56 protein-coding genes, 2 pseudogenes and 1 other annotated feature (1 of these 59 running past the window's edge) are annotated in these 57671 nt (G+C 38.9%); of the genes and pseudogenes, 13 read left to right on the forward strand and 45 right to left on the reverse strand.

What is annotated here, in order from left to right; genetic code table 11:
* Positions 1–366: 366 nt before the first annotated feature.
* A complete protein-coding gene (locus EKM78_RS02775; RefSeq protein WP_125769206.1) occupies positions 367–1926 on the forward strand; it encodes a Y-family DNA polymerase in 1560 nt (519 codons plus the stop codon).
* Positions 1926–2354 (forward strand): hypothetical protein, encoded by a 429-nt coding sequence (locus tag EKM78_RS02780; protein WP_125769022.1) that lies wholly within the window; start codon positions 1926–1928, stop codon positions 2352–2354. Before EKM78_RS02775 ends, EKM78_RS02780 begins: the two co-directional genes overlap by 1 nt.
* A 381-nt stretch (positions 2355–2735) precedes the next feature.
* Here EKM78_RS02780 and EKM78_RS02785 read toward each other — a convergent pair whose 3' ends face one another.
* The 8 genes from EKM78_RS02785 to EKM78_RS02820 form a co-directional block, all read right to left on the reverse strand.
* Positions 2736–2936, reverse strand: a complete 201-nt coding sequence (locus EKM78_RS02785; RefSeq protein ID WP_125769025.1) for a type II toxin-antitoxin system HicA family toxin — start codon at positions 2934–2936, stop codon at positions 2736–2738.
* 29 nt (positions 2937–2965) lie between these two features.
* Positions 2966–3739, reverse strand: coding sequence for a matrixin family metalloprotease (locus EKM78_RS02790; protein WP_125769028.1), 774 nt, complete (start codon positions 3737–3739; stop codon positions 2966–2968).
* Between the two features lie 53 nt (positions 3740–3792).
* Positions 3793–4401, reverse strand: coding sequence for a nitroreductase (locus EKM78_RS02795; protein WP_125769031.1), 609 nt, complete (start codon positions 4399–4401; stop codon positions 3793–3795).
* An 87-nt stretch (positions 4402–4488) separates the two neighbouring features.
* Complete coding sequence (locus tag EKM78_RS02800) at positions 4489–4830, reverse strand: DUF4411 family protein (protein WP_164507171.1); 342 nt, start codon at positions 4828–4830, stop codon at positions 4489–4491.
* On the reverse strand, positions 4797–4988 hold the full coding sequence (locus EKM78_RS13410; RefSeq protein ID WP_125769036.1) for a DUF4411 family protein: 192 nt from the start codon (positions 4986–4988) through the stop codon (positions 4797–4799). Before EKM78_RS13410 ends, EKM78_RS02800 begins: the two co-directional genes overlap by 34 nt.
* Positions 4989–4990: 2 nt before the next feature.
* Complete coding sequence (locus EKM78_RS02810) at positions 4991–6139, reverse strand: ImmA/IrrE family metallo-endopeptidase (protein ID WP_125769039.1); 1149 nt, start codon at positions 6137–6139, stop codon at positions 4991–4993.
* Positions 6140–6336: 197 nt separating this feature from the next.
* Positions 6337–7026, reverse strand: coding sequence for a 2,3-diphosphoglycerate-dependent phosphoglycerate mutase (locus tag EKM78_RS02815; RefSeq protein WP_125710812.1), 690 nt, complete (start codon positions 7024–7026; stop codon positions 6337–6339).
* Between the two features lie 79 nt (positions 7027–7105).
* Positions 7106–8575 carry a hypothetical protein gene (locus EKM78_RS02820; RefSeq protein ID WP_125769042.1) on the reverse strand — a complete coding sequence of 490 codons (1470 nt, stop codon included), beginning with the start codon at positions 8573–8575 and terminating at the stop codon, positions 7106–7108.
* Positions 8576–8840: 265 nt separating this feature from the next.
* Here EKM78_RS02820 and EKM78_RS02825 point away from each other — a divergent pair, with 265 nt between their 5' ends.
* Positions 8841–9818, forward strand: coding sequence for a peptidoglycan recognition protein family protein (locus EKM78_RS02825; RefSeq protein ID WP_125769045.1), 978 nt, complete (start codon positions 8841–8843; stop codon positions 9816–9818).
* A gap of 571 nt (positions 9819–10389) precedes the next feature.
* Here EKM78_RS02825 and EKM78_RS12460 read toward each other — a convergent pair.
* The 7 genes from EKM78_RS12460 to deoC form a co-directional block, all read right to left on the reverse strand.
* Positions 10390–10545 carry a hypothetical protein gene (locus EKM78_RS12460; protein ID WP_164507172.1) on the reverse strand — a complete coding sequence of 52 codons (156 nt, stop codon included), beginning with the start codon at positions 10543–10545 and terminating at the stop codon, positions 10390–10392.
* Positions 10546–10564: 19 nt separating this feature from the next.
* Entirely contained in the window at positions 10565–11851 is a 1287-nt protein-coding gene (locus EKM78_RS02830; RefSeq protein WP_125768864.1) for an NCS2 family permease, read from the reverse strand.
* 24 nt (positions 11852–11875) lie between these two features.
* Positions 11876–13108 (reverse strand): NupC/NupG family nucleoside CNT transporter, encoded by a 1233-nt coding sequence (locus EKM78_RS02835; RefSeq protein WP_125768861.1) that lies wholly within the window; start codon positions 13106–13108, stop codon positions 11876–11878.
* A gap of 13 nt (positions 13109–13121) precedes the next feature.
* Positions 13122–13829 carry a purine-nucleoside phosphorylase gene (deoD, locus tag EKM78_RS02840; RefSeq protein ID WP_125768858.1) on the reverse strand — a complete coding sequence of 236 codons (708 nt, stop codon included), beginning with the start codon at positions 13827–13829 and terminating at the stop codon, positions 13122–13124.
* A 29-nt stretch (positions 13830–13858) separates the two neighbouring features.
* The gene (locus EKM78_RS02845; protein ID WP_125768855.1) at positions 13859–15157 is read right to left on the reverse strand and encodes a pyrimidine-nucleoside phosphorylase; all 1299 of its coding nucleotides are present in this window, start codon (positions 15155–15157) and stop codon (positions 13859–13861) included.
* Positions 15158–15172: 15 nt separating this feature from the next.
* Positions 15173–16357: a phosphopentomutase gene (locus EKM78_RS02850; protein WP_125768852.1), complete on the reverse strand. Its 1185-nt coding sequence runs from the start codon at positions 16355–16357 to the stop codon at positions 15173–15175.
* Positions 16358–16419: 62 nt separating this feature from the next.
* The gene (gene deoC, locus EKM78_RS02855; RefSeq protein ID WP_125768849.1) at positions 16420–17067 is read right to left on the reverse strand and encodes a deoxyribose-phosphate aldolase; all 648 of its coding nucleotides are present in this window, start codon (positions 17065–17067) and stop codon (positions 16420–16422) included.
* Between the two features lie 146 nt (positions 17068–17213).
* Between deoC and EKM78_RS02860 the strand changes: the two genes are divergently transcribed.
* Together EKM78_RS02860 and EKM78_RS12465 are read left to right on the forward strand one after the other, a co-directional pair.
* Positions 17214–18152: a sugar-binding transcriptional regulator gene (locus EKM78_RS02860; protein WP_125768846.1), complete on the forward strand. Its 939-nt coding sequence runs from the start codon at positions 17214–17216 to the stop codon at positions 18150–18152.
* A 174-nt stretch (positions 18153–18326) separates the two neighbouring features.
* The gene (locus tag EKM78_RS12465) at positions 18327–18497 is read left to right on the forward strand and encodes a hypothetical protein (RefSeq protein WP_164507165.1); all 171 of its coding nucleotides are present in this window, start codon (positions 18327–18329) and stop codon (positions 18495–18497) included.
* Between the two features lie 167 nt (positions 18498–18664).
* Here the strand turns inward: EKM78_RS12465 and EKM78_RS12470 are convergent, their stop codons facing one another.
* The 6 genes from EKM78_RS12470 to EKM78_RS02885 all read right to left on the reverse strand — a co-directional run bounded on the left by EKM78_RS12470 (position 18665) and on the right by EKM78_RS02885 (position 24486).
* Positions 18665–18886 carry a hypothetical protein gene (locus tag EKM78_RS12470; RefSeq protein WP_164507173.1) on the reverse strand — a complete coding sequence of 74 codons (222 nt, stop codon included), beginning with the start codon at positions 18884–18886 and terminating at the stop codon, positions 18665–18667.
* Between the two features lie 28 nt (positions 18887–18914).
* Positions 18915–19751 (reverse strand): hypothetical protein, encoded by an 837-nt coding sequence (locus tag EKM78_RS02865; protein ID WP_125769048.1) that lies wholly within the window; start codon positions 19749–19751, stop codon positions 18915–18917.
* A gap of 115 nt (positions 19752–19866) precedes the next feature.
* On the reverse strand, positions 19867–21087 hold the full coding sequence (locus EKM78_RS02870; RefSeq protein ID WP_125769051.1) for an ABC transporter permease: 1221 nt from the start codon (positions 21085–21087) through the stop codon (positions 19867–19869).
* Positions 21087–21977 (reverse strand): ABC transporter ATP-binding protein, encoded by an 891-nt coding sequence (locus EKM78_RS02875; RefSeq protein ID WP_125769054.1) that lies wholly within the window; start codon positions 21975–21977, stop codon positions 21087–21089. Before EKM78_RS02875 ends, EKM78_RS02870 begins: the two co-directional genes overlap by 1 nt.
* Before the next feature lie 643 nt (positions 21978–22620).
* A complete protein-coding gene (locus EKM78_RS02880; protein ID WP_125769057.1) occupies positions 22621–23184 on the reverse strand; it encodes an LOG family protein in 564 nt (187 codons plus the stop codon).
* Positions 23185–23382: 198 nt separating this feature from the next.
* Positions 23383–24486 (reverse strand): glycerol dehydrogenase, encoded by a 1104-nt coding sequence (locus EKM78_RS02885; RefSeq protein ID WP_125769060.1) that lies wholly within the window; start codon positions 24484–24486, stop codon positions 23383–23385.
* Positions 24487–25100: 614 nt separating this feature from the next.
* Between EKM78_RS02885 and EKM78_RS02890 the strand changes: the two genes are divergently transcribed.
* Positions 25101–25610, forward strand: a complete 510-nt coding sequence (locus EKM78_RS02890; protein WP_125769063.1) for a DUF2892 domain-containing protein — start codon at positions 25101–25103, stop codon at positions 25608–25610.
* Between the two features lie 59 nt (positions 25611–25669).
* On the opposite strand, the gene EKM78_RS02895 is transcribed toward EKM78_RS02890, so the two are convergent.
* The 7 genes from EKM78_RS02895 to EKM78_RS02925 all read right to left on the reverse strand — a co-directional run bounded on the left by EKM78_RS02895 (position 25670) and on the right by EKM78_RS02925 (position 31368).
* Complete coding sequence (locus EKM78_RS02895) at positions 25670–27457, reverse strand: CocE/NonD family hydrolase (RefSeq protein ID WP_125769066.1); 1788 nt, start codon at positions 27455–27457, stop codon at positions 25670–25672.
* Between the two features lie 172 nt (positions 27458–27629).
* Complete coding sequence (locus tag EKM78_RS02900) at positions 27630–27929, reverse strand: Fic family protein (RefSeq protein ID WP_125769069.1); 300 nt, start codon at positions 27927–27929, stop codon at positions 27630–27632.
* 48 nt (positions 27930–27977) lie between these two features.
* Positions 27978–28196, reverse strand: coding sequence for a hypothetical protein (locus tag EKM78_RS02905; protein ID WP_125769072.1), 219 nt, complete (start codon positions 28194–28196; stop codon positions 27978–27980).
* On the reverse strand, positions 28196–28669 hold the full coding sequence (locus EKM78_RS02910) for a winged helix-turn-helix domain-containing protein (RefSeq protein WP_125769075.1): 474 nt from the start codon (positions 28667–28669) through the stop codon (positions 28196–28198). The genes EKM78_RS02905 and EKM78_RS02910 overlap by 1 nt, the downstream gene beginning before the upstream one ends.
* A 118-nt stretch (positions 28670–28787) precedes the next feature.
* Positions 28788–30713, reverse strand: a complete 1926-nt coding sequence (locus EKM78_RS02915) for a copper-translocating P-type ATPase (RefSeq protein ID WP_125769078.1) — start codon at positions 30711–30713, stop codon at positions 28788–28790.
* The gene (locus EKM78_RS02920) at positions 30713–30982 is read right to left on the reverse strand and encodes a cupredoxin domain-containing protein (protein WP_125769081.1); all 270 of its coding nucleotides are present in this window, start codon (positions 30980–30982) and stop codon (positions 30713–30715) included. The genes EKM78_RS02915 and EKM78_RS02920 overlap by 1 nt, the downstream gene beginning before the upstream one ends.
* Positions 30983–30993: 11 nt before the next feature.
* Entirely contained in the window at positions 30994–31368 is a 375-nt protein-coding gene (locus EKM78_RS02925; protein WP_125769084.1) for a cupredoxin domain-containing protein, read from the reverse strand.
* 212 nt (positions 31369–31580) lie between these two features.
* Here EKM78_RS02925 and EKM78_RS02930 point away from each other — a divergent pair, with 212 nt between their 5' ends.
* A complete protein-coding gene (locus EKM78_RS02930) occupies positions 31581–32045 on the forward strand; it encodes a hypothetical protein (protein WP_125769086.1) in 465 nt (154 codons plus the stop codon).
* A 185-nt stretch (positions 32046–32230) separates the two neighbouring features.
* On the forward strand, positions 32231–32386 hold the full coding sequence (locus EKM78_RS12475; protein WP_164507174.1) for a hypothetical protein: 156 nt from the start codon (positions 32231–32233) through the stop codon (positions 32384–32386).
* Between the two features lie 628 nt (positions 32387–33014).
* Here the strand turns inward: EKM78_RS12475 and EKM78_RS02935 are convergent.
* Both EKM78_RS02935 and EKM78_RS02940 read right to left on the reverse strand, forming a co-directional pair.
* Entirely contained in the window at positions 33015–33725 is a 711-nt protein-coding gene (locus EKM78_RS02935) for a transaldolase (protein ID WP_125769089.1), read from the reverse strand.
* A gap of 104 nt (positions 33726–33829) precedes the next feature.
* A complete protein-coding gene (locus EKM78_RS02940) occupies positions 33830–35155 on the reverse strand; it encodes a replication-associated recombination protein A (RefSeq protein ID WP_125769092.1) in 1326 nt (441 codons plus the stop codon).
* A gap of 334 nt (positions 35156–35489) precedes the next feature.
* Positions 35490–35720: a binding site (T-box leader), on the forward strand.
* Between the two features lie 168 nt (positions 35721–35888).
* On the opposite strand from EKM78_RS02940, the gene asnS reads away from it, so the two are divergent.
* The gene (gene asnS, locus EKM78_RS02945) at positions 35889–37283 is read left to right on the forward strand and encodes an asparagine--tRNA ligase (protein WP_125769095.1); all 1395 of its coding nucleotides are present in this window, start codon (positions 35889–35891) and stop codon (positions 37281–37283) included.
* 134 nt (positions 37284–37417) lie between these two features.
* Here asnS and EKM78_RS02950 read toward each other — a convergent pair whose 3' ends face one another.
* Complete coding sequence (locus EKM78_RS02950; protein ID WP_125769097.1) at positions 37418–38065, reverse strand: hypothetical protein; 648 nt, start codon at positions 38063–38065, stop codon at positions 37418–37420.
* A gap of 86 nt (positions 38066–38151) precedes the next feature.
* Entirely contained in the window at positions 38152–38358 is a 207-nt protein-coding gene (locus EKM78_RS02955; RefSeq protein WP_125769100.1) for a helix-turn-helix domain-containing protein, read from the reverse strand.
* 896 nt (positions 38359–39254) lie between these two features.
* Here EKM78_RS02955 and EKM78_RS02960 point away from each other — a divergent pair.
* Positions 39255–39623 carry a hypothetical protein gene (locus EKM78_RS02960; RefSeq protein WP_125769103.1) on the forward strand — a complete coding sequence of 123 codons (369 nt, stop codon included), beginning with the start codon at positions 39255–39257 and terminating at the stop codon, positions 39621–39623.
* Between the two features lie 59 nt (positions 39624–39682).
* Here the strand turns inward: EKM78_RS02960 and EKM78_RS02965 are convergent, their stop codons facing one another.
* The 4 genes from EKM78_RS02965 to EKM78_RS02980 form a co-directional block, all read right to left on the reverse strand.
* Entirely contained in the window at positions 39683–40447 is a 765-nt protein-coding gene (locus tag EKM78_RS02965) for a cyclase family protein (RefSeq protein ID WP_425453522.1), read from the reverse strand.
* A 433-nt stretch (positions 40448–40880) separates the two neighbouring features.
* Entirely contained in the window at positions 40881–42977 is a 2097-nt protein-coding gene (locus tag EKM78_RS02970) for a hypothetical protein (RefSeq protein WP_125769106.1), read from the reverse strand.
* 322 nt (positions 42978–43299) lie between these two features.
* Positions 43300–43860, reverse strand: coding sequence for a hypothetical protein (locus EKM78_RS02975; RefSeq protein ID WP_125769109.1), 561 nt, complete (start codon positions 43858–43860; stop codon positions 43300–43302).
* Between the two features lie 74 nt (positions 43861–43934).
* Positions 43935–44741, reverse strand: coding sequence for a hypothetical protein (locus EKM78_RS02980; protein WP_125769112.1), 807 nt, complete (start codon positions 44739–44741; stop codon positions 43935–43937).
* Positions 44742–44891: 150 nt separating this feature from the next.
* Here EKM78_RS02980 and EKM78_RS02985 point away from each other — a divergent pair, with 150 nt between their 5' ends.
* Both EKM78_RS02985 and EKM78_RS12945 read left to right on the forward strand, forming a co-directional pair.
* Complete coding sequence (locus EKM78_RS02985; protein ID WP_245994750.1) at positions 44892–45758, forward strand: alpha/beta hydrolase; 867 nt, start codon at positions 44892–44894, stop codon at positions 45756–45758.
* Between the two features lie 201 nt (positions 45759–45959).
* Positions 45960–46331, forward strand: a pseudogene (locus EKM78_RS12945) (helix-turn-helix transcriptional regulator).
* A gap of 49 nt (positions 46332–46380) precedes the next feature.
* Here the strand turns inward: EKM78_RS12945 and map are convergent.
* From map to mmuM, 8 genes and pseudogenes are all read right to left on the reverse strand, one after another.
* Positions 46381–47214 (reverse strand): type I methionyl aminopeptidase, encoded by an 834-nt coding sequence (gene map, locus EKM78_RS02995; protein WP_125769114.1) that lies wholly within the window; start codon positions 47212–47214, stop codon positions 46381–46383.
* 577 nt (positions 47215–47791) lie between these two features.
* Positions 47792–48442 (reverse strand): nitroreductase family protein, encoded by a 651-nt coding sequence (locus EKM78_RS03000; RefSeq protein WP_125769117.1) that lies wholly within the window; start codon positions 48440–48442, stop codon positions 47792–47794.
* 172 nt (positions 48443–48614) lie between these two features.
* Entirely contained in the window at positions 48615–49037 is a 423-nt protein-coding gene (locus tag EKM78_RS03005) for a MarR family winged helix-turn-helix transcriptional regulator (RefSeq protein ID WP_125769120.1), read from the reverse strand.
* Between the two features lie 86 nt (positions 49038–49123).
* A pseudogene (locus EKM78_RS03010) lies at positions 49124–50725 on the reverse strand (cation:proton antiporter).
* A 162-nt stretch (positions 50726–50887) separates the two neighbouring features.
* Entirely contained in the window at positions 50888–52180 is a 1293-nt protein-coding gene (locus EKM78_RS03015) for a dicarboxylate/amino acid:cation symporter (protein ID WP_125769123.1), read from the reverse strand.
* Between the two features lie 437 nt (positions 52181–52617).
* On the reverse strand, positions 52618–52965 hold the full coding sequence (locus tag EKM78_RS03020; protein WP_125769126.1) for a DUF6290 family protein: 348 nt from the start codon (positions 52963–52965) through the stop codon (positions 52618–52620).
* Positions 52955–54376 carry an NAD-dependent succinate-semialdehyde dehydrogenase gene (locus EKM78_RS03025; RefSeq protein ID WP_125769129.1) on the reverse strand — a complete coding sequence of 474 codons (1422 nt, stop codon included), beginning with the start codon at positions 54374–54376 and terminating at the stop codon, positions 52955–52957. Before EKM78_RS03025 ends, EKM78_RS03020 begins: the two co-directional genes overlap by 11 nt.
* 719 nt (positions 54377–55095) lie before the next feature.
* The gene (gene mmuM / locus EKM78_RS03030; RefSeq protein ID WP_125769132.1) at positions 55096–56049 is read right to left on the reverse strand and encodes a homocysteine S-methyltransferase; all 954 of its coding nucleotides are present in this window, start codon (positions 56047–56049) and stop codon (positions 55096–55098) included.
* 162 nt (positions 56050–56211) lie between these two features.
* Here mmuM and EKM78_RS03035 point away from each other — a divergent pair, with 162 nt between their 5' ends.
* Positions 56212–57570, forward strand: coding sequence for an amino acid permease (locus EKM78_RS03035; protein ID WP_125769214.1), 1359 nt, complete (start codon positions 56212–56214; stop codon positions 57568–57570).
* 48 nt (positions 57571–57618) lie between these two features.
* On the opposite strand, the gene EKM78_RS03040 is transcribed toward EKM78_RS03035, so the two are convergent.
* On the reverse strand, positions 57619–57671 hold the 3' end of the coding sequence (locus EKM78_RS03040) for a putative quinol monooxygenase (RefSeq protein ID WP_125769135.1). It continues 229 nt past the right edge of the window; only the last 53 of its 282 coding nucleotides appear in the window; its start codon lies off the right edge, out of view; it ends in the stop codon at positions 57619–57621.

Raw genomic sequence — 57671 nt, forward strand, 5'->3', positions numbered from 1 at the left:
AACCGCCGTATACGGAACCGTACGTACGGTGGTGTGAGAGGTCGGTAGCCTAGCTACCTCCTACTCGATCGGCTGAGCCCATATAGCGCCCCGACCCTCCACCTAGATGGTATGTATCATATCCCTTTCTGTTTGAGTTTTACCGATTTATTTTGATTAAATTGGCACTTTTTGCGCGTCCTGATTCTCACTTGTCTATCTCAAATCTCTTCTGAATGGTCAGAGCCGTTTATTCTTTTTTGCTCATTTCTTTTTTTATTTGCGCTTTTATTTCATTATTTCTTCCTTTTCTGTTGCTTTTTTCTTAGCTTTTCTTTTTCTCTTGAAAAAGCTTTCTTGCCTTCTTTTTTTTCTAAATCAGTTACAATGTTAAGAGAGCTTACTAACTATTTTGAGGAGGGGTGTCTTTTGGTTCGTTCTTATATGGCTATTGATTTGAAGTCTTTTTATGCTTCTGTTGAATGTATTGATCATGAGCTTGATCCGCTTAATGCTAATTTGGTTGTGGCTGATAATTCTCGGACTGATAAGACTATTTGTTTGGCTGTTTCTCCTGCTTTGAAGCAGTTTGGCGTGCCTGGGCGGCCTCGGCTTTTTCAAGTGGAACAAATTGTTTCTAAACTTAATCGTGCTCGGGCTGCTGCTTTGCCTTCTCATCGATTGACTAAATATTCTTCTATCAATCGGCAACATTTGCTTAATTCGCCTAGTTTGAAGCTTGGTTATAAAGTTGTTAAGCCTCGGATGAATTTTTATATGCATAAGAGTGCTGAGATTTATGGGATTTATTTGCGCTTTATTGCTGCTGAGAATATTCACGTTTACTCGATCGATGAAGTTTTGATGGATGTTACTGATTATTTAAAAACCCATGATACTTCGGCGCATGTTTTGGCCAAGACTATTATTCAGCAGATTCAATCTGAGACTGGAATCACTGCTACTGCTGGGATCGTGACTAATTTGTATTTAGCTAAGGTGGCGATGGATATTGTTGCTAAACATATTCCGGGAGATGCGGATGGTGTTAGGATCGCGCAGATGGATGAACACCAATACCGAAAACTGTTGTGGGCCCATCAACCTTTGACTGATTTTTGGCGAGTTGGTCGTGGTTACTCGAAGCGTCTGGAAAAATTAGGACTGCATACGATGGGCGATATTGCGCGTTGTTCTTTGGGTTCTTTGTCCGATGACAAAAATGAAGAGATCTTGTATAAAGAGTTTGGTAAAAATGCGGAGCTTTTGATCGACCATGCTTGGGGACGCGAGACGGCAACTCTGGCTGATATTAAAAATTATAAATCTGATGATCGCGGGTTATACTCTAGTCAAGTTTTGATGAAGCCGACTTCTTTTGATGATGGCCTTAAAATAACTCGAGGTATGAGCGATGCGTTAGCTTTAGATCTGGTGGCGAAAAAAGTCGTTACTGATCGTATTGGCTTGATCGTTGACTATGATGTGAAAAGTCTGGAAGAAGATACGACTTTTTCAGGGACGCTAGTCGACGATTATTACGGACGAAAAGCTCCTAAACCAGACCACGCTTTTCAAAATATGCCCGTTGCCACTTCCTCGTCTGAAGAACTAAGAAACATTTTTAAAAAACTGTATCAGGAAAATATCAATCCCAAACTTTTGATCAGACGGATCACCGTTACAGCCAATCATTTGGTAGACGAACAATCTGCTGTTCAAGAGCAAAAGTACAAGCAGATCAGCCTTTTTGACGATACCAAAACTGAGATCAAGCAAGAAAAAGTCGATAACCATAAACGTCAAAAAGACCGCAAGATCCAGGAAACTATCTTGGAATTGCAGAAAAAATTCGATAATAAGAATGTCATTTTAAAAGCTTCTGATCTTGAAGAAGGGTCGACTACGATTGAACGAAACAATCAAATAGGAGGTCATCACGCCTAATGGACGAAAAGAAATTGATCGAGCAAAAGATCTTCAACGATACCTCCCAATACAATGACATCATGGATGTTCCATACACGCATCCAAAGCGCCATTTACCCATGGAACAGCTCGACCGAGCCGCACAATTTGCTCCATTCGGGGCTCTTGAAGGATTCAATGGCTTGATCCAAGAGAAAACCAAAGACTATACCCGAAAAAAATATTCTACTCAGGAACAAGAGCAGCTGATCGATCGACAGATCGCCTATCTGAAAAAACATCCTGAACTGCTCGTAGATGTGAATTACTTTAACGATGAATCTGGATATTATGAACATCTTAAGGGTACTTATACTGATCAAGATATTGAGAAAGGTCGTGTGAAATTCAACGATGTTTCTGTTGTGCAAGTTAATATTCGGGAGATCAAACTGGTTGGAAAGTAAAAGACCAAATCACGGAAAAGTGATTTGGTCTTTTTTTTGGTTATTTTAATTGAGTGTATGATTGCGCTCATATGGGCAGTTGATTTGTTTGTTACCAAACTGTCTATTTTTATATCCAAAACGAGCTGAGTAATGCTGGTCTCCAGTTAACTGCCTGTTAGTAAGTAGGACTTAGTTGGCATTAAATAGTGCTTACCACTTTTAGGAGATAAACTTGCTACGGTTTAGATAGTGGTTTTTATCTTTATCCTCAAGGATGTTGAAACGAGCTCCGCGAGGTAGCGGCCTCCGGTTAACACAGGTAGTCGCGGCACTGCTTCGTAGCACCTTCTGCGACTACCTGCGTTAATCCTCAGCAGCTGACCAACCTCGCTGCGCTCTCTATTTATAAATATTTATTCCAGCTTGTTTCAAGATTTTACTTTCTATCCCATGTTCATATTCTTTATCGAAGTGAACTGGTACTGGAACGGTCACGTTGGTTACTGGATTGTACATTTTTAGATGTGAACCAGTTTGTGATTTCTCAACGAAACCATTTTTGCGCATGATTTTTAGTAATTTTCTTGGTTTCAATGCCATTGGACCATCCCCTTTCACTTGGATTAATGTTACTGGTTGTTGTTGTTGGTTGTGGTGTCGTTAGTGGAACCATTTGAATAGATCGTCCTCAAGGTTGATAGGTCACCTTGGGTTAGTTGTGTCATCCCTTGATCTGTGGGATACATGACTGATTGTGGATCACTGCTGTGTCCCAATCCTAGTGCATGACCTAATTCGTGAGTGGCAACGGAAACTGAGGTTGCTGCTGGATAATAGACGTTCAACTTCGCACTTCCGTGAACCCAGTCACCTAAGGTACTTTGAAATGATTCTGGTCCACCTTTACCTAATTCCATATCGACGGTGTCGCCTTGGACGTTTGTCGTGTTTTGATTATAAGTTCCCATGGCGATAGAATTCTGCATTCCCGATGCAGTTCCCGGGACCAATTTTACAATACCGGTATTATTATATGTATTAATTGCCTGCAAAAAAACATTTTTAACACTCTGCGGAGTTCCCTCCTGAAAATGATAATAGTAGGTGTTGGAAAGTGTCAATGAAGCAACGTTGGACTCAATTGGTATTGTTGAATCGGTAGTTTTTGGTTTAACTTCTTTTTGTTGACCAATTAGTTTGCTAGTGTCGATCTTAAAGTTCCCGATCTGGAAATTCGATAAAATGCTCCCAGCTGTATTTAGCATTGAAGCACGCAAATTATTCAATGGCGCCGCCAAAGAACTTTGTCCCCCAGTAGCTTTCCATCCTGCAAAAGCTACTATACCGACCATAATAGCGATCAGTAACAATCCCCTAAATAATGTTTTTAAAAAATAACGCATTAACTTCTCACTTTCTTTGACAATTATTTAGGCACAAATTTAATCTTTGATTGTTAAATCTTATCTAATGAATTGCGACCAGGCTTAAAATCATTGATCACATCTTCAGTTGGATATCCTAGACCAATTCCCATAAAAATAGCTTCATCATCAGGGATTTTGAAATGATCATGGATCAAATCTGGATAACGAACAAAACCATAAGCTGGGATCGTTCCAACTCCATGATCTTGAGCTGCCAATAATACGGCATAACCAAAAGCTCCTGCATCATAAGCAACATAGCTAGATGCAGCTTTCTTAATTGTAATAAATAAAATTGAAGGAGCGTCAAAAAGCCGTCCATTAGCTGGACCAAATTCTTCCTTCTGTGGAGAATCAGCTGAACGATGTTGCCAATCTAAAATATTAGCATCCGCTTCGGCTGTCCACTCTTTAGGAGGAACCACTTCAGCGTGACTAGCAAGACCTTCAGAAAAGTTCTTCATATAAGCTTCACGAATTTCCTTAGCAGTCGCTCCAGTAGCCAGAAAAGCATGATAAGGCTGGCTATTCTCCCAAGAAGGAGCAGCCTGAGCTTCAGAAACAATAGCCTTCAAAGTATCCAAATCAACTTGTTTATCAGAAAAAATCCGAGTAGAATGCCGATCTAAAATAGTCATAAAATCTCTCCTCATGTTGAAACTTTCCCTTATATCATAACCCTTCTAGTTCGCTCGAAGGCAAGAAAAAATATCTTAATTATTCAATTACATTTTAAATCTAAGTTCTTGAAATAGCTCATAAAAAGTAATTACTCGGACATCAAATTGACTTGCTACAGCAGAAATTTTAGGTTCCTTTGAAGAATATGCCCCTATTGGAGGTAATTGTTTATTTTTTCCCCCATCAAAAGTGACTATCGTCTGATGATACGCTTTTGCTGTAGCGATTAACCATGGGTCAGCTTTCCCATCAATGTTCCATTCATTAATGGCAGCATTATCCCATCTATTACTGCCGACAATCCAGCTTAAAACTTCCTGATACTCACTTAATATATTATTACCTACCATAATTAAGCGACTTGCGTAAGTAACTTTGACCCACAAACTGAGATCATCAGGATAAGCAATTCCTCAAAAACTTGTTTTAGCATATGAACATTAGATTGACTAGCAAAAAATATCCACAACGATGGGAAAACATCTCTACGGTACCATTTATTATTCCCATCAATTAAGGCATTAGTATCCAGCAAGTATTCCATACTTATTCCATCCTTAATATTCTATCAACTATTTGATCATATGTTTTGACACTTGAGCCCAGCATATCTGCAGCATCTTTAATTGATATAGTCCCACTGGATTCACTTGATATGATTGCATCCGTATATCGTCGATCAATTCTAGACATAACATTATTGATATAGTTGCCCCCGCCTTGGTGAGTCTCGTTCTGTGTTAATGCTTTTGACTGTTCTTTTATCGCCCAGTCAATTAATTCTTTGCGATATAAATTCAAATTCACCAATCTTATTGAAGTGGCAACGACACTGACATGAAAATGTCTAGCCAATTCTTTCGTTTCAGTGTACGGATCATTATTCAAATTGATTTGGGCAAGAATAGTTCTTTCAGGAATTAAAACTCTTATGGTCACTTCGTTTATCCAGCGTTCATTTTTAACGTCAGAGTATGGTGAAACATTTAGTACCTCATCACTGCCAAGTAATACATGCACAAATTCATGAATCAAAGAAAAAATCTTGGCTCTTTTACTATCACAAGAATTAATAAATATCAATGGAACAATATCATCTATCAGAACAAAAGCTCTAAATTCATTAACATCAAGCTTTCTGTGCGTATTTGATCCAGCAATTCCACTCTGCATAACCATAACCCCACAGTTAGTGATTCTTTCCCTAAGGGTATTAAAAAAGCTTTGGTCATCCATAGTAACAGAGAAACGACTTTCAAGATTCAGAATGCTTATGATATCTTGAGCAGCGTCGTCTGGTGACACTGATACATCAACCCTACCCAACAATTTAGAGCGTTCAGCATTTTCCTGAACAATTAGATAGTTTCTCATCCATGCTTGTTTAACCTTCATCGAATTAATTGTATCGATTAATTTTCGACTAGGTATAACTTCTTCATTGTTAACCGTCCGATATTGAACAAAATCATTTTCTTCGTGGGGGATTTTATCATCCAAGAAATATTGAAAAGGGATCCGGGTATCTTTGCTAAACGCACGTAATTGATTGAAAGTAGGATAGTCACTATCGGAATCTGCATTTTGCCATCTATTCAAAGGGTATTTGTATTCTAAAAAATCAGAGCTTTTTTCACCATTGTCGATGGCCCATTGAATAACCTTACTATTAACTGGAATACGTAGAATAGACATAAGATTCTCCTCCTTTCAATGATTTAAAATAATAATATCATGTAAGAAATGCAGTGTCTAAAACGACGTTATAATTTTTGTCTATAGCCTGATACAAAGGCATTTCCAACAAACATTCAATCAAATAGCTGCGGTAACTTTAAAAAAATGTCAAAAAAATAGACCCCACTAAGTAAGTGGAATCTATATATTAAACTTTAGTTTAATTTTTCTTTATGTGTAACGTTCAACTTGTCATCCAAGTCGTAAACAACTGGTTCACCAGTTGCCATTTCAACGTCCATGATGTCTTCGTCAGAAATGTTTTCGATATATTTTGTTAGGGCACGTAGTGAGTTACCGTGTGCAGCGATGATAACGTTCTTGCCATCTAACAACTTAGGAGCAATTTCGTCTTCCCAGAAAGGAATAACACGTTCCAAAGTAACCTTAAGGTTTTCTCCACCTGGAACAATTCTTGGGTCCAAGTTTGCGTAACGACGATCGTTAGCTGCTGAACCTTCGTCTGTAGCCTTCAATAATGGTGGCAATGTATCGTATGAACGTCTCCAGATATGAACTTGTTCATCACCATATTTCTCAGCAGTTTCTTTCTTGTTCAAGCCTTGAAGTGCACCGTAGTGACGTTCGTTCAATCTCCAAGTCTTTGTTTCAGGGATCCAAAGTTGGTCGCATCCTTCAAGAGCATAGTGCAATGTCTTGATGGCACGAGTCAATACTGATGTATAAGCTTGATCAAACAAGATGCCTGATTCTTTGAGAAGTTTACCAGCATTTTGTGCTTGCTTAACGCCTTCTTCACTAAGGTCAACGTCAACCCAGCCAGTAAATTGATTAGATAAATTCCATTCACTTTGTCCGTGACGAATGAAAACTAATTTTGCCATTTCATTTCCTCTTTTCATTTCTTTAACAAAATACATTTTACACGATTTATGGTATAAAAAAAAGTGGAACTAGTCCACTTTAATGTTTATAAATAGGTGTTTCGACATCATCAAGGGTCGAGATGTCCATTTTCACCTTTGCATTAGAATTTAAGTAACCGTTAACATTGTCGTTACCTGCGAAAACGGCCGTAACTTTATCTGTACCATTTAACAAATCAGTCACGATCCCAGCGTTTTGATCTTGCGTCATCACGATCGGAATAATTTCGATCCCATTATTGCGCAATTGCAAAAGCTTCTTATAAAAATGCGAATCGATCGAGACAAAAATAGTAGCTTGCATATTGCGTAAAGCTTGATTCTTCAACCACCAGAAAATGAGCTCTTCATCGCTATTGAAAGTACTGATCAAAACATTGCCGGCGGAGAACAATTGAATGAATGGTTCTTCATCAGTGTAACTCTTGATCAAAACTAAAGTACCATCTTGACGATAAAAGTTCTCACGGATCACGCGGTTTGGGTTTTGGGGGTCGTAAAATTGGGTAGCAGAGTTCACGCCATTAACATCGAAAATGTCTCGGCTCAACAATTTTCGGTCATCGTAGTGACGGATAACCTTCAATTGACCACGATTATTACGAGCGACCTCCATAATCAAATGTTCACCATCATAAACTTTATCAATATTCTTATCATCAACGTGTTCGATCCGATAGTCATCTTCATAAGGGATCTCAGCTGGCGAAACGGAGACGTTCTGGTTGCGGCCCTGCAAGTCGTTATACATGTTCAATAAGTACGAGTTAGGGTTAACTAAGTCTGAATTCTGGTAATCTGCCCATGTAGCATTTGCCAGGTCATCGTAAGAAACCGTGATCGTATTAGCTAAAAAGCCGTGTGCATCAAACGTGTGCGTCAGTTGTCTCCACATTTGGCGTTCATTGTCAGATGGATCATTATTTAAATGATCACTAAAAATAAAGTAGTTGCGGTTAGGATCTAAGAAGATCTCATTAGCCATCTCATCCGAACCGAACCATTTCTTAAGAGAAGTATTAATATTCTCTACTTGATCAGAAGTCTCTTTGCGAGCATTAGCTTGGTCATCCCCTAAACTACGAAGCACATAGTTATAGTAACTACGAGCTGACAACAACTGATGACGAAGTTGCTTCTTCACATCATTTTCCTGTTCAATGATCCCCTGAAGATCAGCCTCAGTATTCTCCCAATCATTATTATCCTTCTCAGGCACAGGTTGTTCCTCATAATAATAACCATTCAACTCCGGACCATCCGGTTGAACTGAACCCCCATTAGAAAAATCCCCTTGTGGAAAATCAGCACCAGGTTGAGCATTATCAACAGGTTGACTTTCTTGAGGATCCGGCTCGATCGGTGCCGAAGTAGCACTAGTAGCAGCTTGTTGAGGAAATGGTGGAACACTACTAAATTGGTTATTTAGTTGTGAATCATTGTCATCAAAGTTGGAAAAATTATCATTAGCATCATCATTCTTCTTATTTCTATCAAAAAAAGACATAACCAAGACTCCCATCTAAAAAACGTTAACTATAATTACCATTATAATAAAGAGCCACTAATTAAACTAGTCATTAAAAAGGAAAGCCTGCACAAACGTCAATTTTTTAACAAATTATTTTTCCCAGAAAGTGGTCAAAATTAAGATATAGCGTTATAAAATCAAATAATAAGTTTACTTAAGATTTAAAGTCAGGTGTAGAAAGTCAAGAAAAAAATTGATACGCTAAACAAGACGAAACAAAGGGTAATAAGGGGGAAACAACATGTTTTCAAAGAAAATAATAGCCAGCCTAGCCACCGCAGCAGCCTTAACTGGCGCAGGCTTTCTAACCACAAATGAAATAGCACCACAAACCTTCTCCGCACAAGAAGTAAAAGCAGGATCGATCAACGATTACATCGCCAATCAAGGCATCCAACCAGTATCGATCCAATTTCGCGAAGGAACCTTCAACGAATGGTTCGGCTACGAAAACGGCGTCGGCAAACCAGAAGGCGTAGTAGTCCACGAAACAGCAGACCCCAATGCTACCGCCGAAAATGAAGTATCCTACTTCAACAACTATTGGGAATCGATTCAAACCTACGTCCACGCCTTCGTAGACAGCTCCGAAATCATCAACATCCACAGCGCCGACTACGGAGTATGGGGAGCAGGCCCAACAGCCAACAGCAAATACATCCAAGTAGAACTATGTGAAGAACACACCACAGACGCTTTCGCCCGTTCAGTAGCCAACGACGCCTACTACGTAGCCTACCGCTTGCACCAATACGGCCTACCAGTAGAATACGGCAAAACCGTAGTATCCCACGACCAAGTATCCAAAATGTACGGCGAAACCGACCACACAGACCCAACAGGCTACTTCGCCAACTGGGGCTACAGCATGGAACAATTCGTCCAACTAGTCCAAAAATACTACAACCAAATGGGCGGATCAAACACCAACAGTGGCTCAAACAGTGGTACAAACAGCAACACAAACACCGGAACCAACAACGGAGGCGTAACATCAAACAGCTCCGAAGGAACCGTAAAAGTAACCAACCCAGCCAGCTTCATGGCTCCACTAGTAGGCTTCAACACAAACGGATCAACAACCAGCTCCAACCGAGGCCTGGCCAACGACACCGACTGGTACACAGACCAATCAAGAGACTACAACGGACACAGATACTACCGAGTATCAACAAACGAATGGGTAATCGACACCTACGCCACATTCACAGCCAAATAGAAAAAGAAAAAGTCAGCCAAAAAACGGCTGACTTTTTTAAAACCCAAAAACAAAATATAGAGGAATAGCAAGAGTGCGAGAGAAACGAGCACGCGAGCCAGAAACAAATAAACAGAGAAAAAAACAAAGCTAAGAACCAGGCAAGAGCACGAGGAACGAGTACGCGAGCCAGAAACAAATAAACAGAGAAAAAAAACAAAGCTAAGAACCAGGCAAGAGCACGAGGAACGAGTGCGCGAGCCAGAAACGGAAGCAAAAGAAGAATAAAAGTATTTAATCTTATCTAACAAAACATTGAAAAGAAAGGCAGCAAAAGCAATGTAAGTCAGGAAACAAATTGAGTGGAGCGAAGTCCCACGAACCGAGAAAAAAGTCGGAAATCGAAATAGAGAATATATCCTAACAAGGAAAAGAAGCTCCTATTCCCCACCAGAATGGATAAAGCCTGAGATAGACATGTGAGAAATAGGACGAGCAAACAGTGCCAATTTGTACAAAATAAATCGGTAAAACTCAAACAAAAGGGGGGATTATAACTCTATCTAGACGGAGGGGCCCGGGGATACAGACCTCAGTGGTGAAATTTCACTTGGCGACGAAGGAGCTTAGTGAAAGGTGCAGTTTTGAAACAAGCGAGCGCCCTTTGCTTGATTGGTTCAAAATGTGCCCACCACGTTCCAGCGTCTGTATCCCCGGGCCCCGGAGTCGGCATTGAACGTACCACCAAAATACTACCTACAAACTCGTCACCCAACAAACAAAGCCTCAGCAAAAATCTGAACCAAAAACAAAACCGAAATAACAACCAAAAGCAAAGACATCTCACTATGATCACCAACAACCATCTTCAAAACCGGATAAACAATAAACCCAAAAGCCATCCCAGCAGAAATAGACCCACTAAGCGGAATCAAAACAAAAATCAAAAACGCCGGTATCCACTCGCTCAAATCATCATAATCAATATTAGCCAAATTCTGCATCATCAAAGCCCCAGTAATAATAATCACAGGAGCAATAGCAGCTTCAGGAACAAACCTCAAAAAAGAAATAAAAGGCAGAGCAACTGCGAACAAAATCCCAGAAGTCAAAGACATGATCCCAGTCTTACCGCCACTCTTGATCCCAGCAGCACTCTCAGCAGCAGCCACAGTCGGACTAGTCCCAAGAAAGCCCGACAAAAATGTAGCTACAGAACTAGCTTGAAAAGCTTTCTTAAACAACTTCTTATCCGGCAGTAAACCTTCTAAAATACCCATCGACTCAAAAACCAATATCATCGTCATCGAAAAAACAGCCAGCAAAAACTTCAAAGAAAACAACTCTGAAAAATCGCCTTGAAAAAGTAGCTCGCCATATTTACTCAACATCGAAATATCAGTCTGGGGAGTTTTAGTTGTGATGCCAAAGAAAAACGCCATCACACTAGTTAAAACAATACCTATGATAAAGCTTCCAGGGATCCTCTTTATAAAAAGTCCTAACGTTACTAACAAACCAAATAGGGCTAGTAACACAGCTGGATCAGATAAATTCCCTAGCGACAATAAAGATCCGTTAGCCCCCTGCTTGATCAAGCCAGCTTTTTGCAGACCGATCACGACCAAAAACATCCCTATTCCCGTCGTGATACCGATCTTCAAACTACTGGGAACAGCGGCAGCAAGCAAGTCGCTCAATTTAGAAAAACTGATCAACATGTAAACCACACTGCTGAAAATACTAATGGCAATCGCCTGTTGAAAACTCAATTGCATACCAACTACTAACGTGTACGTGAAAAAGGCGTTGACACCCATACCTGGGGTAATAATGATCGGTGCGTTCGCCCAAAACGCCATCAACAAGCAACCAATGATCGAGGCAAAAATCGTTGCAAAAACGCTCAATTCAACTGGTATCGAAGCATCTTTCAAGATCATCGGATTGACGATAATAATATAAGAAATCGTGAAAAATCCCGTGATCCCGGCGATGATCTCCGTTTTGATATCTGACTTAGTTAACTTATTCCATCCTAAATAGTTAAACATTTAAAAAACCTTTCATAAATCGATCTACCAAATAAACAAGCCTACGGTTCCAGCGGATAGTAGTGATACGAGGATACCTGACAGTAACAAATATCCAACATTTTTGGCAATCAGATCATTTTTTTCTTTATCTACTAATCCCTTGAAACAACCGATAATCATTCCAATTGTACTGAAATTGGCGAAAGATGTTAAGAACACAGTTAAGACTGCCTTAAAGTGTGGTTGGAAACTATTGATCGTATCGGTCACTTTACCCATAACCACAAATTCGTTGGTCACTAACTTCGTTCCCATGTATTGAGCCATCTGGAAGGCATCGCCACCGTTTAGTCCCAGCAACCAAGCAAATGGATATAAGATGATGCCTAAAATATGTTCCAAAGAGATCCATGGATGAATGAGCCCGAGTAATTTGTCGATCAAAGCTGCTAACGCAACAAAGGCAATAACATTAGCGGTAATGATCAAGACTAATTTACCAGCATTCAAAATTGAATCACCTAAGAAGGAGAAGAAAGGTTCCTTTTCAGTCTTAGCATCAGCTTCTTCAACCGTGCCAGTTGATCCACTCCCTTGCATCGTAGCGATCGTATCTTCCTCTTCAGGAACGTTAACTGGATTCAAAATATTAGTCACGATAATGGCATTGATAATATTGATCGGAATAGCTGTCAAAATAAATTGTCCCGGCATCATGCTAGTATAAGCACCAATGATCGAAGCTGTGACACAACTCATCGACATCATCGCTAAAGTCAAATTTCTTTCAGCTTTCATTTGCTTCAGTTGCAAAGATGAAACTGCCAATGCTTCGGTATTTCCTAAGAACATCATTTCCACGGCGAAAAACGATTCAAATTTCGGTTGGCCGGTTATTTTGGCCAAGCCTTTACCGATCCACTTGATGATAAATGGCAATACTCCGATATAAGTCAAAATATCAAATAACGGAATGATCATCAAAATTGGCAAGAGGACACTAACGACGAAGTCCATATTCTTAACGTGGACCATGCTAGGCAAGGCGAACTCGACCCCCGTGTATGCTACTTGAACTAAAGCATTGAAAGCATCGGCCGCACCTAAAACGATATTACGTCCGATCGAAAAGCTCGTTAAAAACCAAGCTAGCACAATATTCAAAGTGGTCATGATCGCGATGGATTTCCACTTGACTTCTTTTTTATTTTTTGAAAAAGCAAAGGCAATCAAAATGAAGATTGCTAATCCAATAATGTTGACTACTAAATACATATTTTATTCACCACTAATCCTTAATGGCAGTTTCTAAAGAAATCAACATCATGTCTTTGAATGATTGTTCTCTTTCTTTAGCAGAAGTAGCCACGTTATTTAGAATTTCATCACTAACAGTACAAATCGCTACAGCTTGAGCATTGTTTTTCGCAGCGATGGTATAAAGTGCTGCTGCTTCCATTTCAATTCCCAATACGCCGTAATCGCGCAGTTTCTCGTTGTCGATCTCGTCATTATAAAAACGATCAGCCGATAAAATATTTCCCACATGCGTCGTCACGCCCATGTCTTGCGCAATTTGATAAGCATTGTGGACCATTTTAAAGTCAGCCGTTGGTGCGTAATACATGCTGCGACCTAAAATGTTATAGATCATTGACGAATCGGTACTAGCAGAATTAGCAATAATAACATCGCGGACTTTGACATTCTTGCCGATAGCTCCGATAGTTCCCACACGGATCAATTTCTTAACACCGAAGAATTTCACTAATTCGGTAGCGTAAATGGAAATCGAGGGGATCCCCATCCCTGAAGCTTGAACAGAAACTTTTTTCCCCTTATAAGTTCCGGTGTAGCCGTAACAATTTCTAACTGTGTTGTATAAAACTGGATCTTCTAAAAAATTCTCGGCGATAAATTTTGCCCGTAATGGATCTCCTGGCATCAGTACTACTTCTGCAATATCTCCCATTTTTGCATCAATATGTGTGCTCATTTCGAATTCTCCTTCTACCCTACGATTTTTTACTCAATAATTTTATAGATCATGTTAGGTGCGGTTGCTGCCGGTGCTATTTCAATATTTTCTCGGATCAATTTTTCAATATCTGAAATATCCTGACGATTACTGTAGATCGTCATCAACGATTCGCCTGCTTCAACTGGATCGCCGATTTTCTTATGCAATTCGATCCCGACTGAATAATCCAGTTTGTCGTCAGCTTGTTGGCGACCTCCACCCAGCAACATGCTGGCGATCCCGATCTCATCAGCAGTAAGTTTGGCCAGTACTCCAGATTTTTCAGCTGGAAGTTCGATCTGATATTTGGCCTGAGGCATGATCGAATAATCATCAACTACTCGTTCATCCCCACCTTGAGCCTTGATCATCGCTTTAAATCTCTCTAAAGCTTTACCGGAACTAATAGCTTCTTCAAGCATCACTTTAGCTTCGTTGACATCTTCGGTCTTGCCACTCATCACGACCATATAGCTTCCGAGTGTCAAGATCAGTTCCCGTAGATCCTTTGGTCCCTTGTCTTTTAAAATATCGATCGATTCTTCAATCTCCAATGAGTTACCGATCTTATTACCCAACGGTTGGTTCATATCCGAGATTACTGCCTGGCATTTCAAACCAACGCCTTTACCGATATCGACTAAGGCTTGAGCTAATCTAGTCGAGTCTTCCAAAGTCTTCATGAAGGCACCGGATCCCGTTTTAACATCGATAACTAAAGCGTCGGCACCAGAAGCGATTTTTTTACTCATGATCGAACTAGCGATCAGTGGGATCGAGTCGACTGTATCGGTAACGTCACGCAAGGCATAAATTTTCTTATCAGCTGGAGCGATATTACCCGTGGCTCCAATGATAGCCAATTTTTCCTGGGCTACTTGATCAATGAACTCCTCCTCACTGATCTCGACTTGATATCCAGGTATCGCTTCTAATTTATCTAAAGTCCCGCCAGTGTGACCCAAGCCTCTTCCAGAGATCATCGGTACCGGAATATCTAACGCCGCAACGATGGCAGCTAACGGCAAGCTGACTTTGTCACCGACACCACCAGTTGAATGCTTGTCGACTTTTATTCCCGGGATCTTTGATAGATCCAAGTGATGACCTGATTCCATCATCTTCATCGTTAAAGTAGCCCGTTCTTGATCGGTCATATCTTGAAAATAAATCGCCATCAGCAATGAACTGATCTGATAGTCGGGAATACTTCCATCTGATACCCCATCGACAAAAAATTGGATCTGCTCTTCAGATAATTCTTTTCCATTTCTCTTTTGGTCAATAATATCGATCATGCGCATAATTCAATCATCCCCCTATAGGTCATTTAAAAAGCTCGTGCCGACTTCACTTCCAGCAACATCAAAGTTGTCTAAAACAGTCGCTCCAAAATCAGCGAAAGTACTTCTAACGCCCAAGTCTCCACCAGCTGCCATTGAAGGCGAATAAGCGATCAGTGGAACTTGTTCTCGAGTATGATCACTACCAGTAAAACCAGGGTCATTTCCGTGGTCAGCTGTGATGATCAACAAGTCATCTTTTTGCAAATTGTCTAAAACAGTTCCTAAACGTTTGTCAAAATCCATCAAGGCATTTCCAAAACCGATCGGATTACGACGATGACCATACATCGCGTCAAAATCGACTAAGTTAGTAAAGCAAAAACCGGTAAAGTCTTCTTTCATAACTTCATCAACGTGATCCATCCCATCCATGTTGCTTTCATTGTGATAAAGCACATCTAAACCTTTATTTGAAAAAATATCGCCGATCTTACCGATGCCGTATGTCTTGACCCCAGCTTGTTGGAGCTTATCGAGCGATGTTTCGCCAAATGGTAGCAAGGCGTAGTCATGACGGTTGGCAGTTCGAGTAAAATCACCTTTACCATTACCAACATAAGGACGAGCAATGATCCGACCGACCACGTATTTAGGTCCATTTACCAGTGTTCGAGCATACTCACAGATCTTATACAATTCCTCAAGCGGAATAATTTCTTCATGGGCAGCAATTTGTAAAACGCTATCGCCGGAAGTATAAATGATCAGATCTCCCGTCTGCATTTGATGCTCACCGAACTCTTCAATGATCTTAGTACCAGATTCAGCCTTATTCCCGACGATCTTCCGTCCAGAAAATTTACTGATCTGATCAAGCAGATCATCAGGAAAACCATCAGGGAAAAAGCTAAGATGCTTCATAACCGGCAACTGCATCATTTCCCAATGTCCATCCATACTATCTTTACCGACCGACTGTTCGTTCATCTTTCCGTAAAAAGCCTTCGGAGCTGGTTGTTTGGGAACACCTAGAATTTCTTCACCATGAAGATTAGCAAGACCCAACTTGCCTAAATTAGGCAGTTTGAGCTCTCCTTGAAAAGCCTCTCCAACATGTTTAATAGTGTCAGATCCTTGATCATTAAACGTCTGAGCATCGGGGGCGTTGCCCACCCCAACAGAATCCAGAACGATCCCAAAAATTCTCTTATACTTCATCGTTTCACCATTCCTTTTTATGATAGCGTTTACATTCATAAGCAAAAAAAATATCTAGCGAATTACTTACCGATCAAAGCCATACTTGCACTAACACCAAGTCGAGAAGCACCAGCTTTGATCATCTTCTCAGCATCTTCAGCCGAATGGATCCCCCCAGCAGCTTTAACTTCGATCCTATCACCGACAGCAGCCTTCATAATTTGAACATCTTCTAACTTAGCTCCACGAGTAGAAAAACCAGTCGAAGTCTTAACAAAATCTGCCCCAGCATCGGCCACGATCTCGCTAGCCTTAGTGATCTCTTCATCAGTCAAAAGTGCCGTTTCGATAATAACCTTGAGCAGCTTATTATTCTTATGAGCAATTTGGACAACTGCTTCAATATCAGACTTAACAAAATCAAAATTGCCACTCTTAAATTGACCGATATTCATCACCATATCAAGTTCATCAACACCGTCAGAAATAGCTTGTTCTGATTCAGCAACCTTAATAGCAGTAGTATTTGCTCCTAAAGGAAAGCCAATAACACAAGCAGTCTTAACATCAGAACCTGCCACCATCTCGTGAACCAACTTAACCCAGCAAGGATTGACCATCACTGAAAAAAAGTGATTATCAATAGCTTCATGAGTAACCTTTTCAATTTGAGCTTGAGTAGCTTCTGGTTTAAGTAACGTGTGATCTAAATAACTATTTAATTCCATGAGTAAAATCTCCCTTCATCTCTTAACAAATTCATCTTAGCAACAAACTGAACATATGTAAGCATCTATTTTGAAATAATATTCATAATTGACCAAATCTAAAATTTTTTATGCTATACTAATCTCAACAAAAATTAGGGGTAACCATGCAAAATAAAAAAACAGCCACAGCGCTAAAAATCTGCCATTTATACTACGACGACGGCCTAAGCCAAAACGAAATAGCCAAAATAATCGGCATCTCCAGACCAACAGTATCCAGACTGCTACAATATTCTCACGAAACCGGCCTAGTAAAAATAGAAATAGCCGATCCCGCCACCGACCTAGACGTCTTATCAAAGCAATTAGAAACCAAATACAACTTAAAAAAAGTCCTAATAGCCTACGACATCAGCGACAATTACGCAGCCATCAATGAAAAAATCGGCCAACTAGCAGCCGAGTACTTAGATGAAATAGTCCAAAATGGCTATTCCATCGGCATAAGCTGGGGGAAAACCATAAACGCCGTAGCCAACAACTTAAAAACCAGTGAAAAATCCAACATCAAAGTAGTCCAACTAAAAGGAAGCGTAGCCTCCAGCGACATGAACAACTTCGCCACCGAGATCCTAGAAAAATTCGGCAAAGCATTCCAAACAAACGCCATCAACTTGCCACTACCAGTAATCTTCGACAACGCCACAACCAAGCAAATAGTCCTAGAAGACCGATTCATCAAAAAAATAATCGACGAAGGCAAAAAAACCAACATTGCCCTATTCACCTGCGGAACAGTCCGCAACGACGCCTTACTATTCAACCTAGGCTATTTAAATCAAAAAGAAATAACCCAACTACAAAAAAATTCCGTCGGAGATGTAATGTCACGCTTCATTACAAAAGACGGAAAAATAGCTAATCAAACCATCAACGACCGAACAGTAGGCTCAGATCTAGATGAGTTAAAAAACAAAGACTATTCCATCCTAGTAGCAGGATCAATGAAAAAAGTATCCTCAATCAAAGGAGCCCTAGCCGGCAATTACGCAAACGTACTAATAACCGACTACGGAGTAGCGCAAAAATTACTATCCGAATAAAAAAGTCAGCCAAACGGCTGACTTTTTGAATACCCAAATAAAGAAAGACATGAACAAAATAACGAAACGAAAAAACCAACAGCAAGAGTGCGAGAGAAGCGAGCACACGAGCAAGAAACAAATAAGCAGAGAGAAAAAGCAAAGCGAAGAACCAGGCAAGAGCACGAGGAACGAGTGCACGAGCAAGAAGCGAAGGCAAGAGAAGAAAAAAGATATTCACTCTTATCTAACCAAAAAGAAAACAAAGATGGCAAAAGCAATGTAAGTCAGGAAACAAGAATGAGTGGAGCGAAGTCCCACGAACCGAGAAAAGAGAAGAAAATCGAGATAAAAATTATATCGTAACAAGAAAAGGAAGCCCCTACTCCCCACCAGAATAGATGAAGCCTGAGATAGACATGTGAGAAATAGGACGAGCAAACAGTGCCAACTTGATCAAAATAAATCGGTAAAACTCAAACCAAGGGGGGATTATGACTCTATCTAGACGGAGGGGCCCGGGGATACAGACCTCAGTGGTGAAATTTCACTTGGCGACGAAGGAGCTTAGTGAAAGGTGCAGTTTTGAAACAAGCGAGCGTACTTTGCTCGATTGGTTCAAAATGTGCCCACCACGTTCCAGCGTCTGTATCCCCGGGCCCCGGAGTCGGCAATGAACGTACCAACCAAACTACTACCTCCACACCCCAGCTAACCAAACAAACTAACACTAATCCAGCAAAATAAAACGCCACTGTCTGCCATAGCTCACTTACATCTTTACTAAGAAACAGGCGGCTTCATAGTAATCCCAAGCGCCCGCCAAACCTCTTCCTTAGGCGACAAATCACCAGTATACAAACTAAAAGTCTCCCCACTCTCAGCATCCAAAAGCTGCGAATCCCCGATCTGCAACAAAGAAGTATAATCATCCCCAGAAGAAAGCAAATTATACCGACCCTTCTTAGCAACCAAACTCTCATAATTACACAAAATCGACTCAGTACCATCATCATTAACCTTCCACAAAAGCAACCGAGTCAAAGGATTATCAAACCCATAATTATCCAACTCATAATACCGAGTAAAATCCCGATCAGAAACATAAAACTTATGCTCCATATCATAAGCCGAAGTACCAAAAGAATCGTCCGGCGTCTGCGAAGTAAAAACCTCAAACTTAGAAGCCCGCAACGCATCCGAATAACGCATCTGGTAGTCATAAACCTTCAACCCACCATCGCCAGTACAGTCGACCTTAAAATAATAACTATAGTCACCAGTCTTAAACACATAATGACCACGTGAAATCTTATGGTAGTAAATATTTTCGTATTGCTTGTCATAACCCTTAACACCCATATGCTTCAACTTCACCGAATCTTTATTCAAAATCAGCTTATAAAATTCATCATCCGTATACGGGTCACTAGTTAATTGCGAATCATAGTATAGACCTTGCATATCATCCGGTATACCTGGGTAAAAAGTTGTTGAAAATTTTGTTGGCGGATCAAAATGTGCCTTCATTTCACCCACCGCTTTATGTGAACAACTGGCTGCAACAAACCCAAATCCAGTTAAAATGAATAGCTTAAAAATTACCCCTGCTAGTTTCAATCGTGTCCCCTATGCCTAATTTTTTCGTCAGTGTATCACAGGTCTCACGCTCTAGTGTAAAAAAATAACCAAAGATATTGAGAAACAATCTTTGGTTATAAATTAATTTAATTTTCTATTTATATGACAATCCGGTCTTCAATGCTTTGAAAAATCCGCGGTCGTCCGTTTGTAGCATCAAGCCTTTGTACATCTTGCCAATGTAATACGATGACAGCAAGATCGTAGCCAACAAGATCACTAGAGAAATAATGACCTCTACTGGACCCGCTGTTTCATTGATAATGCGGATCGGCATGAAGTACGACGAGAAAAATGGCACATAGGATAAAACTTTGACAATAACAACGTCCGGATCAGCCACGAATGGGAAAGTAGCGAAGAACGCTAGCATACTCAACATGATAGCGGGCTGAGCGGCCTTAGGAGCATCTTCAGCTTTAGCGACCAAAGCCCCACTTAGAGCAGATAAGACCGTATAAATGACCACACCTAAGAATAGGAACAGCAGGTTGACATTGAATAAATTATCGACCACACCGTTAACTAATTGACTATTGTTCTGCATAAAATCCTTCGTCAGATCGATCTTTTTAGCGATCTCCAGGACAATGCCACCACCGACGATGTATACCACGATCTGTGTCAGGATAACTAGCATTACACCACTGATCTTACCGATAAAATATTTGACTGCGCTCGTACTGGAAAAAATAATCTCCTTGATCTTGGTCCCTTTTTCCGAGGCGATTTCTTGCGCCGTGATCGATGAATAATTGATCAAGATCATATAGACCATACCCACCATGATCCAGAATGAAACTTGGCGGATGGTAGAATCATTGCTCTTTTGCTTCTGAACGTGTTCCTTCAAGGAAAAATTAGTTGCTAGAGAAGTAGCTTGGGCAGGCGATAATTGGGCATTTTGTAAGTTATTGCTTTGTTGGATCTGCCCTAAAAATAGCTGCAAGTTAGTTTTGACATCATTACTTAAATTTTGATCACCGTAATAATTAGCAGTTACCTGCTTAGCATCAGATTTGATCAAGATGTATCCGGAAATATCCTTATTCTTCAAAGCTTTTTTTGCGGAAGCTTCGGTCTTGTATTTTCCATTGATATCATCTTTATTTTGCTTAATATATTGTTGACGGAGTTGCTCATTAGAACTGACCATTGCGATCTTATCGTGGTTAGTCGAGGAATTCATTCCTAAATAACCGATCCCCACACCAATGCCGAGAAAAATAAATGGCATTAAAACTAATAAGAAGAAACTCCAGGACTTAACTTGGCGCATATAAGTTTGACTAGTTACGATCCACCATTTTTTCATTATTTTTCCCCCACTTTCATTCGGAATATCTCATCTAAGGTCGGTGGCCGTTGTGAGAATTCTTCAATGTAGTGGCCTTTAGTCAACTGATCAAAGATGGCTGGACCTGCTTGTTCACTATCAAGACGCAGTAAAAAGCGACCATTACAGAGTGATTCGACGGTATTGACCATAGGTAATTCACGTAATTTTTCAATCGGCCAATCAGTCACAACGAATAATTCCGTCTTTCCAAATTGCCCACGAACTTCATCCAAACTACCTGATAAAACGACATTCCCCGTTTTGAGCATCACCAAAGAATCGCAGACTTCTTCTACGTTAGACATATCGTGACTAGAAAAAATGATCGAAGCCCCGTTAGCTTTTTCAGCTAAGACAGCTCGCTTCAACAAGTCGGAATTAACTGGATCAAGCCCACTGAACGGCTCATCCAAAATGATCAAGGAAGGGCGATGGATCAAAGTGCAGATCAATTGAACTTTTTGCTGGTTACCTTTCGAAAGGTCTTTGATCTTATCAGTCTTCTTACCCTTAACAGCAAATTTCTCCATCCACTGATCGATCTGTGGCTTGATATCTTTAGCCTTTTTCCCTTTGAGTTTAGCTAAGTAGACGATCTGCTGTTCGATCGTCAACTTTGGCATCAGACTACGTTCCTCGGGTAAGTAGCCGATCTGATCAAATACTTCTTCAGAGATTGGTGCATCGTTCCAAGAAATGGCACCGTCAAACTTCAAGAAATTTAAAATACTGTGAAATGACGTAGATTTTCCAGCTCCATTTTGACCGATCAAGCCCATAATTTCCCCGTCAGCTATTGAAAAACTGACGTCGTTTAAAGCTTTGACGTCTCCAAAATGTTTGGAAACGTGTTCCACCTTTAACATATTATCGCCCCCCTTTTATCGTGAATTAATCGTATCAATTATTTAAAGATATTAATAGTGTAAATTTAATACATGTAATCGATTATATTTTTGGGATTGGGTGGGGTGGAGGTGGTATTTTGGTTGCTACGTTCAATGCCGACTCCGGGGCCCGGGGATACAGACGCTGGAACGTACCCGACGCGATTTTGAGCTACCTGGAAGACCACCAGGCATCTCAAAACTCGGTCTTTCTCTAAGCTCCTTCGTCGCCAAGAGAAATTTGGGTACTGAGGTCTGTATCCCCGGGCCCCTCCGTCTAGATAGAGACTATATCCCCCCCTTGGTTTTGAGTTTTACCGATTTATTTTCTGCAAATTGGCACTGTTTGCTCGTCCTATTTCTCACATGTCTATCTCAGGCTTTATCTATTCTGGTGGGGAGTAGGGGCTTGCTTGTTTTGTTCTTCTATTTTCTTTGTTTTGATCACTAATACTTTTCTCGGTTCGTGGGACTTCGCTCCACTCATTTTGTTTCCTGACTTACATTGCTTTTGTGAGCTTTCTTTACTTGTTGGTTAGATAAGTGTTGATATATTTTTTCTTCTTTTGCTTTCGCTTCTTGCTCGCGTACTCGTTCCTCGTGCTCTTGCCCTTTCGGAGTTCTAATACTCGCGGATTTTTGGTGGTATATAGCTGTACATAAATGTATAAACATTTTCTAGCTTATCAGTAAAGAACAGCTTAGAACGATCTTTTCTAGTAAGGAAGCCCTTTTCTGTCATGTGATCGAACATATCGCGCAACTGGTTGTAGTATCCATCCACATTAAACAGGACGCAAGGATTCTCATTATCACCTAAGCGTGACCATGAGAAAGCTTCGATAATTTCTTCTAATGTACCTGGACCACCCGGTAAAGCAATCGATCCGTCTGACATTTCTAACATCAATTGTTTCCGTTCTGACATATCGGCAACTACTTTCAACTCGGTCAAGCCGTCATAAGCGGCTCCACGATCGACCAATTCTTGAGGCATGATTCCATAGACTTTGCCACCTCGATCTAATACCCGCTTGGCGAGGATGCCCATTAAGCCGACTCCTCCACCGCCATATACTAAGTTAAAGTCATTATCGACTAACCAATCAGCCAGACGGATAGCCGCCTTAACGATATTTTGATCGTTACCTTCAGATGCACCACAATAAACCGCGATATTTTTCATGTCGAACCTCCTAGTGTATTTACCCAAAAGACTAGCATATATTCTGAATTTTTGAAAAAATGTTTAATCATATTTTTTATCAAAATTATAATAACGAATTTTTAAAAAAACTAAAAAAGACATGACCTGTAATTTCACTGGGGTCATGTCTTTTTGAAATGAGTTGCGGGTGATTGCCACCGCTACTCACTTTCAATTTTATTTTGCTTCATTATATTCATGAACATAAGCACTTACAGCCAAAATTACATCAGCAACATCTTCTGGAGTTACTTCAAATGGCATGTTTTGCATTGTTTCAGCTGGATCTGTAGCTGCTTTTCCAACTTTCAATAAGTCTTCGTATGAAACATCGGGAATATAGAGATCTTCGAGAGTTGTTGGTAATCCTATGCTTTGGTAGAAGTCGATGAATTTATTCATTTTTTCTTCTGGAGCATTGTCTAGCATCAATTCGCAAAGAGTTCCATAGGCTACTTTTTCACCATGCATCAATGTTTCGATCTTACCATCAAGAACTGTGAAGGCGTCGTAAATGGCGTGAGCAGCTGCTAAACCGGCACTTTCAAAACCTAATCCACTGAGCAAAGTATTAGCTTCGATAACGGCATCTAGTGATGGACTCACTACGTTAGCCTTTGAAGCTGCATATGCTTGTTTACCATGTAGAAATAAATTGTTCATACATGTTTGAGCAATTGCCAATGATGCCAATGTTTGTTGACCGTGCAGCATTGAAGGATTGTGTCCTTGAGCGACATCGCTTGCTTCAACATTTGTAGCCATGGCATCACCCATACCAGCTGCTAAGGTTCTAACTGGAGACTGAGCTACGACTTGTGTATCGATCAAAACTAAATCAGGGTTCTTGTCGTAAAATGAATAATACTTAAATGTACCATCTGGATTGTACATTACTGACAACGCTGAACAAGGTGCGTCTGTTGAGGCTGTTGTCGGCATTACGACAACTTTTACTTTAGCCTTATCACCGATCTTCTTAGTGGCATCGGCAGTCTTACCACCACCAACACCGATAACTAGGTCAGCATCGTGCTTTTCGCAAATATCGACGATCCGTTGTGCCTCTTCATCGGAAGCTTCACCACCAAAAACAGCGTGTTCAACGTCAAAACCCTTATCTTTCAATACATCAAACACTTTATTACCGATGATTTTCCACACATTATCATCACTAATAATTACTGGCTTACTGCCAAGATCCTTAACGTACTTATCAACTTCAAGTGCGACATTTTTTCCTTGAATATAACGTGATGGACTTGCAAAAATTTTAACCATGATAAATCCCCCTTTGTTAATATTTTCATTATAAGACAAAAAACGTATTTTTCATGATAACGCTATCAAAAATATTTATAGATGAATGTAGATACAATTCACTAGAAACGCTATGAAACGGGTACCAGGTACTCATAAATCAAGCTTTAAAATTGTGATTTTTATGTAAATTATTTTGAAATTAATTTCAAAAAAATTTTATTCTACAATTATTTTTTCGGAAAATCGGCTTGATTAGTGATGCTTTTATCAATATCATCAGACATTATCAAGTACTTATTCATTCAAAATATTTAATATATGCACTAGCTCTGTTTGTCTTCGATAAAATTTAGTTATTCAATTTACATAATAAATCTCTAATCAATAACACGTCCGTATAATTTACGATATATGCTCAATCATTTAAATGTGATGACTTTGATCAGCTTTTTGATGAAATAATAAATACCTGTGTTATGTGATTTTACAATAATATTGGTCTCGATTAATTGATATAATTAAAACTATCCTGTAACACATAGTTGATCTAATTTTTAAGTCATTTTTATCATAAATATCAGCTATAGGATTATCTTCAAAAATCAATCATATTAGACACTGGGGGATTTAACATGGTTCAATCTAGAAAGATCAGCCCTAACGACAATTTTGCGGTTAGTTTAATTGCGCCTTGGGTTAAAGGAAATATTTCTGTTGATAACAACTTTTTACGTGTCGATATTCAAAATACTGTCTTGTTCGGCATGTTACCGGCTGGTAGGTCAAAGGACACTTCTCCACTCAACACGGTTTCTAATGTCTATACTTCCAGTTCTTATCATTTAGGGGCAATTTTTCTTGGGGCGCTTCTTGCTCTTGCGGGATTATTCTCATTCGGTTCATCTGCGTTTACCGCTTTAATATTAATATTGATCGGGGTAGCCGTTTTTGGAAGCGGGATCAAAACTGTCTTTACATACGAAAGATCTGGTATCGCGAAGACCATTGAGCTTCCTTTTTTTGAAGCTAATCATGCCCGTGAATTAGAAGAACAAGTAATTCAGGCACTTGCTAAATATCAAGATGATAGAAATGTGGCTACTAGTACTGCTGCAATTACTGAAGCTATTAAAAACAAATGATTTTGTGACTCAAAAAACCTTAAGCCGATATCTTTTGCGATATCACTTAAGGTTTTTTATTACGCTACTTTTTGATTAGCGGTACTGTCAGCGTTGGTTACTTCAACATTGACTTTTAAATTGTTAGCTTTATTTACTTCATCGATGAATGCTTGGATATTGCTTTGGTATTCAGCTACAGCATTATTTGCTGAGGCATGTCCACCAACGCTTCCATCTAGGATCCAAAGCTTTTTAATAGCCGAGTTATTAGCGTTGTACATCGAGACACTTTGTGTGTCAGGTATGAATGCATCATCTTCGGTCGTGATAAAGTATGCCGGCAAAGTCGTCTTAGCAGCGGCCACAATTCCGGAAACATCATCTAAACCGAATCCTTGAAGGAATTTGTTAATGTTGTTAACACTCTTCATGATCTTTTCATAAGGTAAGAATGGAATGTTGTCAAAGTGGATCGGAATGATCAACTTGCTCAATGGATCATTGACAGTGGCTAAAGCCTTGTTATAAAGCGATGCGCCTAATGCGGGTAATGTTGAATATCCTGCATCGGCCACAACGGCCTTAACATTTGATGCAAGCCCTTCTTCAGAAGCAGCTTCCAAAGCTGTATTAGCTCCTAGTGATTGACCATAAAAGATAATTTCACCGTCATCACCATTCATTTCATTGATCTTATTAACTAAGCTCTTCCAGTCTGTCTTGTCATAATAACCAAATGAAAGCAAGTTACCATCACTGGCAAATTGACCACGTTGACTTGGCATTAAGACATTGTAACCCATGTCATACCAAACTTTAGAAACCACACCGATCCAATCAGGACGCTCCGTCCAGCCTTGTCCGATGATGACCGTTTTGTTCGACTCTGGGTGTGCAACATAAGTTGCTCTGATTTCTTTATTAACATTGTCATAGTAAGGCACTGAAAGGTCCTCTTTGACTGCTTCATTGTTCCACCAATCTTGAGCCACAGTGTAGTATTCTTCACTATGTTCAGGATCGTATTGTTCATCTAAACTCGTCCAAGTATTTGATACATCATATCTAGTAGGGCTCAACAAAGTCCGAAAATCTGACAAAGCTTGCGTTCCAAAACGACTGAAAAGTAATGGGTAACCTAAAGCTGCGGCGATACCAGAAGTTACATCAGTAACTTTATCACCGATAAAACCCGTGATCTTGCCTAGCAAAGTCTTGTAAGTTTTTGGAGTAAGTTTATTCAAGTCCTCCATCGATAATTCATCATCTGAGCTTGCTGTCACATTCGGTTTATTGATAACGTCAGGAACTGTTGCCGTTTCGTCAGTCGTTGTTTGATCAGGATAGAGTGTGATCAAGTTCTTATCATCAGTGACTTGCTCTGAATCGCTAGCTGTTGCTTCAGTTCCTTCACCCTTAGAAACTGTTGCATCTGTTGATGATTCCTCACTGTCAACTGCAGTTTCATTATCTACTGCTGGCTCTACCGAATCGGTCGTATTTTCATCCGTAGCAGCTTCTTGATCGGATTCACTAGTCTCAGTAGTTGCTTCATCCATAGCAACTTCTGGATCATTTTCATCCCTCTGATCAGCAACATTCGTGGTAGCTTCAACTTTTTGCTGACCATCCTCTTTTGCATTGACAGCATCAGCGAATTTCTGCAGATCAAACTGGTCAGTACCTGATAATGTTACTAAACCGGTCTCTTTGACTTGCTCGATCGCATAATCAGTCTTATCTTGACAGGTTGATTCATCAACCGTGGCAGCGTAGGCGTTACCCGTAGTTGAAAAAATCGTTCCGGCCAAAAATAAAGCGGCCATACTAGTGTAGGACCGCTTTTTAAAAGTCCTCTTATTCATAAATATATCCTCCCCTTTAAAGCAAAAATAAATATACCATATGAAATTGGACAAATATTTAAATTGTGTGATTTTGTAATGATATTACAACAATACTGTTATACCAACGATAAGATTAGCGTTTATTTTAAAATAATTTCTTTTTTAATGAAAATAAGCAAGTAAATAATCGCTAAATTGAATCGAATGACTCAAATAATATTTTGGTCATTTTATCCCAATCATCATTCTTACAGGCTGACATATAATCAACATATTTACTAGATTTTTTAGACAGGTTAATGTAAATTCCCTTTTGTTTTGAAAGCATCATAATAAACATTCTTTGGGATCGACCATTTCCTTCCCTAAATGGATGAAAGATATTCATATCCAATAATAATCTAGCCAAATCTTCTGCCAGTTGATAATAATCATTATACTTTTTCTGATTTATAATATTTATTTGATTATTTAAATGGCGTTTTGCCATCTGGAATCTTGCTCGTGGAAAAAATACGGTCGATCCTTTTTGAAAATCTCAAGGGCGATATTTTCCGGCCCATTCGTATAAATCTGAAAAAAGCCAGTGATGTATTGTGTTGAGTTGATCAATATTATTAATCTTTAATTTTAGTGGACATTCAAATTTTGAAGTAACGATTCTTGATTCTACTTTTGCCAATTTATCGGCATCTTTAATACCTAATTTATTCTTTAAAGTACCATTATCTTGAATTGTCTCTTCAATCCACCCCATCAGTTTTCTCTATACTCGTTTAGGAGGTCATTTACCAATTTTTCAACTGGAACATGCTCTTCCAAAATTTTATATGAATCCATGACATTTTTTTTACTTGGATAAAAGCCTTCATATATACCATTCACAATGCTTTCACGAGTATTCCAAAAGTTCTCTTTACTACTAAATTTGATACCCATAATTTCTAGCTTTTTTTCGTCTGTTTGAGATACAAATTTTTGTTCCTCAATCTCCGGAGACCTTGAAACATCAATTTTATCAGAAACCTCATCCATAGAAATGTTCTTCGCAATTAATATCTTTCTAACAGTACCAAAAGAGGTATTTTCAATAGGTCTTTTTAGAGCATCATTTAACGTTGACTTGGATAAATTGGTTTGTTTAGCTAATTTACTTGGACTGGGATTCTGGCCTGTGATTTCTATAATTATTTCTCTTAATGATGTTTTATTAGTATTCATATTTTCCATAATTCACCTCCAACAAATTTGTTACTTAATATTATAACGCTATATCGTTTATTTGTCCGTTGAACCAAACAAATCCTGTCAAAAAAAACGAATCCCATCACTCAGGATTCGTTTTTAATTAAGCAGTAGCTACTTTACTACTGATTTTAGCTTTATTTAGTAAGACGGAACTAGTTACAACTGACAATGAACTGAAGGCCATGGCTAGTCCGGCTAATTCTGGACTTAGGATCAAGCCGATTCCGTAGAAAATGCCTGCGGCTACGGGGATTCCTAAGACGTTATAAATGAAGGCCCAGAATAAATTGAGCTTGATACGATTGAAAGTCTTTTTACTTAATGCTAAGGCTTTGTCGACATCTCTTAGGTCATTTTTGACTAAGACGATACCACCTGATTCGATGGCGATATCAGTACCTGAACCCATGGCGATTCCGACGTCAGCGACTGTCAAAGCTGGAGCATCGTTGATACCATCACCAACGAAGGCAACTTTTTCATTTTGTTGAAGTGCTTTAACGTGATCAGCTTTTTCACTTGGTAAGACGTCAGCGATGACTTCATCGATACCGACTTGATCAGCGATCGCTTGAGCAACACGTTGATTGTCACCTGTAAGCATGACAGTTCTAAGACCACGTGACTTCAAAGCAGCGATAGCTTCTTTAGATGTTTCTTTTGGAGCATCTTGGATGGCGATCAAACCGATAACTTGGTCTTCAACACCAACGAAGACAACTGTTTTCGCTTCTTCTTGTAATTTGATGACTTGTTGTTTCATGTCATCAGAAATTGTTACATCATTTAATAGTTTGTCGTTACCAACGAATGATTTCTTACCATCAATAACGGCTTGAACACCTTTACCTTCAATAGCTTGGAAATCGGCAACTTTTGGTGTGCTGATCTTTTCATCTTGAGCTTTCTTGACGATAGCTGAAGCTAGTGGGTGTTCTGAAGATTGTTCCAAACCTGTGGCAACTGATAAGACGGCTTTTTCGTCACCAACGATATTTGTTACTTCTGGTTTACCAACTGTGATTGTTCCAGTTTTATCGAAAACAACGGCTTTGATTTCGTTAACTGCTTCGAGAACTTCACCATTCTTGATGAGGATTCCCATTTTTGCTGAACGGCCAGTTCCGACCATTAAAGCTGTAGGAGTTGCCAGTCCCAATGCACAAGGACAAGCGATAACGACTACCGAAACAGCATAAATCAAGGAACTTGCCACCGAGGCATCGAGGAAAATGTACCATACTAAGAAAGTTAAGATCGATAAGATCAATACTACTGGTACGAAAATATCAGAAACTTTATCTGTTAAGTTTTGAATTGGAGCATGACTGTTTTGTGCTTTCTTAACTAGATCAACGATCTGTGAAAGCATTGTATCTTTACCGACTTTTTCAGCTTTGAACATGAATGTTCCGTTACTGTTAATAGTTGAACCAATGACCTTGTCGCCAGCTTTTTTCGAAACGGGCATACTTTCACCAGTGACCATTGATTCGTCGATAGTTGATGTTCCTTCAGTGATAACACCATCAACGGCTACCTTTTCACCAGGTTTTACTCTGATGATGTCGCCTTCAACGACTTCTTCAAGTGGAAGCTTAACGATCTTGCCATCACGCATAACTTCAGCTTCTTTTGCTTGCAAGTCGACTAATTTCTCGACAGCATTTGAAGCATTGTTTCTCATCCGTTCTTCAAAGACTTGGCCCAAAAGGACGAAAGTCGTTACGAAGGCAGCACTTTCAAAGAAGACCGGTTGATTCGTTGCCATTGCATAAATACTGTAAACATAAGCAACGAGAGTACCGATGGCTACTAAAGTATCCATATTTGAATGGTGCTTAGTAAATGAAGCCCAGGCACTTTGCCAAAATGGACGGGCGGAAACTAACATAATAATGGTTGTTAAAATAAACTGGGTCCATTCCCCACCAGGGATCATTTTGCCAAATGGCATCATGATCATATTGACTAACATTGGTAGAGATAGGATCAATGAGATCCAGAATCTCTTTGTGATTGTCATTATGAGATCACCACTTTTCCAAAGAACATGTCCATGCCGCAACTAAAGTCGAATTCGCCAGCTTTGTCAGTTGGTACATCGACTGTCTTAGTAACATCGATCGGCAATTCTTCTTCAAATCCTAAGTCTTTGGAATGTACAACATCTAAACATCCCTTGTCGTTAGTTCTCGTAAAAGAAATTTGTGCGGGAACGCCTTTTTTCAAATTAACTACTTCTGGATTGTAGCCACCAGCTACTTCTACATTAACTTTTTGTACTTCACTCATAATATTCTCTCCTATTTAATGATTAATTTTCCATGGAACATATCCATACCACAAGCCCATTGATATTCCCCAGGCTTCGTCGTGTCAATTTTGATTTCTTCAGTTTCATTTACAGGTAATGCACGGTTGATCCCGAAGTCTGAAAAAACAACTCGATCCAAACAACTGGATTTGTCTTTTCTAGTGAAATTCAATGTGGCAGGAATTCCTTGTTTTAAGACCACCGTTTCTGGTGAATAACCACCATTTACCTCAACATCGATACTTTGGGCATCATTGGAAACGTCAGCTGAAACTTCAGCAGCCTCATGCTTGCCGAAGAACCACCAAACGATAAAACCAATGATCACTAGGCCAACGAGCAAAACAATTAATTTCGTCAAAATACTTCCCCCTCACTTTCGTTTACGTTTGTAATCTCTATTTGATAAATACATCATAAAGCGACTGTCTACATTTGTCAACAAGGGTGATTACTAATTTTTTAATTAATTATAAATGGGACTTCGGATTAGTCTTACTCAGAAAATGAGAATAGCGATATAATATAGGTGTAAGCGCTATACTATTTTTTATTTAATGTTTGGGGGAATATTAAATGACTAAGAAAAAAACCGCAATTTGGGGTGTCATCGTTATAGTTTTAGTCGCAATTATTTGGGTTGCCGGGAGCAGTTCAGGTAATGATGAAAAAACAGCTGTGATAAACCGTTCTGAAAAGACCGAGTCGGTCAAACAAACTTCCAATCTTTCTGAATATGCTCAAGCTCAAAAGATCTTTAATCAATTCAAGGACAATAACGGAGTCCGGTATCAAAATGATCAGACCACTACCTTTACAGTCATGAAAAATGGCAACAGTTTCAAATTTTATAGTAATAGTCGTCCTGACGGCTTTTATGTCCTACAACGTGTTGTGAAGTTTAATTCTCAAGACGACAAGTACAGTTATCAATTAATGCCTGTTAACGGCGGAACACCAATGGGTGTAGATGCTGACGATGTTGTGGCACACTATAACAACTTGAACCAAAGTAGTTTTTCTAAAACGTTTGGTGAATAAACTATTGAAATTTAAATATTAAAAAAACGACTAAGAATTTTCTTAGCCGTTTTTTTATCCGAAATCAGTCACAAATTAGCAAAATCAAATGCATTAAAAAATACGCATAAAATCAAATTTTTTCTATCTTCATGACATATATTTGATATTATTTTAATATAAAAAAGCACCTTAGGGGGAAATAAATGGATTGGGTCATGGATGCAATATTTGTGTTCTTTTTAATTGGGATTATCGGCGTATTTGTTTCACTATTTTTTGAGATTGTTTTATATGGAGTTATCTTTACCTTGGCAATTATAGGGCTTTATTTATTAGTGTGGGTTCAAAAGTTATTGTAGGAATAATGTTTTTGCTGAAATGGATTTTAATTATCATTGCTGTTATTGTTGTTATCTTTACCGTAGTCTCAATCTTTAAATATTTACATCACAAATTCTCAGGAAAAGCAGATGAAACAAACGAAAATCTGTAACTACAAAATCATTCATCTATGCAATTTACTTTTTTGGCACTATCGCTTATAATACAAAAAGAGAAATCATCGATGTTCGGATCGATGCCTTCGACACAAGTTTTACAGTGATTTTGTTGGTAGCTAACCTTTACGGTTAGCTTTTTTTATTGGAAACGAGTTCCAGAAGATAGCAGCTTCCGGTTTAGAAACTATCAGCGAGTACCGCTTCGCAGCACTCTAGAGCTGATAGTCCCTAAATCCTCAGCGGCTGAGCATCTCCTTGCACTCTCTTTGATTATTGTCCGATATGCCTTCGCAAAGTTAACACTTGCTACCGACAATATGTAGACCGCAACAGCTATAGAAACTGTAGAAAACCAATCTCCATCCATATAGCCTGATTAATTCATATCATGATATATATAGACTTATCCTCTCGAAAGCCCTTGATATCAGTATTCATATATGCATAAAAAAATCGCTTGATCAATTGACCAAACGATTTTTTGTTTCTATAAAATTGAAAATCCTAACGATTTAACATCAGCCGCAAATCCTTTTACTGTATCTAATGATAGTTCTTTGGCATCAGTACCTAACATTGAAAGTTTGTTCAAAACTGGTGTCGTTACGGTAATTATATCAACACCTAAGTCATCTGCTTGTTTGATGTTTAAAACTTCTCGGCAGCTGGCCCAAAGTAATTTAGCATTTCCATTTGCTTTAACTAGTTCAACTGATTTTTTCATCAAATCGGTTGGATCAACTCCTGTATCCGCCACTCTACCAGCAAAGACCGAAACGATATTGTCTGAACCTGTTTTGAAAGCTGGTAAAACTTCTTTAACTTGATCTAATGTCAAAATTGCTGTGACATTAACTTGAATACCTTCTGCAGATAATTCTTTGATCAGAGGTACTGAAGATTCACCCTTAGTATTGGTGATGGGAATCTTTACAAAAACATTTTTACCTAAGGCTGCAATTTTTTCAGCTTCTTTTTTCATGGTTGAGAAATCATCGGAGAATACTTCAAAAGAAATAGGCATCCCTGAAACTTTGTCTAAAGCTTCTTTGGCAAAGCCAACGTAATCTGTGATCCCAGCTCGTTTCATTAAAGTAGGATTCGTTGTAAATCCTTTGACGACACCCTTTTCTTTGGCCGCAACCATTTCCGAAACGACGGCTCCGTCTGCATAAATATCAATTGAAAAATCCTTCATATAATACTCCCTTCATGAGTAAAAGTTCTTAATATCGATGTTAACTACATATCGAAAAATTAAACATTATTATTTAGTTATTGTCAACGTTTGCAAGTATGGTTTTACTCTTCATGTTCTCGGTGCCAATTCTTGATATATTCCAAGCGTTCTTTAAATCGCTTTTCATTCCCTTGCATCGAAGGATAATAATACTCATGTCCTTCAAGATCTGGGGGCATTGTCTTCATGGAGGTTAATTTATCAGTCGTATCGTGAGCGTACTGGTAATTCTTCCCATAATCTAGTTCCTTCATTAATTTAGTTGGCGCATTTCTGATTTGGAGTGGGACTGGCTCATTGCCAGTTTTTTTAATATCTGATTTAACATTATTCGTTGCTTCATAAACTGCGTTGGATTTTGGTGCCAGTGATAAATAAATCACGCACTCAGTTAGGTGGACATTACATTCGGGCATGCCGATGAATTGGCATGCTTGAAATACGTCGATAGCTAACGATAATGCTCTCGTATCAGCCAAACCAATATCTTCACTGGCAAAGCGGACTAAACGACGTGCAATATATAGTGGATCTTCGCCACCTTCTAACATCCTCGTGAGCCAATAAATAGCTGCGTCAACGTCGGAGTTGCGCATCGATTTGTGTAAAGCCGAAATAATATTGTAGTGTTCCTCGCCTTTTTTATCGTAGCGAAGCGATTTGGTGTTGATCAATTGTTCGATCGACCCTTCAGTCACTTTGACTTGATCACCTTGCCGGTCGCTATTCAAGACGACCATTTCTAAGGTGTTCAAGGCCGTTCGAGCATCCCCGTTAGCAAATTGAGCAATCGTCTGCAGATCATTTTCAGAAATGACCACTTTATAATCCGGAAAAGCTTCCGGATTCTTCAAAGCATGATGCAATAGCTCTACGATATCGTCAGTCGTCAATTGTTTTAAAACAAAGACTTTACAGCGCGATAACAAAGCTGAATTGATTTCAAATGATGGATTTTCCGTAGTTGCTCCGATCAAAATGATGCTGCCCCGTTCCACAAATGGTAAAAAGGCATCTTGCTGAGCTTTATTGAAGCGGTGGATCTCGTCGATAAAGACGACAGTCCTTTCACCCATCTCACGATTATTTTCAGCTTCTTGCATGATCTCCCGGATCTCTTTGATACCACTAGTCACAGCTGAAAAAGTAATGAATTGCGATTCTGTTTTATGAGCGATGATCTGGGCCAACGTAGTCTTGCCTACCCCAGGAGGTCCCCAAAAGATCATCGACGATAACTGGTCTCGGTCGATCAGATCACGCAAAATCTTGCCTTTTCCTACCAAATGTTTCTGTCCAGCAAATCCATCAAAATCAGTCGGCCGGACTCGATTTGCCAGTGGGCTATTTTGATGTGCTTCACTATCGAAAATCGATCCTTGCTTCATAATTGACGTGCCTCTTTTCTCAAAAAATATCGTTTATTTTTGTGCTGTTCATGAATTAAAAAGATGTTTTACTTCCACAATTTAGTCTCAACTGAAAAAAATGAAAGCCCTAACCCCATGAGGTACATAGCTTTGAAAACATTGTTTCATGTGAAACGTGACGTGCTAATATCGCTTTCAAGTTAATTCTAACGTCATATATGCTTTTTATCCATGCGAACTAATGTTCGCTAAATATAATTTTACTACATTATTAATTTTTTTAAAACGATAACCAAGTATTTGCTATATTGTCAAAGCCTGCTTTCTGTGCTATTATCGCTTTAACTTAATACTTAGGATTTTAAAAAGAAGGAGTACTATTTACTCAATTCTCAGTGAGTTAAGGACAGTGTGAACTTAACATGCGGGTATCTACGAAAAACATCTTTTTACTTTGACCTGAACTAATAGTAGGGTTCAACGTATTCAACACGTTACCGTTGAAGAGCATGTTTGTGCTTGTAGAGATGTTTTCGTATGAAAACAAATTGGGTGGTACCGCGGAAGACCTTTCGTCCCTTTTATCTATCTGTTATGAGATAGGTGAATTGGATGAGAGGTCTTTTTATTTTGTAACACTTCTTAGATGTATTACAAAATAAATATCTATCCTTCCAGACAATCGCTCGATAATCTCAACTAAGTATCTAGTAACAAATTTCAACAATATCAAATCCGGAGGAACAATACCATGGTTAACGTTTTAGCTAAAGATTTATACACCAAAGAATATAAAGATGGCGAAGAAGTTACGATCGAAGGTTGGATCAGAACTACTCGTGGTTCTAAAAAAATCGGCTTCATCGAACTAAATGACGGTTCATTTTTCAAGAATGTCCAAGTTGTTTTCAGTCGTGGTGATTTGGAAGATACCTTTGACGACATTAAAAAGTATCCTATCAGTACTACTATCGAAGTCACTGGTGCTCTTGCCTTAACACCTGATGCTCAACAGCCATTCGAGATCCATGCTACTGAGATCAAAGAATTAGGTGCATCTGACAGTGACTATCCTTTGCAAAAGAAGGCTCACAGTTACGAATATTTGAGAACTATCGCCCACTTGCGTCCTAGAACTAACACTTTTTACTCAGTCTTCAAGATCCGTTCAGTTGCAGCATTTGCTGTTCACGAATACTTGCAACACCATGACTTCTCATACATTCAAACACCTATCATCACTAGTTCTGATGCTGAAGGTGCCGGTGAAATGTTCCAAGTAACGACGCTTGATCTAAACAACGTTCCTAAGACTGAAGATGGCAAAGTCGACTACAACGAAGACTTTTTCAAGAAGGAAACTAACTTAACTGTTTCTGGTCAACTTGAAGTAGAAGCTTTCGCCCTCTCACTACGCAACGTTTATACATTCGGCCCTACATTTAGAGCTGAAAACTCACATACTGGCCGTCATGCTTCCGAATTCTGGATGATCGAACCAGAAATGGCCTTCGCTGACATGCAAGATGAGATCAACGTTTCAGAAGAATTGCTCAAGTATGTCGTTCAATACGTGCTCGATCATGCCAAGGAAGAAGTTCAATTCTTAAACGACAACGTGGACGAAAACTTGATCTCACGTCTTAAGACAACTGTTTCTGAGAAATTTGCTCAGATCACTTATACCGAAGCTATCGACTTGCTTGAAAAAGCTGACGTTGACTTTGAAGTTCCAGTTAGCTGGGGTCTTGACCTTGAATCAGAACATGAACGTTACTTAAGTGAAAAAGTCTTCGAAAAACCAGTCTTCTTGACTGACTACCCTAAAGACTTCAAAGCTTTCTACATGCGTGCTAACGACGACGGCAAGACCGTTGCAGCAGCTGACTTATTAGTTCCTGAAATTGGTGAGTTGATTGGTGGATCACAACGTGAGGAAAGAATGGACGTCTTAGAAGAAAAACTCAAAGACTTCGACCTCAACCCAGACGAATACAAATGGTATCTTGAATTACGTAAGTATGGTGGCACAGTCCACTCAGGTTTCGGTATTGGATTTGAAAGACTTGTTATGTACCTAACAGGCATGGCAAACATCCGTGACGTTATAGCTTACCCAAGAACACCAGGTAACGCTGAATTCTAATTTTTACACTAAAATACCTCTACTGAAATAGTCTCCGTTATAATTAATTCATTAATCAAACTATTTTTGAAATGAATTATCACATAACTTAGTCGTTTGAATTTTTTATCACGCATTCAAAACAACTATGGATATTAAAATGTTCCAAATGATACACCTGCAGTAGTAGCATTAAGGTCCATAAATATATGACTATGAATATGATTATTATTATAGTGTTCTAATTGGTCAGCATCCCATGAAATTGCCCCCGCTCTAACGGTTGAAAATATCGGAAGCAACGGATCAACGAAACCAGTTACAACACCAGTTATTCCCATCACAGTGGCAATACTCTTTAATTTCCATGAAAAGTCGTGAACAGCTTGATTCGTATAAAAATAATACCTTGTTCCCCACCAGAATTCTGTAGATTTCATCCCGCTAATTCTTACTTGTGGTTTAAAAATAGATTTAGTCTTTTCGTCAATACCCCAACCATTTTCTGCTAATTGTTGATTCACCATAGACAATTGATTTGTTAACTCGGCAAATTGATTCTGTGACAGATTTAATTTTGCGTTTTCGGAAATTGCATATCTTCCGTTACTAATTATTACGAATTGATCAAGATATTGAGTGGAGCTATCGATTCCTTGGTTAAAATTCTCGGTTTGATGGACGTTTGTTTGCACTCCCGATGAATATTTATCCACAGCAGAGGCACTTGCTAAGGTTGGAGATGCAAAACCAGTAGTAATTAGTGCTACAGTTAATGCTGTCGTGATCTTCACTTTATTCATACTCATGAACCCTCCATTGTTTTTTGGTACATTCATGATTATTAATCAAAAAATGACTCATGAATAGAAAGTGTTGATTGCGCTGATTAAAAAGTAGATTTCATTGAATCTAACAATTCCACTATTGAAACATTGTAAATATTTGCTAAATCGATTAATTTATCAGAATCCGGAAACGACCTACTATTTTCCCAATAAGACACAGACTGTCTACTTATGTTCAAGGCATCCGCAACTTGACTTTGAGATAATAAGGTTTGTTTTCTTAATAGTGCTAATTTATTATTTTTCATTAGAATCTACCTCACTGCTCTTTTCGCCTTTATTTTCAAAATAAATAATAATAATAAATATTATGATATTTATTTGAAAAGCATAAGGGATTGTTAGCCAAAAAAATATCAAAAAAAGAATAAGAATCAAATATATAAGATATTTGTTATCCTTAAATTTGAATGAAATCATATTTATGAATTTTCGATAGAAAAGGGATCTTTTAAAAATCAATATTACGAATACGGCAGCAATATAAAAAAAAGGTGATAATTGAATCAATGAATTCATTTTTTACCTCCCCCATTCCTTTTTTATGACTTGTTAATGAACTAAGTGAAGAAACTAATTCTTTAATTATTTTTTAACTCCTCCCTCTTTAATTATTTAAAACACCCAATAATTATGATGTTTGATACAAATTTTATCATTCACTAATTGTTTTATCTATAATTAATATCATTTATTAGTAAATAATTTTTCATTTATTGACATATAGCAAAAATATTTATCAAAAAATTCTCTCATAACATTTTTTTAGTTGTTAAAAACATATTAATTTGCAATATAAAATGGCAATTAATATCATCACGCTTTCGCAATAAAATAATTGCAACAATAATATTTTTTTAATTTATAGAATTCATTATGTAATTCGTAATATTGTTAAAATGCTACACAAAATACATACAGCACGATACTACTTTCGGCAGAATCATTTTTTGATTAGAAACGAATTCGAGAAAATGTTAAATTTCGATAAACGTATGTGATCGAGGACAGTTCCTCAGAAACTTATTCATTCATTTATATTCATCATCATTAGATATATAATTATTAAATGTTACTTTTTCTGCATCAGTACTTCTATTCTTTGTCATTTAGGTCAAATTGATTCAGAATAGAGATGAAGATGTTGAAAAAATTCGATTATTCAACTTTGAACAATTTAGAGATCACTCCTGAAATGATGAAAAAAATAATGGAAATATCCAAATTGATTAGTCAACATAGTGCTTATAAGAGTGCAGAAAATCATACATCAACTCGATTAGTTGAAGTGACAAAAACTCATCCCCATGTTGAGAAATTCACCGTGGATACATTGACATTACAAAACCTCCAAAATAAATTAAGATCTTTGAAGAAAGGCGATTTACTCAAACTAATTCCTGAATATAGTCAAATTATAATTGAAAGATCTTTGAACAAACTTTTGAAAAAATCCCAAATAGAAAAAATTGGCGGTAGAAAATCTACCAAATACATTTTGAAATGGGAGTGAACTCAAAAACCCCTTGGCAATCGTAAAAATTACCAAGGGGTTTTGCTATAAACAGAATTCTATTTAGGAAGAATTGCAAAAGCACGCACGGGAAATCCTGGTGCATTTTCTGGTTTTGCGACCGAAATAAAGATCTCAGCACCTGTTGCGGGCAATAGATCTAGGTTGTCTAGCAACTCAACTTGATAGTGGTCGTGCGTTAAAACGTAATATTCACCAACAAGGCCATTTTCTTGTTTAACCGCCGTATCAGTATCAAAGGTTTCATGACCGTTAGCAATGATTCCACGTTGTTCATAGAGAAATTTAAGAGCTTCTAGATCCCAACCTGGATAATGTGCCTGTCCTTGCTCATCGATATTCTCAAATTTTTCCTGACTTGGCCAACGCTTCGACCAATCGGTCCGTAAAGCCACAAATGTACCTGCAGGGATCTTGCCGTGAGTCTTTTCCCAGTTCTTGATATCGTCCACAGAAAGTGAGGCGTCAGGACTTTTGGCAACTGCTTTAGTATTATCGATGACGATCAAAGGCAATACTAGATCCTTGAGTTCAAGATCCTCAACATAAACGTCGCTATGTGGGTCAAAATGGATCGGTGAATCGATGTGTGTACCGAATTGACCAGGGAAAGTATATTCTTTGACGAAAAAGCCATCGTCATGAGTAAATGTTGTTTTAAATTTTGGCTTAGCAAAAGCTGGGAATCTTGGACTATCAGGTCCAAAAGTATGGGTCAGATCGACCCACTTCAAAGCTTTCAATTTCTCAACATCTTTTTGTAGTTCACTTGTTGCGGATTTCGCATTGTTTTCGACCATCATTACATCTCCCTTAATTTAACTAGGTAAAGTAAACATGAGATTCCGGTTAAGACTGATTCGATCTTTTTCAGAGACCAACTGCGCCAGCATATTGACACTAACTTTAGCCAACGGATACCTATTCATGAAAATTACCTAGTAGTTAGATTGCCCATAGTCTATAACCAGGGCGAGTTTGGGTCAATACCAAAATTACTGGTCCTGTACTCAAATGGTTAAACAGAAATATCACTCATGACTGGTGCCTGTCATCAGAGCAGAATAAAAAGCAAATACTACTAAATAATCTCTGCATGACTGCATTTGTTTTCATGAAAATAAATATGGATTTAAGCGAATTACTTTTTCTAATAATGCATTCTAGACAGGATTGAACAACTAATTTTTTGTAACCAAAAAAAGCTCCCAGGTAAATATTCTGAGAGCTTTATATTTATTTTTTACGAGTAAAAATAGTGACGACATCTGGATGCTCAAACCAAGTTACAACCAGGATCACGATCATGAACAAAGCTGCATTGACGACAACGATGGTAGCAGCGTTATATGATTTTGGAGCTGATTTTCCAATAGTTTTAACAGGATCATCAGGAACACGTTGAGCATACCATCTTAAATTCAGCTCTGGATATGGCAAAATTTTACCTGAATCAGCTGAATAGCTCATCGGTCCTGCCAAATATTTCACCGATTTTTTGCCGTCGTTTGCGATCGAGACGTGAAGATCTTGCGATTTAGTCAATGGATAGTCGATCTGTCGGATAGATTTAGCGTTGTCCGTTACCTTCATCAAATGCTTAGCTTCATCATGAACATTTATTGTAACGATCCCATCTGACTTGGTGTACAGATCCAAGTGATTAGCTGCATGTTTTTGTAATGGAACACTAAATTCGAACTTTTCGCGCGGTTTGATCTGCAAATAATGGCGATTAAAATAATTTCCTATCCCCTGCATACTGATGGGACGTGGTTCAGTTTCAGTATAGAAGACTGTCTGAACGACACTCAAAGTGCAAAACAATACTCCTGCCGCCATCAACCCACTGATAGCGACTTTTTTAGAAGTCGACAAGGCAAACTGTGGTGCCGTCGACCATCCTAAGGTTCCTAACAGAGCAATGATCGGAAAGATCGGCAAGGCGTATCGTGGTTCGACTTCCCAGAAAAAGACGTGAAAAGAAGTCAAACCTAAGATGAACAAACTCAAGAAAGCAATCGTCAATAAGTTTTGACGTTGCTTAAACAATTGCCAGATAGCCCCACACAATAAGGCTAAATACCAACATTGCGAGACTAGTAAGGACCAGAAACGAGAAAAAGTTTGATGTCCCATGTAAATCGAGGGCGCCTTGACCCACTGGCGATTCAAATTTACAGCATCAAAATCACCGTGACTAAGAAAGACTCCGAGTTTTTCATTAAAGTGAAGCAAGAGTCCAACTGGTCCGAGCTCCTTGATCCGGTTGATCAAGCGATCGTTAGCAAGCTGCTTTTTCTGTTGGGCAGTTTTTGCATCATGGATCTGATCAAAATCTTGTCCACTATACTGCCCTTGCCTGTCAGGATTAAAACTCATTGAGATCCAACTAGTTACAGGAACGGCTTGGTTGGGATCTTTGACATATCCACTTTTTGAAGCTGCTGTATGAGCAAGCATGAAAAACATAGCCGTCATCGCTAAACTGCCGACTAACCAAGAGACTGTTTGTTTCCAGCCTACTTTTTTCAAAATAGTGGCAAGCACTAAAATGATAAAAATAGCGATCCATAAGACGACCAGATTGCTCTTCATTAAAATCGAAAAAGCTACTAAAACCATTACTAACAAGGCACTAATATATTTTATAACGCCGTTATTGTTCTTGATGCTAATCCCTAGCGCTAGGACATCCAAGACTACCGGCATGATCAAGGGGTCGTTGTATGAAAACAATCCATAACTATAAACTGGCAAACTGATCAGCCACGTGAACATAAAGAATGCCCCGACCGGACGCAACTTTTTCCAGCTTTTTAAGATGTACAATCCTGCGACTAATCCTGTATCGATCCAAATAAAACGTAGGATATTCAAGTAGATCCATGGATCTAAAATACCAATCTTCAAAAAAGGCTTGATCATTGCAGCCTGAAACAAAGCGGTATTAACGTTATTTGGATAAACTTTAAAATAATCGGCCCAAGTTTGGCTTCCTTGAGCTAGAGCTATTGCTTGCTCCCGCACAAAATATGAGTCGGCACGGGCAATAGTAACGAAATTAAAAGCAACCCAGACTTGCGTGATAACGATCAAAATCCCTAAAATTATCAAGGTCCAGCGATAGACTTTAGGAGACATCAATGCAATAGCCTTGCGGATTCCACTGATGATGATCAACAAACCAATGGTCACGATGACCAATACTGGCGTCTGGACCCAATCTTCTCGATTTAAAAATGCTTGCGGCATTAGTCCAGCAAAAATCAATACCAAGGTAAATAGTACGCCTGCTAACCAATTGATACCGATCAAAATTTTATTATTCATAATTATCCTCATTAACAGGAGATGAATTTAAAAAATCATTTTCATTCAAAGAAAAACTTTTGAAAACTAAGTCTATCTTTTCATTTATAGTTTACTCAAACTTATCGATTTTGGAAAATAAAAATTATTAATGCTAAGAAATTGTTAGTACGTACCTCTTTTGATCTACTGAAGCCATAAAAAAATAAGTAAGGAGTTATCCCTACTTGTTTTGCTATGATTATTTAGTTTTTTAGTATTTCATATCGCCGTTACGATCGATAATGACTTATTTGCTGGTAATAATTAGCCTCACTTTTAAAAAAACTACGTTCAAGCCTTCTTAGTCATCAACGTCATTGGTTGTATCGCTGTTAACAGTACTTGCAGCCGAGTTATCAGTCGATGTTTGGCTTTGACTATTCGTGGTTTTCTCAACGTTAAAAGCTGGTTTAGCCACGATATTTTTACTATCGATGTACTCAACCGTTAACTTTCCACTATTCAACGTGTCTGCTGTAACATCTTCGAACAATTCGTCGATCGTCGCTTGTTGGCCTGCTTTGACGGTCACCTTATCGTCTTCATCAGACGTGGCAGTTTGAACGCCAGCAACTAACAAGTTAAATTGCATGGGATCGAATGAAATCGCCTTTTTAGTATTATTCTTGATAGTCATCGAAACATCGTAATCAGTATCATCATTGTCTTTGCTCGTGGACAAATCAAATTTGACTAGTTTCTTATCGCTCTTACTCAAATCTTGATACTCGACAACTGTATCCTGCTTTTGGGTCGAGCTTTGCTGACTTGAGTTACTGCTGTTGGAACTAGAATTATTGGTGCCACAACCAGTTAAAACTAGTACCGAAGCTGCAGTTAATGCTAAAAGTGTTTTTTTCATGGTCATCCCCTCCTGTTTAACCAAATAATATCATGAAAAAATTATTTAGTACTAATTTTTTGATATCAGGATATTTATGGTTTTACAGGACCACCATTTTGTTCAGCGTGTAACATCTCATCATAGGTAGTTGTTCCGTTACTGTCTGCCGTTGTGTCTCCGGCATATGAAACGAATCCAATGCTTTCACCACTATCGGTATCGTTGATTTGCCAGCCACCGTTAGTTTCTGTGGCATCTATATATCCACCCCAGCTACCAGTTGCTCTTCTAAACAAGTCAGCAGCTTGATCAGCCCGTTTAACGACTCGATTGTCTTGTGGTGCTTGGTTCGTCGAACTAGTAGCAGCAGTTTCTTGGCTATCGTTACTACTATTCGTTGTCTCAGCAGTTTCATCGCTAGCTGAATCGGTCGTTATATTAAAACTAGGTTTTGCGACGATATTTTTCTTATTGATGTATTCGACGGTTATGTTTTCGCCATTCAAGACATCAGCTGAAACGTCTTCAAACAACTCGTCGATAGTGATCTGTTGAACAGCTTTTACCGTCACCTTGTCATCTTCATCAGACGTTGCCCGTTGCACGCCATCAACTAATAGACTGAATTGCGTGGGATCGAAGGAAACATTTTTCTTCGACTTATTGTTGATCGTCATTGAAACATCATAGTTGTTATCGTCCTTATCCTTTACCGAAGTAAGGTCAAATTTAATTTTTTTCTTATCGCTTGAACTTAGCTTCTGGTAATCCGTATTTTCCTTTTTAACGGACGTTTGCGAACTGGAGCTACTACTACTGTTGGAACTAGAGTTATTAGCTCCACAACCTGCTAAAACTAGCAAAGATACAGAAACTAGTGCTACTAATGATTTTTTCATGTGTAAATCCCCCCCTATGATTTAATGATAGTATATCACTAAATATAAATATATTTATATTTAAAATTGACTGAATTTTTCGAAACCTTTTAAGTTCTTTTTACTTAAAAAAGTTGTATGCTCAATGAAAAGAACTAGGACAATATTTTCATGAAAAAGATGATAAAAATGATGAAAAATATTTCAATTTTCTTATTGTTTGTCGCTTCGATCATTACTTTTGCGGCCTGTTCAAATTCTAACGTCAGCAAGGTCTCTAAAAAGCAGGGAGCAACGATCGTCCCTACTTTATTTTTCCACGGTTATGGCAGCAGCACGAACGCCGAAGATCAAATGGCACACGCAGCCGTTAAAGCAGGCCCTGCTAAAACTATTATCAAAGCCTTGGTCAATAACAAAGGTGACGTGACTTTGAAAGGTGTCTTCCCTTCTTATGACAAACATCCTATCGTTGAAGTTGGCTTTGAAAATAACCGCAATTCCAACTATGCCGAAGATGGTAAATGGGCTCGAAATGTCGTTATCAAACTTCAAGAGGCCTATCATATCAAGAAATTCAACGTCGTCGGACATTCAATGGGAAATATGGCCATTATGTTCTACGTGCTAGACAACTATCGTGATAAGAAGCTCCCTCAATTGCAAAAGCAAGTCGATATTGCTGGTCATTTCAACGGGATCTTAGGTGTCGACGATGAGCCTAACGAAATGAAATTGAAAGCTAATGGCTTACCGATTGAAACTAACCCAACCTATGAGAAATTGACGGCGCTTCGTCAAAGTGACGCCTACAATGGTATTGCCGTCCTAAATATTTATGGGGATAAAGATGATGGTAGTCACTCTGATGGTCGCGTCAGCAATGCTTCTTCCAAATCTTTGCGCTACCTCGTCAGCAATCATGCTAAATCATATCGTGAAGAAAAGATCGTTGGTCAAGATGCTCAACACAGCCGCCTGCATGAGAATCCGCAAGTCGACAAGCTGTTGATCAATTTTCTTTGGGACAAAAAATAATAATCGTACAAAGAGATAGGATGAACTATCTCTTTTTTTGCAACCATGTATAGCTTGGTATATAAAGTTTTATGAGTGAGATTGTTACTTTTAATTGCGCAAATTGTTATTACATGATGTCAGATAGGGTCAATGATTTGCTTTTATATAACGGCGATATGTACGAATCTAAAGGTAAAGACATGCGAAGGAGAGAATGAAATGAGTGAACTATCGGACAATTTAAAAAAATACCGGAATGAACTGAACCTGACTCAAGATGATCTCGCAAAGGAATTGTTCGTAACTAGACAAGCAATTTCTAAGTGGGAGTCTGGGGAATCAACCCCTGATGTGAATAATCTGATCAAGTTGGCCGACACCTTCCATATCAGTTTGGATAACTTAATTTTAGGAAAAGACACCGATGCCTTAGTAGATTCAGAGTAGTTTGTCTTTGATCCACGAAAAAAACGTTATGTCAGAAGATATGGAAAAATGAACTTCTGGGATTTTCTAGCTAAGTATTGGTGGACAATCATAATTATTTTAGGAGTATTATCAATACTATTCCCATTACACTACTACGGTTAAAATTTTACATACTAAAAAAGCAGACACTGTTGTCTGCTTTTTGCTAGTTCTAATAATTATTATCTTTGATATATTGTTGTGCCCAAGCGAGCATTTTGGCATCCTCGTAGGCATCTTGTGAGGTTAAGATCTTCGGACCGTCATCAGTGATGGCAATAGTGTGTTCATATTGAGCTGACCAGCTGCCATCTTTTGAGACGTAATAGATCCATGGATCATTTTTGTCCTTCAAAGTATGATCCTTGATCCCCCAAGTTCCTTCATTGATCATTGGTTCAATGGTGATCGTCATGCCAGCTTTGAGACGGAGTCCCTTGCCTTTTTGACCATAGTGGAAAACGTCTGGTTTTTCGTGCATCGTTGGTTGGATACCATGTCCGATCAAGTCACGCACGTCACCGTAATCATGCTTGTTTTCGGTAAAGTCCTGGATAGCAAAACCGATGTCGCCTAAGCGATTACCGACAACACTTTGGGCGATCCCTAAGTAAAGTGATTTTTTCGTAACATCCATTAAGTCTTTAGTTTCTTGGCTAACTTCACCGACAGCGTAACTCCAACATGAGTCACTTTCGTAACCATCTTTGTTGACGGTCATGTCAACTTTCACGATGTCGCCTTCTTTTAAGATCAAGTTCTTCCGCGGTGTTCCGTGGGCAACTTCATCGTTGACGTCAACACAAGTAGCGTATTTGTAGCCTTCAAAGCCTTTTTCTGAAGGTGTTGCTCCGTGTTCGTAGATGTAGTCGTTGGCAAATACTTCGATGTCGTAGGCTGATAGTCCTGGTTTGATCATGTCGCGCAATCCTAGGTGAACTCCAGCGAGGACTTTTCCTGATTCACGCATGCCTTCGATTTCTCGTTCTGATTTTAATGTGATCATGTATTTTGTTTGCTCCCTTTTTGTTTCATTGGTTTTTATTTATTTATATTGTAGAACAGTTTATGGATAAAAGGTATTTTTGGATTGGTTTACGGCTGATTTGAGGTTGTATTTTGGTTAGTGTTTTATTGCCGGTTCTGTGGGGGATTCCGGGAATTGCGCTGTGGCTTCCTTAGTTGTTCGGTGGCGTAGCCACCACCAAGAACCAGTTGCGCAAGTGCGTTAGCACTTACGTTCCTTTATTTCATGGCTGACAGCGAATTCCCTCCACCCCCCACAGAACCTAAGGTGGTATCAATCAATTTTTTTGGGGGTTGGATACGGTACTTAGTTTTTTTCTGCAAAATTGTTTTGATTAGTTTTGATGTACTTATCTTTCTTTTCAGTCTTAAGATTTTGATCAAGTTATCTATCTATTTTATCTTGATAGTGCCTTTCATCGGTTGGTATTTTGTTCCGGTTGATATTCTACTATTAATTAATTTATATGTCCCACTTTTTGAACAGCAAAAGGCGATGATTATTCCTTTTCTTTGGATTTATCATCGCCTATTTTTATTTTTTTAATTTTATTTAATTAAGCAAAATCTGTGACTTCATTTACGTCGTAGCGGACTGATTTGGTGTATTTTTCGTCTGGTTCGCCGATTGCTATTGATGTGATCGGGATGTATCTTTCTGGATCTAGGCCGAATTCTGGTACTACTTTGTCGAAGTAGTAGCCTGACATTGGGTTGGCTTCGTATCCGTGAGCTCTGGCTAATAGTAATAGTTGCATGGCTACCATGCTGCCGTCTAAGGTGGCGTCTTTTTCTAGGAAGTTGCGGTCGGCTTTTTCGTATAGTGGTAGGAAAGTGTTGAAGATTTTGTCTCTTTCTTCTGTGGTGATCTGGCCGTTTTCTGCGGCTTTGTTCCAAACGTCACGATACTTGTAGTGGGATTGGATGTCTCCCATTACGAAGATGATGGTCGAAGCTGTGTCGACTTGTGGGTAGTTGAATGGCATCATTACTTCACGTGCTTTTTGCTTGGACTCTGGCGTGTTGCAAACTACGAAATGCCATGATTGCAAGTTGCAAGCGGATGGTGCGCTGAGCGACTCTTTCAACATTTGCGTGATCTCTTCGTCGGAGATTTTCACATCTTTCTTAAATTTTCTGTATGAGTGACGGTTCAACATAATATCAGCAAAATCGTTGTTTACTAATTTCTTTTCTGTAGCATCCATAATAACTATCTCCTCAAAATTTTGTAATTTAGATAAATGATATATCAATATTTGACAAGTCAAGCATAACGCAAACGGTATAGTTTGTAAATAATTTCACAATATTTTTACGTCATTTTTGACATATAAAAAAACCTGATCATTATTAACGACCAGGTCTTGATTACTAAATTTAAAGCTCTAATTTTGTTAGCTTCGATAACAGTTCTGACAATTGTTTGATCTCTTCTGGGCTAAAAGAATCGTTGAATTTATCGACTAAAACTTTGTTTCCTGGCTCACGGCCACAGTTACCAACAGTCTCTTTAGCCATCTGTGTCAGCTCAACGACCACTTCCCGATTGTTCTCAGGATTGCGGATCCGTGTGACGTAGCCCTTATTTTCCAGCCCCTTTAAGTGACGGGAGATAGCTGACCCATTGATCTGGAGTTCCCTTTGAATATCCGTCTGGGTCATTTTTCCATGGCGGTGCAAAAAAAGCAATAAGACGTAGCGAGTCAAATTGATATTCGTTTGACCTTTGAAAATCTCTGTCATATTTAAATCAGCCATTTTTAACCGATAAAGTAAATTGATCAGCTGCTCGATCTCCATGGAAAAAACCTCCAATCACATAAATTATGTGAAACATTGAACTAGTTAAATTCATTATACATCACTTTGTCAAAGGACAAAAATTGTTATTGGCCTATTTTCTCTTCTTGCTGGGCTTCTACCGTATTAGGTTGAACGATCAGTGCTTCTGCTAACAAGACTTCATTGTATAATTCTAAGACGAAATTTTGATATTTCGCTTCTTGCTGCGTGATGGTATCCAAGTAATCACGCTCGATTTGAAAAGCGTTCATAAAAGCACGCATTTCTAGTTCCTTTTCCGGTCCAGAAAATTCAGGATGCTTAACGACATCGAGCCAAGCTTTAGTAAAATCACGTATCTTCGTCCGTTGTTTTTGGGACATCAAGTCAAATTTCACCGACTTCTTGACTCGTTCTGGCATGTACATTTTATCAACTGAAGCTAGTGCTTTTTTGACCATTTCGACCCTGATCTTATCCATTTCGTGATCGGCATCTTCGTCATCGACGTCTTTTTCCAGCAAGAACTTGAAAGCAATTGTAGGCACGATCAAGCTTAACAAGATCAAAGTACAGGCTGACATTAAGACTAAATTAAAGTCTAACGGGCGAATATTGTACTCAGCCAAAATATAAGCTAGTGCTAAAGTCACGGCCCCATGGACTCCTCATAAAGAGAAGATCCAGCCGGAGCAATTGTTCATCGAAAGCCGCATCCGAGCGTAAATATATCGAGTGAAGATTCCGATCAAGTAGATCGTGATGCCGATCCAAAGCCATTTAAAAGTCAATTTTTCAAAATCTTCGGAAACTACGATCTTGACGAACATGTAACCTAAAACGACGAAAACAATGCTATTGAACAACTCGGTTATCATTGAAACTAAGTCGAAACTTAGGTGTACTTGACGAGCATTCAATAAACGACTTCTTTGCGCCTCAGCGTTGTGGACGAGTCCAGCACAGACGACCGCTATAATACCAGAAACATGGATCAATTCTGAACAATAGTAGAGTAAAAATGGCGTTAAGATGTACAAAAAGCTTTGCGCGTTTAATGAATTGAACGACGTCCGCATCAAGACTTGTCTGAAGATAACTAAAATCCAGGCAACCGCAAAGCCAAAGACTACTCCACCGACCGCTGAACGAAGAAAGTCGATCAAAGTCTCACTATAATTGATATATCCGTTAACGTACCACAAAATAGCCATGTTCAACAAAATAATCCCGGTAGCATCATTGAACAGTGATTCCATCTTCAAAAATGTCCCCTCACTTTGGGGAACTTTCAGACCATTAGTAACAGAACTCATAGCGGTCGCATCGGTAGGCGTACTGACAGCAGCCATAATAAAAGCTAGTGGCAAGCTGACTCCAGCGATTGCCCAAACTCCGAATCCAGACAATATTAAACAAACTACTACTAAGATCACGGTAGTTTGAATGATATGCTTCAACTCTTTGCTGACTGAGTTAAGTGGCGTCTCTTGACCTTCAAAGAACAATAACGGCGCTACGATCAGACCAATGAAAATTTCCGAGTTGAACTGACTAACGTGATTGTCAATAACTGGGATCAGCACAAGGACTACTCCCGCGATCATACTGATATAGTTGACCGATATTTTGGGAACAATTTGTGCAATGAAAATACTAACAACGGCCGCAATTATCAATAAAAACGTTGATATCATCATCTCCATGTGATGGCATCCCCTCTCGTAACAACATTTTAAATATAGCACAATAATTAATAATTTATTGCAAAAAGAAAAAGCTTGATGGAATCGCTTTTTTACGCGATACTATCAAGCTTTTTTATTTCTTACCTCAGTCCCCCTAAGGTAACTTCCTCTTGCACTAAATCAGGCTGTAGCAGCAATTTTGCGCTTTTCCTCGGACTTAGTAACTAACTTAGCCGCAACCATGGAACTAGTTACGTTAGTAGTAGTTCTTGCCATATCGACGAAAGCATCGATACCGGCAAAAATACTGATCAACTCGACTGGGAGCCCTAAAGTAACGAACATGGCTGTTGCTAGCATGATCCCTCCACCTGGTACTCCCGCAGTACCAAATGAAATGATCGGGCACAAGACGATGATAACGATAGCTTGTGCCAAACTGATGTGTCCACCCATAGATTGAATGGCATAAACAGATAGAAGTGGTGGCCAAATTCCAGCACATCCTGACATCCCCATTGTCGTTCCCAACGAACCAACGAAGTTAGCAATATTTTCTGGGACGCGCGACTTCTTCGTCAAGCATTCAACGTAAAGTGGCAGAGTACCTGTACTACTTCTCGAAGAGAAGGCCATCAGTTGAGCAGGCACAATTGCTTTGAAAAAGGCGATCGGTGAAGTTTTCCCCACAAATTTGAGTAAAAGAGTGTCAGTAAAGTAAATGTGGAAGAAGCACCCGATAAATGTCAAAACAATGATCGTAACGAGCGGTGTGAGAGCTTTGTAATCACTAGTTCCCATAGTATCAGCCATCAAAAAGATAACTGAGTATGGTAATAACTTGATAATTACAGCGATGATCTTATACACGATGGCATGAGATTGATCGATGAATTTTTTGAACGTATCCATAGAACCTGCATTTTCCGATGACAGGCTAACCACGGCAATACCCACGATAATCGCAAAAAATACGACTGGGATAACTTTGCCATCGGCCATAGATTTGAACAAATTATCCGAAAATAGATCTGTTAAAACTTGAGTAAATGGTGGTACAGAAGTTGGTTTATAGCCATCTACAATACTTAGGTGACCTTCCTTTCCAATTCCTGAGATAACTGCTAACGCCATCCCCACGATCGCAGCTAACATCGTTTGGAAAAGAAGCCAAAAGACTGATTTGGCACCTATACTCTTTAATTCTGTCATTGTTTTCATTGAGTAAATGCTCTTGATCAATGAAACCAATAGCAAAGGTATTACCATCATCGAAAGAACTCGCGAATAGATAGTACCTAAAACGGCAACGTAATCGGTATGCCCCTTAAAAATTATACCGATGACAAGACCCACTAACAGTGCAACTACTGATGCAAATGTGAAATTCGATTTATTCTTTAACAAATAAATCAAATAACAGGCTAGTAGAGAGACTGCTAGAGTTAACAAACTCCATAAAACAGTATTCATAATGAAATTCCCCCCCGGATTCATATTGTGAACATTGCTCTCACCCAATTACACATGTTACAGAATTCACAATTATTTGTAAAGCGTTTTCAGGGAAATTACAATAATATTTTTCATGAATATACATTCGTGTATTCATTATCTACATGTGTTTATTTTTTGTGAACATAACGGTGTTGTTTGTTGTTTTGGTTGAAATATTGTTTTGTTCTTTGAGTGACTTGGATCGTGGTGGGATTTTGATTATTACCGATTTATATAGATTAAGTTGGCACCTTTTATTACTTTATATTGCACTTATCTATCTCAATCCTCTTCTGAATAGTAAAAACAAAAACTACATCTGTTATTGATACACCTTAAAATCATTATCGAAATATTCTTATCTGATTTCTGTACGTCTTTCATGGCATTTTTCGAGAAATCAACACGATATTTCATAGCTCAATACTCAATTTTTTTGCAACGTCTTTCACAGAATATCTACTGCCATCATCTTTCTTGGCCGCTTCTGAATAGTCTTTAAGGTCAATTAGATCTTCAATCTTTTCTGCCATAGCTTCTTCTGCGAAACTATTGAAACTTTCTCCTGTTACTTCTAAGTATTGATCGATTGCCTTGCTTAAATCTTCATTCATTCTTAGTGACTTTCTTTTTGCCGTCATAGTTGATACCACCCTTTTTTTAATATCGATGTGACACACTTCTAACATGATGACGATAAAAAAAGAGATATCGCAAATTTGGATATCTCTTTCTGAATCTAAATTATTTTTATTTCCCATTAAATACAGCCAAACCACCAGCTGGATTGTTCCAGTCAGGTTCTTGTGCTGTGACGATCAATTTTTCGTTTGTGAAGGCATTGAGTCCTAATTGACTCAATTCACGTCCGTAACCTGATCCTTTGACACCACCGAATGGTAATTCTGGTAGTGATACTAAGAAGGAGTTTACGAAGACCATTCCTGTTTCGATTTTTTCAGCAACGGCTTTTCCGTGTTGAGCATCTTCTGAGACGACGATCCCACCTAAACCTAGTTCTGAATCGTTAGCTAGATCGATGGCTTCTTGATCTGAGCCTACTTTGAATACTTGGGCTACTGGTCCAAACATTTCGTCGTAAAATTCGGGGTTGTCTTTGTCGATATCTGTCAAGATCGTTGGTTGTAAGAATTGTCCTGGCAAGTCGACTGGTTCGTTTCCGTAATAGACTTTGGCGCCACCAGCAACAGCTTTGTCGATCTGTCCTTGAAGTTTTTCTTTAGCACGCTTGGAGTTCATTGGTGCGATAGTTGTCTTAGGATCCATTGGATCACCAGGGACTAATTTTTCAAAGTTAGCTTTGAGTTTCTTCAAAAATTCGTCGTACAAGTTGTCAGCAACGATAAATCTCTTGTCTGATGTACATACTTGTCCTGCATTGTAGATACGGACTCTCCAAGCTAAGTCTACAGCTTTGTCGACGTCTGCGTCTGAGAGGACGACAAAGGCATCTGAGCCACCTAGCTCCATGGAGTTCTTCTTCAAATTCTTACCGGCATTTTCGGCAACGGATTGACCACCACGTTTTGAACCTGTCAAAGCAACACCTTGAACACGTGGGTCAGCAATGATCTCAGACACTTGGTCGTAACTTGCAAACAAATTAGTCAATGAGCCAGCTGCAGCGCCAGAATCCTTAACGATTTTTTCAAATGCTTCAGCTGAACCAGGCGTATTTGAAGCATGCTTCAAGATCATCGGATTTCCGACCATGAAGTTAGGGGCAAACACACGCATGATCTGGTAGTAAGGGAAATTCCAAGGTTCAACCATCATCAAGACACCAGTCGATTGATGATAGATCTCAGCATCTCCTGTATTACGTGAAGAAATTGGTGTTGGTTTAAGCATTTCGGCACCATTGTCAGCATAATAGTCGGCAATAATGGCACATAATTCGACCTCACCTTTCGATTCTGCGTACAATTTACCCATATCTGTTGTGGCGATCTTTGCTAATTCATCCTCGTTTTTTCTCAAGAGATCAGCAATCTTGTGCAAGGCATCCGCACGACTTGCAGCCGGTTCATCTCTCCATTTCTTATACAATGCATATCCAGTGCTCAATGCCTTCTCGATATCATCAGCAGTAGCACTCGGGTATTCCTTTACAAGTTCATTGTTATAAGGATTAACTGTCTTATAAGCCATACTCTTTCCTCCTAATTTCCTAACCAAAATAAAACAATATTAGTCATTTAAAAAATTACATAGTTATTCTAAATCAACAAATATTTTGTTTACAAACATTTCAACTCAAACGCTTTCATTTGTCAATCAGTTTGATTAGAAAAAAATTCAAAAAATAAACCGTTTTCACATTTAAGGTGCTTACAAAAGGTGATATAACAACGTTATTAGCGTATATACCAATTAAAAAATATTTTGTGAAATATTTTAAATTTAAGTTTTTCTTTAGCTTTAAAGTGGGCTATACATCTTCACAATTGAGCAATAGCGATAATATACCATTGTTAGAAAAAAACTACTTTTTATACTATTTTATGATGAAAAATAAGCTTATATCGATGATCATCTTTCATTTTTGGTATAAAGACAAATCAAAAAGAGAAAATCCCTTTTCTTGCGTAATATTTAATAGGAATATAAAGAGAGTGGAAGAAGATGACCAGCTGCTGAGGATTTAGGGACTAGCAGCACCAAAGTGCTGCGAAGCAGTGCTTGCTGATAGTTGCTAAACCGGAGGCCGCTATCTTCTGCAACTCGTTTCCACAAAAAATGGCATCCATAAGGATGCCATCAAGTTTGATTGTTTAATTTATTTTGAAATTGTTTCACATGGAACATATTGTGGGAACGTATGGTCAAAATACTAGATATTGTATTGGAAATGTTTCCATAACCAATTACTAGTTCTTATTAATGAAACTCGCGATCGACTTTATATCTGCCGGTGTTGTCCGACAGCATCCCCCGATCAAATCTGCTCCATCAGCCAACCATTGTGGTGTCAATTCGGCAAAATCATCTTTGTGCTGTGTTTTCGTCCACGTCTTAGTAGCTGGATCATAAATATCCCCATTATTAGGATACACAATGATCGGCTTGCTTGTGACTGCCCGAATGTTTTTTACCGCCTGATCGATATTTTCCAACGTGGTGCAATTGACTCCGATGGCAGCGATTTGATCAAATACATTGAAGTACTTAACCGCATCTTGCAGTGGCGTTCCATCACAGAGTGTCTCTAGATCTTTAATGCTGAATGATAACCAAGCTGTCTGTTGAGGAAACTCGTGTTTCAACAAGTTCACTAAGGCCTTGCTCTCAGCAAAACTTGGCTGGGTCTCAAAGGCAAAGAGGTCCACCCCAGCTTGGTCGAGCAAGGACATTCTTGAGCGATGGAAGTCCATGAATTCTTTTTCGGTCAGCTGATAGTCACCACGATATTCACTCCCATCTGCCAAGTATGCACCGTAAGGACCGACACTTCCTGCAACGAGTGGATATTTAGCTCGTTTGTTTCGTTCATTAGCTGGTAATGAGTCGTAATATTGCTTGCGAGCTTGATCAGCTAATTGGACAGCTTTGATGATCAAATCTTGGCTAGCTTTTTTGCTCAAGCCCATTTTCATAAATTTTGCTACATTGGCTTGATAAGTGTTGGTTATTGCAATGTCTGCGCCCGCTTGAAAAAAACTTTTGTGAACGGCTAAAATTGCTTCAGGTTTTTCAATCAAAGCAGTTGCTGACCAGAGGTCATTATCAGTGTCAACGCCCATTTTCTCAAGCTCCGTTGCCATAGCGCCATCAACCACTAGTCCTGGACGTTTTTGTAAGTTTTCTGAAATCAAATCAGTCACGTTCACATCTCCTTTATTGAAATACATGTCTTGCGATATGTTTTCATCTAGTTTACAGTTATTTAATATTAAACTTTTTTAATGATATTCTAATAGGAAATTTTATGCAAGGTGAACGCTGTGGAAGAAGAAAATAAAGATCACATTAGTTTAAAAAGGAACATGGAATCGAGACATTTGTTGATGATCTCTCTCGGTGGTGTTATCGGTACTGGACTATTTCTCAGTTCTGGTTATACGATCCATGAAGCCGGACCGATCGGTACCATTCTCGCTTATGGGATCGGTGCGATCGTAGTCTATCTAGTTATGTTGTGTCTTGGTGAACTGTCAGTGGCAATGCCAGAAACGGGCTCTTTTCATGTGTATGCCGAAAAATATATTGGCCCGGGGACTGGTTTTACTGTTGCCATCCTCTACTGGCTGACTTGGACCGTAGCTTTAGGCTCTGAATTCACAGCGGCCGGTCTGATCATGCGGCAGTGGTTCCCACAATCGCCAACTTGGATCTGGAGTGCATTGTTTATGATCGTTATTTTCGTTTCCAATGCTTTATCGGTCAAATTCTTTGCGGAAACAGAATTTTGGTTTTCCAGTATCAAAGTAATAGCGATCGTTTTGTTCATCGTAGTTGGCTTCTTGGCAATTTTTGACATTATTCCGATCAAGGGATATTCACATGCACCGATGTTTACTAACTTAGTCAAAGATGGCATCTTTCCCAATGGGTTTAAAGCCGTCTTTACGACAATGTTGACTGTTAACTTTGCTTTTTCTGGGACGGAGTTGATCGGTGTGACTGCCGGCGAAACGAAGGATCCCGGCAAAAATATCCCTCGCGCGATCCACACGACTTTACTGCGCTTGGTGATTTTTTTCATTGGAAGTATCGTCGTAATGTCAGCTTTGATCCCTTGGCAAAAAGCCGGTGTCGATCAAAGTCCATTCGTTCTTGTCTTCAAAAGTATCGGCCTGCCCTTTGCGGGAGATTTGATGAATTTTGTAGTCTTAACTGCTATTTTATCCGCAGCAAATTCCGGTCTTTATGCATCAACCAGAATGCTCTGGTCTTTAGCTAACGAAGGAACGATCCCGATAAAATACGCCAAGACCAATAATCGTGGCGTGCCAATGATCGCACTTTGCTTGAGTATGCTCGGTGGTATTTTGGCCCTGATCTCAAGTGTGGTCGCTGCTTCAACTGTCTACTTAGTTTTAGTTTCAATATCAGGATTAGCCGTCGTAATAGTTTGGATGGCGATCGCCTTATCAGAGATCAACTTTAGAAAACAGTTCATTAAATCAGGTCACAAATTATCAGAATTGAAATTCAAGACGCCTTGGTATCCTGTAGTCCCTTGGTTAGCCTTCATCTTAAGCTTACTGTCGTGTGTCTTGATCGTCTTTGATCCTAATCAACGTTCGGCACTTTACTATATGATCCCCTTCCTGATCATTTGTTACGGCGTCGAGAAGCTAAATTCGCGCTCTAAAAAGAAAAAATCAGTCTCACCTGAATGAAGAGTTAGATTAAAAAAACGATACCGCTTGGTATCGTTTTTTTTACGCCTAATTATCCATTCTAATGATCTCAAGATCTTCAGCTAAATAATCGCCAATGT

The organism is Companilactobacillus furfuricola (assembly GCF_003946325.1).
GTDB classification, from domain to species: Bacteria; Bacillota; Bacilli; order Lactobacillales; family Lactobacillaceae; genus Companilactobacillus; species Companilactobacillus furfuricola.

Excerpts from the sequence above, each read along its gene's own strand:
- EKM78_RS02775 (WP_125769206.1), top strand. The coding sequence starts at position 367 with ATGTTAAGAGAGCTTACTAACTATTTTGAGGAGGGGTGTCTTTTGGTT.
- EKM78_RS02780 (WP_125769022.1), top strand. The coding sequence starts at position 1,926 with ATGGACGAAAAGAAATTGATCGAGCAAAAGATCTTCAACGATACCTCC.
- EKM78_RS02785 (WP_125769025.1), bottom strand. The coding sequence starts at position 2,936 with ATGGCATTGAAACCAAGAAAATTACTAAAAATCATGCGCAAAAATGGT.
- EKM78_RS02790 (WP_125769028.1), bottom strand. The coding sequence starts at position 3,739 with ATGCGTTATTTTTTAAAAACATTATTTAGGGGATTGTTACTGATCGCT.
- EKM78_RS02795 (WP_125769031.1), bottom strand. The coding sequence starts at position 4,401 with ATGACTATTTTAGATCGGCATTCTACTCGGATTTTTTCTGATAAACAA.
- EKM78_RS13410 (WP_125769036.1), bottom strand. The coding sequence starts at position 4,988 with ATGGAATACTTGCTGGATACTAATGCCTTAATTGATGGGAATAATAAA.
- EKM78_RS02810 (WP_125769039.1), bottom strand. The coding sequence starts at position 6,139 with ATGTCTATTCTACGTATTCCAGTTAATAGTAAGGTTATTCAATGGGCC.
- EKM78_RS02815 (WP_125710812.1), bottom strand. The coding sequence starts at position 7,026 with ATGGCAAAATTAGTTTTCATTCGTCACGGACAAAGTGAATGGAATTTA.
- EKM78_RS02820 (WP_125769042.1), bottom strand. The coding sequence starts at position 8,575 with ATGTCTTTTTTTGATAGAAATAAGAAGAATGATGATGCTAATGATAAT.
- EKM78_RS02825 (WP_125769045.1), top strand. The coding sequence starts at position 8,841 with ATGTTTTCAAAGAAAATAATAGCCAGCCTAGCCACCGCAGCAGCCTTA.
- EKM78_RS02830 (WP_125768864.1), bottom strand. The coding sequence starts at position 11,851 with ATGTTTAACTATTTAGGATGGAATAAGTTAACTAAGTCAGATATCAAA.
- EKM78_RS02835 (WP_125768861.1), bottom strand. The coding sequence starts at position 13,108 with ATGTATTTAGTAGTCAACATTATTGGATTAGCAATCTTCATTTTGATT.
- deoD (WP_125768858.1), bottom strand. The coding sequence starts at position 13,829 with ATGAGCACACATATTGATGCAAAAATGGGAGATATTGCAGAAGTAGTA.
- EKM78_RS02845 (WP_125768855.1), bottom strand. The coding sequence starts at position 15,157 with ATGCGCATGATCGATATTATTGACCAAAAGAGAAATGGAAAAGAATTA.
- EKM78_RS02850 (WP_125768852.1), bottom strand. The coding sequence starts at position 16,357 with ATGAAGTATAAGAGAATTTTTGGGATCGTTCTGGATTCTGTTGGGGTG.
- deoC (WP_125768849.1), bottom strand. The coding sequence starts at position 17,067 with ATGGAATTAAATAGTTATTTAGATCACACGTTACTTAAACCAGAAGCT.
- EKM78_RS02860 (WP_125768846.1), top strand. The coding sequence starts at position 17,214 with ATGCAAAATAAAAAAACAGCCACAGCGCTAAAAATCTGCCATTTATAC.
- EKM78_RS02870 (WP_125769051.1), bottom strand. The coding sequence starts at position 21,087 with ATGAAAAAATGGTGGATCGTAACTAGTCAAACTTATATGCGCCAAGTT.
- EKM78_RS02875 (WP_125769054.1), bottom strand. The coding sequence starts at position 21,977 with ATGTTAAAGGTGGAACACGTTTCCAAACATTTTGGAGACGTCAAAGCT.
- EKM78_RS02880 (WP_125769057.1), bottom strand. The coding sequence starts at position 23,184 with ATGAAAAATATCGCGGTTTATTGTGGTGCATCTGAAGGTAACGATCAA.
- EKM78_RS02885 (WP_125769060.1), bottom strand. The coding sequence starts at position 24,486 with ATGGTTAAAATTTTTGCAAGTCCATCACGTTATATTCAAGGAAAAAAT.
- EKM78_RS02890 (WP_125769063.1), top strand. The coding sequence starts at position 25,101 with ATGGTTCAATCTAGAAAGATCAGCCCTAACGACAATTTTGCGGTTAGT.
- EKM78_RS02895 (WP_125769066.1), bottom strand. The coding sequence starts at position 27,457 with ATGAATAAGAGGACTTTTAAAAAGCGGTCCTACACTAGTATGGCCGCT.
- EKM78_RS02900 (WP_125769069.1), bottom strand. The coding sequence starts at position 27,929 with ATGGCAAAACGCCATTTAAATAATCAAATAAATATTATAAATCAGAAA.
- EKM78_RS02905 (WP_125769072.1), bottom strand. The coding sequence starts at position 28,196 with ATGGGGTGGATTGAAGAGACAATTCAAGATAATGGTACTTTAAAGAAT.
- EKM78_RS02910 (WP_125769075.1), bottom strand. The coding sequence starts at position 28,669 with ATGGAAAATATGAATACTAATAAAACATCATTAAGAGAAATAATTATA.
- EKM78_RS02915 (WP_125769078.1), bottom strand. The coding sequence starts at position 30,713 with ATGACAATCACAAAGAGATTCTGGATCTCATTGATCCTATCTCTACCA.
- EKM78_RS02920 (WP_125769081.1), bottom strand. The coding sequence starts at position 30,982 with ATGAGTGAAGTACAAAAAGTTAATGTAGAAGTAGCTGGTGGCTACAAT.
- EKM78_RS02930 (WP_125769086.1), top strand. The coding sequence starts at position 31,581 with ATGACTAAGAAAAAAACCGCAATTTGGGGTGTCATCGTTATAGTTTTA.
- EKM78_RS12475 (WP_164507174.1), top strand. The coding sequence starts at position 32,231 with ATGGATTGGGTCATGGATGCAATATTTGTGTTCTTTTTAATTGGGATT.
- EKM78_RS02935 (WP_125769089.1), bottom strand. The coding sequence starts at position 33,725 with ATGAAGGATTTTTCAATTGATATTTATGCAGACGGAGCCGTCGTTTCG.
- EKM78_RS02940 (WP_125769092.1), bottom strand. The coding sequence starts at position 35,155 with ATGAAGCAAGGATCGATTTTCGATAGTGAAGCACATCAAAATAGCCCA.
- asnS (WP_125769095.1), top strand. The coding sequence starts at position 35,889 with ATGGTTAACGTTTTAGCTAAAGATTTATACACCAAAGAATATAAAGAT.
- EKM78_RS02950 (WP_125769097.1), bottom strand. The coding sequence starts at position 38,065 with ATGAATAAAGTGAAGATCACGACAGCATTAACTGTAGCACTAATTACT.
- EKM78_RS02955 (WP_125769100.1), bottom strand. The coding sequence starts at position 38,358 with ATGAAAAATAATAAATTAGCACTATTAAGAAAACAAACCTTATTATCT.
- EKM78_RS02965 (WP_425453522.1), bottom strand. The coding sequence starts at position 40,447 with ATGATGGTCGAAAACAATGCGAAATCCGCAACAAGTGAACTACAAAAA.
- EKM78_RS02970 (WP_125769106.1), bottom strand. The coding sequence starts at position 42,977 with ATGAATAATAAAATTTTGATCGGTATCAATTGGTTAGCAGGCGTACTA.
- EKM78_RS02975 (WP_125769109.1), bottom strand. The coding sequence starts at position 43,860 with ATGAAAAAAACACTTTTAGCATTAACTGCAGCTTCGGTACTAGTTTTA.
- EKM78_RS02980 (WP_125769112.1), bottom strand. The coding sequence starts at position 44,741 with ATGAAAAAATCATTAGTAGCACTAGTTTCTGTATCTTTGCTAGTTTTA.
- EKM78_RS02985 (WP_245994750.1), top strand. The coding sequence starts at position 44,892 with ATGAAAAAGATGATAAAAATGATGAAAAATATTTCAATTTTCTTATTG.
- map (WP_125769114.1), bottom strand. The coding sequence starts at position 47,214 with ATGATCACATTAAAATCAGAACGAGAAATCGAAGGCATGCGTGAATCA.
- EKM78_RS03000 (WP_125769117.1), bottom strand. The coding sequence starts at position 48,442 with ATGGATGCTACAGAAAAGAAATTAGTAAACAACGATTTTGCTGATATT.
- EKM78_RS03005 (WP_125769120.1), bottom strand. The coding sequence starts at position 49,037 with ATGGAGATCGAGCAGCTGATCAATTTACTTTATCGGTTAAAAATGGCT.
- EKM78_RS03015 (WP_125769123.1), bottom strand. The coding sequence starts at position 52,180 with ATGAATACTGTTTTATGGAGTTTGTTAACTCTAGCAGTCTCTCTACTA.
- EKM78_RS03020 (WP_125769126.1), bottom strand. The coding sequence starts at position 52,965 with ATGGGAAATAAAAATAATTTAGATTCAGAAAGAGATATCCAAATTTGC.
- EKM78_RS03025 (WP_125769129.1), bottom strand. The coding sequence starts at position 54,376 with ATGGCTTATAAGACAGTTAATCCTTATAACAATGAACTTGTAAAGGAA.
- EKM78_RS03035 (WP_125769214.1), top strand. The coding sequence starts at position 56,212 with ATGGAATCGAGACATTTGTTGATGATCTCTCTCGGTGGTGTTATCGGT.